The 54,274-nt window shown below is 68.1% G+C and carries 57 protein-coding genes, 1 tRNA gene and 1 pseudogene (1 of these 59 only partly in view); 24 read left to right on the forward strand and 35 right to left on the reverse strand.

Features of this window, described 5'->3' with window-relative positions:
• Nucleotide 1: 1 nt before the first annotated feature.
• The 10 genes from AC1RVY_RS03275 to uvrB form a co-directional block, all read right to left on the reverse strand.
• Nucleotides 2-76 (reverse strand) — tRNA-Val (locus AC1RVY_RS03275).
• Between the two features lie 37 nt (nt 77-113).
• Nucleotides 114-827 carry a DNA polymerase III subunit epsilon gene (gene dnaQ / locus AC1RVY_RS03280; RefSeq protein ID WP_218295115.1) on the reverse strand — a complete coding sequence of 238 codons (714 nt, stop codon included), beginning with the start codon at nt 825-827 and terminating at the stop codon, nt 114-116.
• Between the two features lie 86 nt (nt 828-913).
• Entirely contained in the window at nt 914-1,252 is a 339-nt protein-coding gene (gene fdx / locus AC1RVY_RS03285; RefSeq protein WP_218295116.1) for an ISC system 2Fe-2S type ferredoxin, read from the reverse strand.
• Nucleotides 1,253-1,286: 34 nt separating this feature from the next.
• Entirely contained in the window at nt 1,287-3,158 is a 1,872-nt protein-coding gene (gene hscA, locus AC1RVY_RS03290; protein ID WP_492805283.1) for a Fe-S protein assembly chaperone HscA, read from the reverse strand.
• Between the two features lie 72 nt (nt 3,159-3,230).
• The gene (hscB, locus tag AC1RVY_RS03295; RefSeq protein WP_218295118.1) at nt 3,231-3,749 is read right to left on the reverse strand and encodes a Fe-S protein assembly co-chaperone HscB; all 519 of its coding nucleotides are present in this window, start codon (nt 3,747-3,749) and stop codon (nt 3,231-3,233) included.
• Between the two features lie 86 nt (nt 3,750-3,835).
• A complete protein-coding gene (iscA, locus tag AC1RVY_RS03300; RefSeq protein WP_063459049.1) occupies nt 3,836-4,159 on the reverse strand; it encodes an iron-sulfur cluster assembly protein IscA in 324 nt (107 codons plus the stop codon).
• A gap of 9 nt (nt 4,160-4,168) precedes the next feature.
• A complete protein-coding gene (gene iscU, locus AC1RVY_RS03305) occupies nt 4,169-4,570 on the reverse strand; it encodes a Fe-S cluster assembly scaffold IscU (RefSeq protein ID WP_218295119.1) in 402 nt (133 codons plus the stop codon).
• Between the two features lie 36 nt (nt 4,571-4,606).
• Complete coding sequence (locus AC1RVY_RS03310) at nt 4,607-5,827, reverse strand: IscS subfamily cysteine desulfurase (RefSeq protein ID WP_492805286.1); 1,221 nt, start codon at nt 5,825-5,827, stop codon at nt 4,607-4,609.
• Nucleotides 5,828-5,940: 113 nt separating this feature from the next.
• The gene (gene iscR, locus AC1RVY_RS03315; RefSeq protein WP_015013980.1) at nt 5,941-6,477 is read right to left on the reverse strand and encodes a Fe-S cluster assembly transcriptional regulator IscR; all 537 of its coding nucleotides are present in this window, start codon (nt 6,475-6,477) and stop codon (nt 5,941-5,943) included.
• A gap of 243 nt (nt 6,478-6,720) precedes the next feature.
• On the reverse strand, nt 6,721-8,811 hold the full coding sequence (gene uvrB / locus AC1RVY_RS03320) for an excinuclease ABC subunit UvrB (RefSeq protein ID WP_492805288.1): 2,091 nt from the start codon (nt 8,809-8,811) through the stop codon (nt 6,721-6,723).
• A 105-nt stretch (nt 8,812-8,916) separates the two neighbouring features.
• Between uvrB and AC1RVY_RS03325 the strand changes: the two genes are divergently transcribed.
• Nucleotides 8,917-10,113, forward strand: a complete 1,197-nt coding sequence (locus AC1RVY_RS03325; protein ID WP_492805289.1) for an amino acid aminotransferase — start codon at nt 8,917-8,919, stop codon at nt 10,111-10,113.
• 189 nt (nt 10,114-10,302) lie between these two features.
• A complete protein-coding gene (locus AC1RVY_RS03330; protein WP_492805291.1) occupies nt 10,303-10,905 on the forward strand; it encodes a nucleotidyltransferase family protein in 603 nt (200 codons plus the stop codon).
• 104 nt (nt 10,906-11,009) lie between these two features.
• Here AC1RVY_RS03330 and ygiD read toward each other — a convergent pair whose 3' ends face one another.
• Complete coding sequence (ygiD, locus tag AC1RVY_RS03335) at nt 11,010-11,873, reverse strand: 4,5-DOPA-extradiol-dioxygenase (RefSeq protein ID WP_492805376.1); 864 nt, start codon at nt 11,871-11,873, stop codon at nt 11,010-11,012.
• A 175-nt stretch (nt 11,874-12,048) separates the two neighbouring features.
• Between ygiD and AC1RVY_RS03340 the strand changes: the two genes are divergently transcribed.
• The 4 genes and pseudogenes from AC1RVY_RS03340 to AC1RVY_RS03355 form a co-directional block, all read left to right on the forward strand.
• Nucleotides 12,049-12,939, forward strand: coding sequence for a CoA transferase (locus AC1RVY_RS03340; protein WP_218338659.1), 891 nt, complete (start codon nt 12,049-12,051; stop codon nt 12,937-12,939).
• Nucleotides 12,940-12,955: 16 nt separating this feature from the next.
• Nucleotides 12,956-13,657: a DUF1294 domain-containing protein gene (locus AC1RVY_RS03345; protein ID WP_492244968.1), complete on the forward strand. Its 702-nt coding sequence runs from the start codon at nt 12,956-12,958 to the stop codon at nt 13,655-13,657.
• Between the two features lie 190 nt (nt 13,658-13,847).
• Nucleotides 13,848-14,309: a hypothetical protein gene (locus tag AC1RVY_RS03350; RefSeq protein ID WP_218295125.1), complete on the forward strand. Its 462-nt coding sequence runs from the start codon at nt 13,848-13,850 to the stop codon at nt 14,307-14,309.
• Nucleotides 14,310-15,279: 970 nt separating this feature from the next.
• Nucleotides 15,280-17,004, forward strand: a pseudogene (locus AC1RVY_RS03355) (EAL domain-containing protein); the annotation flags it as partial.
• A 16-nt stretch (nt 17,005-17,020) separates the two neighbouring features.
• Here AC1RVY_RS03355 and AC1RVY_RS03360 read toward each other — a convergent pair.
• The 3 genes from AC1RVY_RS03360 to AC1RVY_RS03370 form a co-directional block, all read right to left on the reverse strand.
• Entirely contained in the window at nt 17,021-18,091 is a 1,071-nt protein-coding gene (locus AC1RVY_RS03360) for a DMT family transporter (RefSeq protein WP_492805293.1), read from the reverse strand.
• A gap of 86 nt (nt 18,092-18,177) precedes the next feature.
• On the reverse strand, nt 18,178-18,969 hold the full coding sequence (locus AC1RVY_RS03365; RefSeq protein ID WP_492805295.1) for a helix-turn-helix transcriptional regulator: 792 nt from the start codon (nt 18,967-18,969) through the stop codon (nt 18,178-18,180).
• A gap of 28 nt (nt 18,970-18,997) precedes the next feature.
• Nucleotides 18,998-21,412: a YgiQ family radical SAM protein gene (locus tag AC1RVY_RS03370; protein WP_492805296.1), complete on the reverse strand. Its 2,415-nt coding sequence runs from the start codon at nt 21,410-21,412 to the stop codon at nt 18,998-19,000.
• 191 nt (nt 21,413-21,603) lie between these two features.
• Here AC1RVY_RS03370 and AC1RVY_RS03375 point away from each other — a divergent pair, with 191 nt between their 5' ends.
• A complete protein-coding gene (locus AC1RVY_RS03375) occupies nt 21,604-22,578 on the forward strand; it encodes a bifunctional helix-turn-helix transcriptional regulator/GNAT family N-acetyltransferase (RefSeq protein ID WP_255590804.1) in 975 nt (324 codons plus the stop codon).
• Nucleotides 22,579-22,611: 33 nt separating this feature from the next.
• On the opposite strand, the gene AC1RVY_RS03380 is transcribed toward AC1RVY_RS03375, so the two are convergent.
• From AC1RVY_RS03380 to AC1RVY_RS03395, 4 genes are all read right to left on the reverse strand, one after another.
• Nucleotides 22,612-23,220 (reverse strand): pentapeptide repeat-containing protein, encoded by a 609-nt coding sequence (locus AC1RVY_RS03380; RefSeq protein ID WP_255590805.1) that lies wholly within the window; start codon nt 23,218-23,220, stop codon nt 22,612-22,614.
• Between the two features lie 179 nt (nt 23,221-23,399).
• Entirely contained in the window at nt 23,400-23,750 is a 351-nt protein-coding gene (locus AC1RVY_RS03385; RefSeq protein ID WP_218295130.1) for an SMR family transporter, read from the reverse strand.
• On the reverse strand, nt 23,747-24,322 hold the full coding sequence (locus AC1RVY_RS03390) for a TetR/AcrR family transcriptional regulator (protein ID WP_218338666.1): 576 nt from the start codon (nt 24,320-24,322) through the stop codon (nt 23,747-23,749). Before AC1RVY_RS03390 ends, AC1RVY_RS03385 begins: the two co-directional genes overlap by 4 nt.
• 183 nt (nt 24,323-24,505) lie before the next feature.
• Nucleotides 24,506-24,703, reverse strand: coding sequence for a hypothetical protein (locus tag AC1RVY_RS03395; RefSeq protein ID WP_218295132.1), 198 nt, complete (start codon nt 24,701-24,703; stop codon nt 24,506-24,508).
• Between the two features lie 207 nt (nt 24,704-24,910).
• Between AC1RVY_RS03395 and AC1RVY_RS03400 the strand changes: the two genes are divergently transcribed.
• From AC1RVY_RS03400 to AC1RVY_RS03410, 3 genes are all read left to right on the forward strand, one after another.
• Nucleotides 24,911-25,504: an IMPACT family protein gene (locus AC1RVY_RS03400; RefSeq protein WP_218338668.1), complete on the forward strand. Its 594-nt coding sequence runs from the start codon at nt 24,911-24,913 to the stop codon at nt 25,502-25,504.
• Nucleotides 25,505-25,660: 156 nt separating this feature from the next.
• Nucleotides 25,661-27,076, forward strand: coding sequence for a dihydrolipoyl dehydrogenase (locus AC1RVY_RS03405; protein WP_218295134.1), 1,416 nt, complete (start codon nt 25,661-25,663; stop codon nt 27,074-27,076).
• 91 nt (nt 27,077-27,167) lie between these two features.
• Nucleotides 27,168-27,383 (forward strand): YjfB family protein, encoded by a 216-nt coding sequence (locus tag AC1RVY_RS03410; protein WP_218295135.1) that lies wholly within the window; start codon nt 27,168-27,170, stop codon nt 27,381-27,383.
• 31 nt (nt 27,384-27,414) lie between these two features.
• Here AC1RVY_RS03410 and AC1RVY_RS03415 read toward each other — a convergent pair whose 3' ends face one another.
• The 3 genes from AC1RVY_RS03415 to AC1RVY_RS03425 all read right to left on the reverse strand — a co-directional run bounded on the left by AC1RVY_RS03415 (nt 27,415) and on the right by AC1RVY_RS03425 (nt 30,795).
• A complete protein-coding gene (locus AC1RVY_RS03415; RefSeq protein WP_492805298.1) occupies nt 27,415-28,560 on the reverse strand; it encodes an NAD(P)/FAD-dependent oxidoreductase in 1,146 nt (381 codons plus the stop codon).
• A gap of 21 nt (nt 28,561-28,581) precedes the next feature.
• A complete protein-coding gene (locus AC1RVY_RS03420) occupies nt 28,582-30,141 on the reverse strand; it encodes an amidase (protein ID WP_492805300.1) in 1,560 nt (519 codons plus the stop codon).
• A 132-nt stretch (nt 30,142-30,273) separates the two neighbouring features.
• Nucleotides 30,274-30,795: a P-loop NTPase family protein gene (locus tag AC1RVY_RS03425; protein ID WP_255594663.1), complete on the reverse strand. Its 522-nt coding sequence runs from the start codon at nt 30,793-30,795 to the stop codon at nt 30,274-30,276.
• 93 nt (nt 30,796-30,888) lie between these two features.
• Between AC1RVY_RS03425 and AC1RVY_RS03430 the strand changes: the two genes are divergently transcribed.
• The 3 genes from AC1RVY_RS03430 (at nt 30,889) to AC1RVY_RS03440 (ending at nt 33,708) form a co-directional block, all read left to right on the forward strand.
• A complete protein-coding gene (locus tag AC1RVY_RS03430; protein WP_492805301.1) occupies nt 30,889-31,197 on the forward strand; it encodes a helix-turn-helix domain-containing protein in 309 nt (102 codons plus the stop codon).
• 46 nt (nt 31,198-31,243) lie between these two features.
• On the forward strand, nt 31,244-32,563 hold the full coding sequence (locus AC1RVY_RS03435) for a type II toxin-antitoxin system HipA family toxin (RefSeq protein ID WP_492805303.1): 1,320 nt from the start codon (nt 31,244-31,246) through the stop codon (nt 32,561-32,563).
• Between the two features lie 95 nt (nt 32,564-32,658).
• Nucleotides 32,659-33,708 carry a phytanoyl-CoA dioxygenase family protein gene (locus AC1RVY_RS03440; RefSeq protein WP_492805305.1) on the forward strand — a complete coding sequence of 350 codons (1,050 nt, stop codon included), beginning with the start codon at nt 32,659-32,661 and terminating at the stop codon, nt 33,706-33,708.
• 94 nt (nt 33,709-33,802) lie between these two features.
• On the opposite strand, the gene AC1RVY_RS03445 is transcribed toward AC1RVY_RS03440, so the two are convergent.
• Nucleotides 33,803-35,122: a cation:proton antiporter gene (locus AC1RVY_RS03445; protein ID WP_218295140.1), complete on the reverse strand. Its 1,320-nt coding sequence runs from the start codon at nt 35,120-35,122 to the stop codon at nt 33,803-33,805.
• A gap of 217 nt (nt 35,123-35,339) precedes the next feature.
• Between AC1RVY_RS03445 and AC1RVY_RS03450 the strand changes: the two genes are divergently transcribed.
• The 4 genes from AC1RVY_RS03450 (at nt 35,340) to AC1RVY_RS03465 (ending at nt 37,948) form a co-directional block, all read left to right on the forward strand.
• A complete protein-coding gene (locus tag AC1RVY_RS03450; protein ID WP_492805306.1) occupies nt 35,340-35,972 on the forward strand; it encodes a hypothetical protein in 633 nt (210 codons plus the stop codon).
• A gap of 235 nt (nt 35,973-36,207) precedes the next feature.
• Entirely contained in the window at nt 36,208-36,492 is a 285-nt protein-coding gene (locus tag AC1RVY_RS03455) for a 7(1) septoil knot domain-containing protein (protein ID WP_492805308.1), read from the forward strand.
• 239 nt (nt 36,493-36,731) lie between these two features.
• Nucleotides 36,732-37,331: a chromate transporter gene (locus AC1RVY_RS03460; protein WP_218295143.1), complete on the forward strand. Its 600-nt coding sequence runs from the start codon at nt 36,732-36,734 to the stop codon at nt 37,329-37,331.
• Nucleotides 37,328-37,948 (forward strand): chromate transporter, encoded by a 621-nt coding sequence (locus tag AC1RVY_RS03465; protein WP_218338674.1) that lies wholly within the window; start codon nt 37,328-37,330, stop codon nt 37,946-37,948. The genes AC1RVY_RS03460 and AC1RVY_RS03465 overlap by 4 nt, the downstream gene beginning before the upstream one ends.
• Nucleotides 37,949-38,038: 90 nt before the next feature.
• Here AC1RVY_RS03465 and AC1RVY_RS03470 read toward each other — a convergent pair whose 3' ends face one another.
• The 4 genes from AC1RVY_RS03470 to AC1RVY_RS03485 form a co-directional block, all read right to left on the reverse strand.
• The gene (locus tag AC1RVY_RS03470; protein WP_369642382.1) at nt 38,039-39,205 is read right to left on the reverse strand and encodes an ABC transporter substrate-binding protein; all 1,167 of its coding nucleotides are present in this window, start codon (nt 39,203-39,205) and stop codon (nt 38,039-38,041) included.
• A gap of 136 nt (nt 39,206-39,341) precedes the next feature.
• Nucleotides 39,342-40,073, reverse strand: coding sequence for an SIR2 family NAD-dependent protein deacylase (locus AC1RVY_RS03475; protein ID WP_492805310.1), 732 nt, complete (start codon nt 40,071-40,073; stop codon nt 39,342-39,344).
• Between the two features lie 34 nt (nt 40,074-40,107).
• Nucleotides 40,108-40,854, reverse strand: a complete 747-nt coding sequence (gene rlmB / locus AC1RVY_RS03480) for a 23S rRNA (guanosine(2251)-2'-O)-methyltransferase RlmB (protein WP_218295147.1) — start codon at nt 40,852-40,854, stop codon at nt 40,108-40,110.
• Between the two features lie 90 nt (nt 40,855-40,944).
• Nucleotides 40,945-41,658 (reverse strand): ABC transporter ATP-binding protein, encoded by a 714-nt coding sequence (locus AC1RVY_RS03485; RefSeq protein WP_218295148.1) that lies wholly within the window; start codon nt 41,656-41,658, stop codon nt 40,945-40,947.
• Nucleotides 41,659-41,673: 15 nt separating this feature from the next.
• Between AC1RVY_RS03485 and AC1RVY_RS03490 the strand changes: the two genes are divergently transcribed.
• Entirely contained in the window at nt 41,674-42,354 is a 681-nt protein-coding gene (locus AC1RVY_RS03490; protein WP_492805312.1) for an arylesterase, read from the forward strand.
• Between the two features lie 15 nt (nt 42,355-42,369).
• On the opposite strand, the gene AC1RVY_RS03495 is transcribed toward AC1RVY_RS03490, so the two are convergent.
• The 4 genes from AC1RVY_RS03495 to AC1RVY_RS03510 form a co-directional block, all read right to left on the reverse strand.
• The gene (locus AC1RVY_RS03495; protein WP_218295150.1) at nt 42,370-42,561 is read right to left on the reverse strand and encodes a hypothetical protein; all 192 of its coding nucleotides are present in this window, start codon (nt 42,559-42,561) and stop codon (nt 42,370-42,372) included.
• Nucleotides 42,562-42,610: 49 nt separating this feature from the next.
• Nucleotides 42,611-43,450 carry a DUF2189 domain-containing protein gene (locus tag AC1RVY_RS03500; protein WP_492245311.1) on the reverse strand — a complete coding sequence of 280 codons (840 nt, stop codon included), beginning with the start codon at nt 43,448-43,450 and terminating at the stop codon, nt 42,611-42,613.
• Between the two features lie 73 nt (nt 43,451-43,523).
• Nucleotides 43,524-44,762, reverse strand: coding sequence for a PLP-dependent transferase (locus tag AC1RVY_RS03505; protein WP_492805315.1), 1,239 nt, complete (start codon nt 44,760-44,762; stop codon nt 43,524-43,526).
• Nucleotides 44,763-44,836: 74 nt separating this feature from the next.
• On the reverse strand, nt 44,837-45,328 hold the full coding sequence (locus tag AC1RVY_RS03510; protein ID WP_369642378.1) for a BON domain-containing protein: 492 nt from the start codon (nt 45,326-45,328) through the stop codon (nt 44,837-44,839).
• 128 nt (nt 45,329-45,456) lie between these two features.
• Here AC1RVY_RS03510 and AC1RVY_RS03515 point away from each other — a divergent pair, with 128 nt between their 5' ends.
• From AC1RVY_RS03515 to AC1RVY_RS03530, 4 genes are all read left to right on the forward strand, one after another.
• On the forward strand, nt 45,457-47,169 hold the full coding sequence (locus tag AC1RVY_RS03515) for a SulP family inorganic anion transporter (RefSeq protein WP_492805317.1): 1,713 nt from the start codon (nt 45,457-45,459) through the stop codon (nt 47,167-47,169).
• An 84-nt stretch (nt 47,170-47,253) separates the two neighbouring features.
• The gene (locus tag AC1RVY_RS03520) at nt 47,254-48,021 is read left to right on the forward strand and encodes a GGDEF domain-containing protein (protein ID WP_218295155.1); all 768 of its coding nucleotides are present in this window, start codon (nt 47,254-47,256) and stop codon (nt 48,019-48,021) included.
• A gap of 10 nt (nt 48,022-48,031) precedes the next feature.
• Nucleotides 48,032-48,889 carry a MinD/ParA family protein gene (locus AC1RVY_RS03525; protein ID WP_218295156.1) on the forward strand — a complete coding sequence of 286 codons (858 nt, stop codon included), beginning with the start codon at nt 48,032-48,034 and terminating at the stop codon, nt 48,887-48,889.
• A gap of 98 nt (nt 48,890-48,987) precedes the next feature.
• Nucleotides 48,988-49,734 carry a sulfurtransferase gene (locus tag AC1RVY_RS03530; protein ID WP_492805319.1) on the forward strand — a complete coding sequence of 249 codons (747 nt, stop codon included), beginning with the start codon at nt 48,988-48,990 and terminating at the stop codon, nt 49,732-49,734.
• Nucleotides 49,735-49,851: 117 nt separating this feature from the next.
• Here AC1RVY_RS03530 and AC1RVY_RS03535 read toward each other — a convergent pair whose 3' ends face one another.
• The 5 genes from AC1RVY_RS03535 to AC1RVY_RS03555 all read right to left on the reverse strand — a co-directional run bounded on the left by AC1RVY_RS03535 (nt 49,852) and on the right by AC1RVY_RS03555 (nt 53,052).
• Nucleotides 49,852-50,742 carry a pirin family protein gene (locus AC1RVY_RS03535; RefSeq protein WP_492805321.1) on the reverse strand — a complete coding sequence of 297 codons (891 nt, stop codon included), beginning with the start codon at nt 50,740-50,742 and terminating at the stop codon, nt 49,852-49,854.
• Entirely contained in the window at nt 50,739-51,146 is a 408-nt protein-coding gene (locus AC1RVY_RS03540) for an OsmC family protein (protein ID WP_492805323.1), read from the reverse strand. The genes AC1RVY_RS03535 and AC1RVY_RS03540 overlap by 4 nt, the downstream gene beginning before the upstream one ends.
• A gap of 51 nt (nt 51,147-51,197) precedes the next feature.
• On the reverse strand, nt 51,198-51,752 hold the full coding sequence (locus tag AC1RVY_RS03545) for a flavodoxin family protein (protein WP_218295160.1): 555 nt from the start codon (nt 51,750-51,752) through the stop codon (nt 51,198-51,200).
• Between the two features lie 138 nt (nt 51,753-51,890).
• Nucleotides 51,891-52,304: a DoxX family protein gene (locus AC1RVY_RS03550; RefSeq protein WP_218295161.1), complete on the reverse strand. Its 414-nt coding sequence runs from the start codon at nt 52,302-52,304 to the stop codon at nt 51,891-51,893.
• A gap of 46 nt (nt 52,305-52,350) precedes the next feature.
• On the reverse strand, nt 52,351-53,052 hold the full coding sequence (locus AC1RVY_RS03555; protein WP_218338685.1) for a pirin family protein: 702 nt from the start codon (nt 53,050-53,052) through the stop codon (nt 52,351-52,353).
• 105 nt (nt 53,053-53,157) lie between these two features.
• Here AC1RVY_RS03555 and AC1RVY_RS03560 point away from each other — a divergent pair, with 105 nt between their 5' ends.
• Both AC1RVY_RS03560 and AC1RVY_RS03565 read left to right on the forward strand, forming a co-directional pair.
• On the forward strand, nt 53,158-54,096 hold the full coding sequence (locus AC1RVY_RS03560; protein WP_218295163.1) for a LysR family transcriptional regulator: 939 nt from the start codon (nt 53,158-53,160) through the stop codon (nt 54,094-54,096).
• A 118-nt stretch (nt 54,097-54,214) separates the two neighbouring features.
• Nucleotides 54,215-54,274: the start of an NAD(P)/FAD-dependent oxidoreductase gene (locus tag AC1RVY_RS03565; protein WP_255590813.1), read on the forward strand. It continues 1,089 nt past the right edge of the window; the window shows 60 of its 1,149 coding nt (coding positions 1-60); its start codon is at nt 54,215-54,217; its stop codon lies beyond the right edge, outside the window.

The following is a 54,274-nucleotide window of genomic DNA, read 5'->3' on the forward strand; positions in this document are numbered from 1 at the left end:
TTGGTGGGTGATACATGGATCGAACATGTGACCCCTGCCGTGTGAAGGCAGTGCTCTACCGCTGAGCTAATCACCCGTGTCGCTGTGACAGCCTTCTATTATGGCACAGCTTTTCAAGCTGCCTGGACAGTTCTCCAAATTGTTTTGCCTCCGCTGGCCTTGTCGATCTGCGCCAGCACTTCGGCATGGGCCGTCTGCTCCTGCTCGCTGGCGCGCAGCACGGGCAGGCTCAGCAGCCGCAGGTCGATGGCGGCCACCTTCAGGCCGTCGCTGCCTTCCTGCGCATCATCGGCGATGAGCAGGGCATCCTGGCCACGGGTCAGGTTGATGTAGACATCGGCCAGCAGCTCGGCGTCCAGCAACGCCCCGTGCAGGGTGCGGCCGGAGTTGTCCACGCCCAGCCGGTCGCACAGGGCATCGAGCGAATTGCGCTTGCCCGGGTACATCTCCTTGGCCATGGCGAGCGTGTCGGTCACGCTCTCCACGTACGTGCGAAAGCCCGGGCGTCCCGTCAGTTCCAGCTCCTTGTTCAGGAAGCCCACGTCGAACGCCGCGTTGTGGATGATGATCTCGGCCCCCTGCAGGTACTGCAGGATCTCGTCCGCCACCTCGGCGAACCTGGGCTTGTCCTTCAGGAACTCGTTGCTGATGCCGTGCACCTTCAGCGCATCTTCATGGCTGTCGCGGCCCGGATTGAAGTACAGGTGCAGGTTGTTGCCGGTGAGCTTGCGGTTGAGCAGCTCCACGCAGCCCAGTTCAATGATGCGGTCCCCGCTGTCGGCCGAAAGGCCGGTGGTTTCGGTGTCGAGAACGATCTGGCGGGTCATACGCGCCCCCACGCTCGGCACTTCGTGTCCTCGCTGCCCCCCAAGGGGGCGCCAGCTTGCCTGGGGCGGCCCGGCGCTGCGCTCATCTAGTGGTTCTCCTTGGCATGGTTGATCGTGTACTTGGGAATTTCCACGGTCAGATCGGTTTGCGCCAGGATGGCCTGGCACGACAGGCGCGATTGTGGCTCCAGGCCCCAGGCGCGGTCGAGCAGGTCTTCTTCCTCTTCCTCGGCCTCGTTGAGCGAGTTCAGCCCCTGGCGCACGATGACGTGGCAGGTGGTGCAGGCACAGCTCATGTCGCAGGCGTGCTCGATGTTGATGTGGTTGTCGAGCAGGGCTTCGCAGATCGACGTGCCGGCGGGCGCGGTGATTTCGGCCCCCTGGGGACAGTATTCGGGATGGGGAAGGATCTTGATGACGGGCATGGGGTGTGGGCTCTTATTGCTTCTTGTCCGGGGCTTACAAGGTCTGCACGTTCTTGCCAGCCAGCGCCTGCTGGATGCCACGGTTCATGCGCTGCGCGGCGAAGGCTTCCGTGCCCTTGGCCAGTGCATCGGTGGCGGCTTCGATGACGGCGGCATCCTGCGCATCCCGCTGGTGGCGCAATGCCACCATCAGCGCATCGATCTCGGCGCGCTCCCGGGTGGAGAGGACATCGCCATCGGCATCGAGGGCACTCTGGGTGGCGATCAGCATGCGGTCCGCGTCCACGCGGGCCTCGACCACCGCGCGGGCCTTCATGTCCTGGGCAGCCGTGGCAAAGCCGTCCTGCAGCATGCGCGCAATCTGGTCGTCCGACAGGCCATAGGAGGGCTTCACGTCGATGCGTGCCTCCACGCCACTGCCCTGCTCCCTGGCGCTCACGCTCAGCAGGCCGTCGGCATCGACGGTGAAGGTCACGCGGATGCGCGCCGCGCCCGCGGCCATGGGCGGAATGCCGCGCAGCTCGAAGCGCGCGAGGCTGCGGCAGTCCTGCACCAGGTCGCGCTCGCCCTGCACCACATGCACCGCCAGCGCTGTCTGGCCATCCTTGTAGGTGGTGAAGTCCTGCGCCTTGGCGGTGGGAATGGTCTCGTTGCGCGCGACGATGCGCTCCACGAGGCCTCCCATGGTTTCGATGCCCAGCGACAGCGGGATCACGTCCAGCAGCAGCAGGTCGCCCGCCGTGTTGTTGCCCGCCAGCTGGTTGGCCTGGATGGCGGCACCCAGCGCAACGACTTCGTCGGGGTTGAGGTTGGTCAGCGGTTCCTTGCCAAAGAAGGCGGCCACCGCCTGCCGCACCTGCGGCAGGCGGGTGGAGCCGCCCACCATCACCACGCCCTTCACCTCGTCACGCCCCAGATGGGCGTCCCGCAGCGCGCGGCGCACCGCCGCCATGGAGCGCGCGGTCAGTTCGGCCGTGATGGCCTCGAAGTCCGATTTCTTGACATCGAAATGCACGCCACCGTTTGATAGATGTGCGCTGAAAGCTACTGAATCTATAGCAGTCAAGGCTTCCTTGCAGGCGCGTGCCGCCATGCGCACCGCCGACTTGTCCGCCGGGGTGACGGCCTGAAGGCCCAGTTGCTGCAGCACCCAGTCCGCCAGGGCCGCATCGTAGTCGTCGCCGCCCAGCGCGGAATCGCCGCCCGTGGCGATGACCTCGAACACGCCCTGCGTCAGGCGCAGGATGGAGATGTCGAAGGTGCCGCCGCCCAGGTCGTACACCGCGTAGACCCCCTCGCTCGCATTGTCCAGGCCGTAGGCAATGGCTGCGGCCGTCGGCTCGTTGATGAGGCGCAGCAGGTGGATGCCCGCCAGCTTGGCCGCATCCTTGGTGGCCTGCCGCTGGGCGTCGTCGAAGTAGGCGGGCACGGTGATGACGGCACCGTAGAGGTCGTCATTGAAGGTGTCCTCGGCCCGGTACCGCAGCGTCGCCAGGATTTCGGCACTGACCTCGACGGGCGACTTGTTGCCGTCCACCGTCGCGAGGCTGACCATGCCCTGCTCCCCCGCCTCGCTGGCGGGAACAAAGTCGTAGGGCAGCTTGCCCGCCTGCGCCACGTCTTTCAGGCCCCGCCCCATGAAGCGCTTGGCCGAGGCGATGGTGTTGCGCGCATCCTGGGCCTGCGCGGCCACGGCGTCGTATCCGATCTGGCGTCCACCCTTTTCCAGGTACCGCACGACCGAGGGCAACAGCACCCTGCCCTGCGCATCGGGCAGGCATTCGGACACGCCATTGCGCACGGCGGCGACCAGGGAGTGGGTGGTGCCCAGGTCAATGCCGACGGCAATGCGCCGCTGGTGCGGATCGGGGGATTGGCCGGGTTCGGAAATCTGCAGAAGCGCCATGAAATTTCGGGTCTCAACGTGGTGGAGTCCGCCGCCATACGAACGGGGCCCCAGGGGGAAAGCAAAACCGCTCTATTGTCCCAGTTGCTCTCGGCGGCGTTCAATGTCGTCCGCAAATCGCGCAATGAACATGAGGGCTCTGACCTGCCGGGCGGCACCCGCGTAGTCCTGCTGCTGGTCGATGAGTTGCTCGCACTGCGCCAGCGCGGCACGGCGGGCCTGGGCGACGCCATCCTCGAGCGCATCGAGTTCGCTCTCGGCGCGGGCATCTTCCAGCGCCTCGCGCCACTCCATCTGCTGCATGAGGAACGCCGCCGGCATGGCCGTGTTGTCCTCGGCGCGGATCGGGGCCCCGTGCAGCTCGCACAGGTAGGCGGCGCGGCGCTGGGGATCCTTCAGGCGCTGGTAGGCCTCGTTGATGCGCACCGACCATTGCATGGCCACGCGCTGCGCGGCCGCGCCCTGCGCCGCGAACTTGTCGGGATGTGCTTCGCGCTGCAGCTCTTTCCAGCGCGCATCGATGGCGCCACGGTCCTGCGCGAAACGGCGCTCGAGGCCAAACAGTTCAAAGTCGTCGGATTGCAGGTTCATGCACAGGTCGCGAGGTGCGGGTCAACAAAAAACCGCCAGCACGGAGAGCGCGTTGGCGGTTTCACGAAAAAAGCGTCGGCAGGCGCTCAAACGCGGAAGCTCTCTCCGCAACCGCAGCGGTCCCGCTCGTTGGGGTTGTTGAACTTGAAGCCTTCATTGAGGCCTTCGCGCACGAAGTCGAGTTCGGTACCGTCGATATAGGCCAGGCTCTTGGGATCGATCAGCACCTTGACGCCGTGGTTTTCAAACACGATGTCTTCGGGCTCGGAATCGTCCACATACTCCAGCTTGTAGGCAAGCCCCGAACAGCCGGTCGTCTTGACACCCAGGCGCACCCCCAGCCCCTTGCCGCGCCGGGCAAGATAGCGGTTGACGTGCCGGGCAGCGGCTTCTGTCAGCGTAATGGCCATATCTCTCACTCAAGCAGCGGTGGCGGCTGCCGCGTGCTTGGTCTTGTAGTCGAGCACGGCGGCCTTGATGGCGTCTTCCGCCAGGATGGAGCAGTGGATCTTGACGGGCGGCAGGGCCAGCTCCTCGGCGATCTCGCTGTTTTTCAGCGCCGCTGCTTCATCCAGCGTCTTGCCCTTGACCCATTCGGTCACCAGCGACGAGGAGGCAATGGCGGAGCCGCAACCGTAGGTCTTGAAACGCGCATCCTCGATCACGCCGGTTTCGGGGTTCACCTTGATCTGCAGCTTCATCACGTCGCCGCAGGCAGGCGCACCCACCATGCCGGTGCCCACCGAATCGTCGCCCTTGTCGAACGAACCCACGTTGCGGGGGTTTTCGTAATGGTCAACCACTTTGTCTGAGTAAGCCATGATGTGTACCTCTTCAATTCTTCGAAATTCCGGGATTCAGTGCGCAGCCCACTGGATGGTGCTGATGTCGATGCCGTCCTGGTACATCTCCCACAGCGGGCTCAGCTCACGCAGGCGGGCCACGTTCTCGCGGATGGTGGAGATCGCGTAGTCGATCTCTTCCTCGGTCGTGAAGCGGCCAATGGTCATGCGCAGGCTGCTGTGCGCCAGTTCGTCGCTGCGGCCCAGGGCGCGCAGCACATAGCTGGGCTCCAGGCTGGCGGACGTGCAGGCCGAACCCGACGACACGGCCAGGCCCTTGATGCCCATGATGAGCGATTCACCTTCCACGAAGTTGAAGCTCATGTTCAGGTTCTGCGGCACGCGGCGCTCCATGCTGCCGTTGATGAACACCTGCTCGATGTCCTTCAGGCCATCGAGCAGACGCTGCTGCAGCGCGTGCGCCTTGGCGTTGGACTCGGCCATTTCTTCCTTGGCGATGCGGAAGGCCTCGCCCATGCCCACGATCTGGTGCGTGGGCAAGGTGCCCGAGCGCATGCCGCGCTCGTGGCCGCCGCCGTGCATCTGCGCTTCCAGCCGAACGCGGGGCTTGCGGCGCACATACAGCGCGCCCACGCCCTTGGGGCCGTAGGTCTTGTGCGCGGTCATGCTCATCAGGTCGATGGGCAGCGTGTTCATGTCGATCTCGACGCGGCCCGTGGCCTGCGCGGCATCCACGTGCAGCAGGATGCCCTTTTCCCGGCACAGCGCGCCAATGGCGGGAATGTCCTGGATCACCCCGATCTCGTTGTTCACGAACAGGATGCTGATCAGCACGGTGTCGGGGCGGATGGCGGCCTTCAGGGCGTCCATATTGACCAGGCCGTCTTCCTGGACGTCCAGGTAGGTGGCCTCGAAGCCCTGGCGCTCCAGCTCGCGCATGGTGTCCAGCACGGCCTTGTGCTCGGTCTTGAGCGTGATGAGGTGCTTGCCCTTGCCCTTGTAGAACTGCGCGGCGCCCTTCAAGGCCAGGTTGATGGACTCCGTGGCGCCGCTGGTCCAGACGATTTCACGCGGATCCGCACCAATCAGATCCGCCACCTGCACGCGCGCCTTCTCGACAGCTTCCTCCGCCTCCCAGCCCCAGGCGTGGCTGCGCGATGCCGGGTTGCCGAAGTGCTCGCGCAACCAGGGAATCATGGCGTCCACCACGCGGGGGTCCACCGGGGTCGTGGCGCCGTAGTCGAGATAGATGGGGAAGTGCGGGGTCATGTCCATGGCTGGCTCAGTGATAGTTGCTGGCTGGCAAGCTGAAAATAAGAAACGAAACGATGCTTGAAAACTCGTTCAGGGCGCTGCCGACCCCAGGGCCGGCAGCGGAGCCCCGGGTATCAGGATTTCGCGAAGACGTTGCCCAGTGCGAACACCGAATTGGGCGCGTTGACGCGGATGGGCTTGACCACCGGGGTCGTCGAAATCGCCCGGCGCACCACCGGCTTGTCTTCGATCTGCACGCCCTTGGCCAGCTGTTCATCCACCAGCTTTTGCAGCGTGACGGAATCGAGGAACTCCACCATGCGCTGGTTGAGCGATGCCCACAGCTCGTGCGTCATGCAGCGGCCCGCTTCGCCCAGGCAGTTTTCCTTGCCGCCGCATTGCGTGGCATCAATGGGTTCGTCCACCGAAACGATGATGTCCGCCACCGTGATATCGCCTGCCTTGCGGGCCAACGTGTAGCCGCCGCCAGGACCACGGGTAGACTCGACCAGTTCGTGGCGGCGCAGTTTGCCAAAAAGCTGCTCCAGGTACGACAGCGAAATCTGCTGGCGCTGGCTGATCGCGGCCAGCGTGACGGGACCATTGTTCTGGCGCAGGGCCAGGTCAATCATGGCGGTGACCGCAAACCGGCCTTTGGTTGTGAGACGCATCGCAAGCTCCTTGTGCTAAGGCTTGTTCGTTGTAGAAACCGCCTTCGCTGGCTGATGGCCAGCAAGGCACCGTCTCCGCCCCTTACTCCGCACAGTTGCCTGGCACGGAGCCCTTCATCGCTGGGCTTTTTTCTTGAGTATTTTGTGCAAGTATAACACAAATCCCTATCGAATTTGTCGGGTTAAAAAACCAATCGGTCGTCATTTGACCTGTGGTGTATTCACCCGGCCTTCGACATGCCCTCACAAGGCCACCGAATCGCTGCCATGCGCGCCAAATGCCTGGTCCTTGAGACGCGTGAGCTGGTCGCGCACCCGGGCAGCCTGCTCGAATTCCAGGTTGCGCGCATGCTCGAGCATGAGCTTTTCGAGCCGCTTGATTTCGCGCGCCACATCCTTTTCGGACATGTCCTCCACCTTGGCGCGCTGCATGGCTTCCTGCTCCAGCCGCTCGGCGTCCTTGCCGGCTTTCTCGCTGTAGACGCCGTCAATCAGGTCTCTTACCCGCTTGACAATGCTGCGCGGAGTGATTCCGTGGGCCTCGTTGTGTGCGATCTGTTTGATGCGGCGGCGTTCCGTCTCGCCCATGGCTTTTTTCATGGAATCGGTGATGCGGTCGGCATACAGGATGGCCCGCCCGTTCAGATTCCGCGCCGCGCGGCCAATGGTCTGGATGAGGCTGCGCTCGGCCCGCAGGAAGCCCTCCTTGTCGGCATCCAGGATGGCCACGAGGGACACCTCGGGAATGTCGAGCCCCTCGCGCAGCAGGTTGATCCCCACCAGCACGTCAAACGCGCCCAGGCGCAGGTCGCGGATGATCTCCACGCGCTCGACCGTGTCCACGTCGCTGTGCAGGTAGCGGACCTTCACGCCGTTGTCCGTCAGGTAGTCGGTGAGCTGCTCCGCCATGCGCTTGGTCAGCGTGGTAATGAGTACACGTTCGTGCTTTTCCACACGAATGCGTATTTCCTGCAGCACATCATCCACCTGATGGGTGGCGGGCCGCACCTCCACTTCGGGGTCCACCAGGCCGGTGGGCCGCACCACCTGGTCGACGATCTGGCCGGAATGGGTGCGCTCGTAGTCTGCCGGCGTGGCGGTGACAAAGATCACCTGCCGCATGCGCTGCTCGAACTCCTCGAACTTGAGCGGGCGGTTGTCCAGCGCCGACGGCAGGCGAAAGCCGTATTCGACCAGCGTGGTCTTGCGCGAGCGGTCGCCGCTGTACATGGCATTGAGCTGGCCGATCATCTGGTGGCTCTCGTCCAGGAACATCAGCGCGTCCTTGGGCATGTAGTCGGTCAGCGTGCTGGGTGGATCGCCCGGCGCGGCGCCCGACAGGTGGCGCGTGTAGTTCTCGATGCCCTTGCAGTGCCCTACTTCGCTGAGCATCTCCAGGTCGAAGCGCGTGCGCTGCTCCAGGCGCTGCGCCTCCACCAGCTTGCCGTCGGCCAGCAACTGCTTGAGGCGCTCGGCCAGTTCGAGCTTGATGGTCTCCACGGCGGCCAGCACCTTGTCGCGCGGCGTCACGTAGTGGCTGCTCGGGTAGACCGTGAAGCGCGGGATCTTCTGCTTGACGCGGCCCGTGAGCGGATCGAACAGCTGCAGGCTCTCCACTTCGTCATCGAACAGCTCGATGCGGATGGCCAGCTCCGAATGCTCGGCCGGGAACACGTCGATGGTGTCGCCCCGCACGCGGAACTTGCCGCGTGAAAAGTCCGCCTCGTTGCGCTGGTACTGCATGCGGATCAGCTGGGCGATCACGTCGCGCTGGCCCAGCTTGTCGCCGGTGCGCAGCGTCATCACCATGCGGTGATAGCTCTCGGGTTCGCCGATGCCATAGATGGCCGACACCGTGGCCACGATGACCACGTCGGTTCGCTCCATCAGGCTCTTGGTGCACGACAGGCGCATCTGCTCGATGTGCTCGTTGATGGCGCTGTCCTTCTCGATGAACAGGTCGCGCTGGGGCACATAGGCCTCGGGCTGGTAGTAGTCGTAGTAGCTCACGAAGTACTCCACGGCGTTCTTGGGGAAGAACTCGCGGAACTCGCTGTACAGCTGCGCGGCCAAGGTCTTGTTGGGCGCGAACACGATGGCCGGGCGCCCCATGCGGGCAATGACGTTGGCCATGGTGAAGGTCTTGCCCGAGCCCGTCACCCCGAGCAAGGTCTGGAAGGCCTCGCCATCGCGCAGTCCTTCCACCAGCTTGTTGATGGCCTCCGGCTGGTCTCCCGCCGGCGGATAGGGCTGGAACAATTCAAAGGGGGAATCGGGGAAACGGACGAATTCGCCGTCTTGCTTTTCCGTTATGACCTGTGTGATATCCGGCATGGGTGCAGTCAACGAGTGGGAGGGGCAGGCCGTTAAAATCGGCGGAACCCGGCACAGTACACCACGCCCGGATTCTTCGCTACTGACAACCTTTCAAGGATTTTCATGTCTCTTTTCACCGCCGTCGAAATGGCCCCCCGCGACCCCATCCTGGGCCTCAACGAGCAATTCAACGCCGACACCAACCCCAACAAGGTCAACCTGGGCGTGGGCGTGTACTTCGACGACAACGGCAAGCTGCCCCTGCTGCAGTGCGTGCAGGCCGCGGAAAAGACCATGATGTCCACCCCCACGGCCCGTGGCTACCTGCCCATCGACGGCATCGTGGCCTATGACAACGCCGTCAAGAGCCTGGTGTTCGGTGCCGACAGCGAACCCGTGACCTCCGGCCGCGTGGCCACCGTGCAGGCAATCGGCGGCACCGGTGGCCTCAAGATCGGCGCCGACTTCCTGAAGAAGGTCAGCCCCAATGCCAAGGTGCTGATCTCGGACCCCAGCTGGGAAAATCACCGCGCCCTGTTCACCAACGCCGGCTTCGAGGTCGATACCTACGCCTACTACGACGCTGCCAAGCGCGGCGTGAACTTCGAAGGTTTCCTGGCCAGCCTGAACGCAGCCGCACCCGGCACCATCGTCGTGCTGCACGCCTGCTGCCACAACCCCACCGGCTACGACATCACGGCCGCCCAGTGGGACCAGGTGATTGCCGCCGTCAAGGCCAGGGGCCTGACGCCTTTCCTCGACATGGCCTACCAGGGCTTTGGCCACGGCATCGCCGAAGACGGCGCCGTGATCGGCAAGTTCGTGGCCGCCGGCCTGACCTTCTTCGTTTCCACCTCGTTCTCCAAGAGCTTCAGCCTGTACGGCGAGCGCGTGGGTGGCCTGTCCGTGCTGTGCACCAACAAGGAAGAAGCCTCCCGCGTGCTGAGCCAGCTCAAGATCGTCATCCGCACCAACTACTCCAACCCACCCATCCACGGTGGCGCGGTGGTGGCCGCGGTGCTGAACAACCCCGAGCTGCGCGCGATGTGGGAAAAGGAACTGGCCGAAATGCGCGTGCGCATCAAGGCCATGCGCCAGAAGCTGGTCGATGGCCTCAAGGCCGCCGGTGTGAAGCAGGACATGAGCTTCATCACCACCCAGATCGGCATGTTCAGCTACTCGGGCCTGACCAAGGACCAGATGGTGCGCCTGCGCAATGAGTTCGGCGTGTACGGCACCGACACCGGCCGCATGTGCGTCGCAGCCCTGAACAGCAAGAACATCGACTACGTCTGCCAGGCGATCTCCAAAGTGATGTAACCCCCTGAGGCGCTGACGCGCCTTCCCCCTTCCTCTCGAATTGCTGCGCAATTCGGGAAGGGGGACGCAGCCAGCGCACGCAAGAGGAGCGCCGCTATGCAGCTTGGGCGGCCCTTGCGCGGCTACCTCGCATTGGCTGCGCTTGTTCAAAGGACAGTGGCGATACGCAATTCGGTGAATACCCCCTTGATGAACCCTGGCGCTGATCTTCAGAGCCGCTTTGTGAGCGAAGCGCTCCAGAACCCGTACAACGCGGTCCTTCTGGAGCGTTTGCCGCTTCTGGGCCTGCCGGATGCCTGGCTGGTGGCGGGCTGCCTGTTCCAGACGGTGTGGAACCTGCGCTCCGGCCTGGAGCCCACGGCGCGCATCAAGGACTACGACCTGTTCTATTTCGATGCGTCGGACCTGTCCGAAGCCGCCGAACAGGCCGTGCAAGCCCGCGTCACCGCCCTCTTTTCCGACCTGCCGATCACCGTGGAAGCCAAGAACCAGGCCCGGGTGCACCTCTGGTACGAACGCTGGTTCGGCTACCCGTATGCGCCGCTGCAATCGGCATGCAACGGGATCGAGCGCTTTCTGGTGCCCTGCACCTGCGTGGGCTTGCAGCCTGCATCCGGCCCTGGCATGGAGGAGCCCACGCTGTACGCGCCCTATGGGCTTGAAGAGCTGTATGCCGGACTGATGCGCCCCAACCCGGCGTGCCCGCACTTGCCGCTGTTCCAGGCCAAGGCCGAAAGCTACCGCGAACGCTGGCCGTGGCTGACAGTCCGGGCGGATGACCTGCCGAGCTGATCGGCGCCGCACAGGGTTTTCAAGTCATTTTGGCCTCTGGCGCTTGATCCATAAGCGCTACCAGCTATAAAAATAGAAGCAAACCACCACAGGCGGGGCGCCCATCACCCCCACAGCACCGACCGCATCGAGATCGACGCCGACTGGTAGCCCGTGTTGAAGAAACGGGGCATCTCGCTGGGCAACACGGCCCCCGCCGCATACAGCAGCGGCAGATAGTGCTCGTGTGTGGGGTGCGCCTGTTTGGCCACGGCACCCAGTTTCTGGAAGTCCTGCAGGGCGCCCAGCTGGCCCTTCTTGATCTGCTCCTGCACCACGGTGTCGAACTCGGTGGCCCAGTCGTACGCCTCGTTGGCGGCCGTGCCACGGCGCGTGAGACGCAGGTTGTGCACCACATTGCCGCTGCCCACGATCAGCACGCCGCGCTCGCGCAGCGCCTTCAATTGCTGGCCCAGCGCGTAGTGTTCGGCCGGGGCGCGGCTGTAGTCCATGCTCAGCTGCAGCACGGGGATCTGCGCCTTGGGAAACATGGGCTTGAGCACCGACCAGGTGCCGTGGTCCAGGCCCCATTCACCTTCATCCACGCCCAATGCGCCGCCCGTCGCGGGCGACTTCAGTTCGGCCGCCAGGCTGCGCGCCACCTGCGGCGCACCGGGCGCGGGGTATTGCTGGTCGAACAGCGCCTGGGGAAAACCGCCGAAGTCGTGGATGGTCTTGGGATGGGCCATGCCAGTTAGCTGCCAGCCGCCGCGCGTGAGCCAATGGGCCGACACACACAGGATGAGCTGCGGCTGCACGGCGCGCGCCGTCAACTCCGCGCCCATGGCCTGCCAGCTGCGGCGCCAGGCGTTGTCCTCGATGGCGTTCATGGGGCTGCCGTGGCCCACGAACAGCACCGGCATGCGGGGCGAGGGCTTGAGCGCCTGCAGCGCCGGCGCGGTGGCGGCGCTGCTCAGGGACGTGGTCATGAATGCTCCCGGAAAGGCGGCCAGGCCCGTGAGGGCGGCCAAAGAGGTTCTGCGTTGCATGGGTCAGGGAGCGTAACAAATTATGTATAACGCAGGGAGTGAGCCCGCGCGCCCCCTGAAGTTCCGGCGCCGAGCCTTCCGTTCAAGACCACGACACCGAGACAACCCCCAACCCATGACAACCGCCCTGCCCCAGCCCCTGCGCAACGTCCGCGTCCTGAGCCTCGCGCTCAACCTGCCCGGCCCCGCCGCCCTGATGCGCTGCGCGCGCATGGGGGCCGAATGCACCAAGCTCGAACCCCCGCCCGCCCCCGGCCATCCCAGTGCGGACCCCATGGGCATCTACAGCCCGGCGGCCTATGCCACGCTGCACGGCGGCGTGCGCGTGGTGCATGCCCACCTCAAGACCGCCGAAGGCCAGGCGACGCTGCATGCGGAACTGGCCCGCACCGATGTGCTGATCACCTCCTTCCGCCCCTCGGCCCTGGCCAAGCTGGGCCTGGGCTGGGAGGCGCTGCAGTCGAAATACCCGCGCCTGTCGCTGGTGCGCATCGTGGGCGCGGCGGCCGAGCGGGCCGAGGAGCCCGGCCACGACCTCACCTACCTGGCCGACGCCGGGCTGGTGACCGGCACCGAGATGCCGCCCACGCTGTACGCCGACATGGGCGGCGCCCTGATGGCCAGCGAGGCCGTGCTGCAGGCCCTGCTGGAGCGCGCCCACACCGGCAGCGGCGTGTGCATCGAAGTGGCGCTGGCCGATGCCGCCGCCTGGCTGGCCCAGCCGCGCGACTGGGGCCTGACCACGCCCGAGGGCGACGTGGGCGGCAACCACGCGGGCTACCGCATCTACCCCTGCGCCGACGGCCGCGTGGCCGTGGCCGCGCTGGAACCCCACTTCGCCGCGCGCCTGTGCGCCGCTGCGGGGCTGCCAGCCTCTGGCGACCCGGGCCAGCTGCGCGCGCCCGCCACGCACCAGGCCGTGGCGAACTTCCTGCGCGGCCAGACCCGCGGGGAGCTGGACGCGCTCGCCGCCGCCCAGGACATTCCCCTGCACACCCTCGCCTGAGAACCCGTTTTCACCGATGCACAAGCAAGGCACCGTCATCCGCTGGGATGCCACACGCGCCTTCGGTTTCATCCGCAGCCCGGACACCTCGGCCGATGTGTTCTTTCATGTGCGGGACTACCAAGGCAGCGCCGCGCCCCGCGAGGGCCTGGCCGTGGTGTATGAAGAAATCCATGTGGGCGGCAAGGGGCCCAGGGCGATGGCCGTGCAGCCTGCGGCGCACCCGGGTGCCACCGCCCAGCCCCGCCCATCGGTCACGGCGCCGCCGACAGCCGCTGCGCGCCCGGCACGGCGCACACCGGCGCAGCGGGCCGCCCGGCCCCAGGTTCGACGCCATCGGCGCACCGCGGATGCCAGCGGCCCGCCCACCCCGGCGGGCCCGGCCTTGGTGCTGATGCTGGGCTGGGCGGCCCTGCTGGCCTGGGGCTTCTGGGCCGGCCGGCTCCCCTGGTGGGTGCTGGGCGCTGCCATGGCCGTCAACCTCCTGACCTTCCTGGTCTACGCCATCGACAAGAGCGCCGCGCAAAACGGCCAGTGGCGCACCAGAGAGAGCCACCTGCACCTGCTGGGCCTGGCGGGCGGCTGGCCGGGCGCATGGTTCGCCCAGCAGTGGCTGCGGCACAAGTCCCGCAAGCTGGAGTTTCGCGCGGTCTACTGGGCCACCGTGGTGCTCCACTGCGCGGCGCTCGGGGCCTGGCTGGGCGGATGGCTGCGCTAGGCAGGGCTGCAAAGAACCGTCAATTTTGATAGCTGCTTGCGCTGGATGGATCTGCGCCAGAGGCTATTTTCCTCCATATTTCCTGCTGCGTCCCAAAGGGTGCTGACGCGCAGAGTGCCCGCTGGCCTACACCACGCACCGGGGGGAGGGGTTTCAATCGAAAAGGTCTGAAACACCTCGGGAGATGCCCATGAAACCCCTCGTTCTTGATTCCACCATGACCAACATGGGCGGCGTTTTCTACCCCACGGGCCATGTATTCGCCCTCTTCCCCGACGAAGACTGCGTGCGCCAGGCCGCCACGGCCCTGCAGGGCGCTGGCCACGCGGGCGAGATCGCCTACGCCAGCCCCGAGGTCATCCTGCAGGAGATCGTGCACACCCTGGGCACGGCCGACGCACCCCTGCCGTCGGTGGGCGCCGAGGGCGACATGGTGCGCCGCATCGCCGACCTGGCCGGCACGGGACACCACGGCATGCTGGTGCACATGGCCGACAAGGACAACACCGAGCGGCTGGTGGGCGCCATCGCACCGGAAGGCGCGGTAGCGGCTTTCTACTACCGCACGTTCATCATCGAGGATCTCATCACGCCCCCGGCCAAGGACGACGCCCCACAATCGGTACTGGTGGGCACCCACGCGGCACCCTGACGGGGCCCGGCCCTTTCCAGGGGCCCGGACGCCGCGAAGCGGCCCGGCGCGCAGACCAGCGCGCCGGGCCGCTGTCTTTTGGGAACGCGCCTTCGCAGCCCCCGCCGCCAGCCCGGGGATGCGCGCCGCAATGCCATGCTTTGCATGCAGGGGCGACCTGATCGCTATATAGTGCAAAGCACCGCACCGGCGGGCTGTCCGACGCCTTGCCGAAGCCTGTGCCAGCGCCACCGGGATGCATGCCCCGCCCTGTGCCGCCGGCGCTGACGCAGCCCCCAGGAAGCGGCCCGGCAACCAACTTGGCGAACAGGCGGGAGAACAGTCCATGGATGTTGTGTTGCAGCCAGACGAGCGAAGACCCGTGCAGCTGACATTGCGGCTCACCTGGCCCTTCATCGTGATGGTGCTGCTGCTGGCCGCCTGCGCCACCGCCAGCCTGTACGTGCTGTCCACCGTGCGCGGTTTCGTCGCCGGCGAAAGCCTGTGGACGAAGGGGCAAAAGGATGCCATCTATTACCTGGGCCAGTACGCGGCCAATGGCTCGCCCCAGGCATTCGCGCTGTTCACGCAGGCCATCGATATTCCGCTGGGAGACCGGGCGGCCCGCCTGGCCCTGCAACCCGGGCAGGTGCAGGTCGATCTGGCACGCGAGGGTTTCCTGCGCGGAGGCAACCATCCGCAGGACATCGACGGACTCATCTGGCTGCTGCGCTACCTCCACCATTTCGACATCGTTCAAAAGCCGATCCAGCATTGGCTGGTGGGAGACGAATACATCAATGCGCTGCGCGACCTGTCCCACGAGATCCGCCACGATACCGAGCTGGGTTCGGTGGACGACGATACCCGCGCGCAGTGGCAAACCGCCATCCGCGACATCAATGCGGGAGTCACCCCCGCCGCCCGCGCCTTCAGCGAGGCCCTGGGAGACAGCTCGCGCCGCATCGTGGCGTTGCTGATGTGGACCAACATGGGCATCGCGGCCACCCTGATCCTGCTGACCCTGTGGCACACCCACACCCTGCTGGCGCAGCGCCGGCGCGTGGAGCAGGCGCTCAGCGCGGAGCGCGAGCAGGCACGCACCACGCTCACCGCCATCGGCGACGGGGTGGTGACGACCAACATCCATGGCGAAGTGATGTACATGAACCCGGCGGCGGAGCAGCTGCTGGCCTGCAGCGCCCAGCAGGCCGTGGGAAAACCGCTGGACGAGGCCCTGAAGTTCGATGGCGAAGACCCCCGGCCCCAGGCCGCCGGGACGCTCATCGAGCAGATACTGCGGCAGGGCAGCCACGGCGCCGCGAACGCGGGCGGCGCAAGGAGCGCCAAGGGCATGCAGGACGACATCAACCGCACCATCGTGCGCCCCGGCCAGACCGTCGTGCCGGTGAAGCTGGTGGGTTCGCCCATCCAGCACCAGGGCACCGTGACCGGCGCGGTGCTGGTACTGCACGACGTCACGCGCGAACAGCACTACGTGGAACAGCTCTCCTGGCAGGCCAGCCACGACGCGCTCACGGGCCTGGTCAACCGGCGCGAGTTCGAGCACCGGCTCGAGGCCTTGCTCAGCCGCCCGCGCCAGCCGGGCCGCGAGGGCTCCCTGCTCTACGTGGACATGGACCAGTTCAAGCTCATCAACGACACCTGCGGCCACCAGGCGGGCGACGAGATGCTGCGCGAGGTCTGCCGCATGCTGCAAAGCCACCTGCGCGAGGGCGACACGCTGGCGCGGCTGGGCGGGGACGAGTTCGGCATCCTGCTCAAGGACTGCCCCGCCGGGCCCTCGGCGCGCATCGCCGAGCAGCTGCGCCAGGCTGGCCAGGACCTGCGGCTGGCATGGGAGGGCCAGCACCTCACGACCGGCCTCTCCATCGGCATGGTGCAGCTCATCCCCGCGCTCACGTCCATACAGGAAGCGATGCGCGTGGCCGACATGGCCTGCTACCGCGCCAAGGAGGGCGGCCGCAACCGGGTGTTCATCTACCAGCCCGAGGACATCGAGATGACCCGGCGCGAAGGCGACATGGACTGGGTGCGGCGCCTGCGCCTGGCGCTGGAGCACGACCGCTTCCAGCTGCACGCGCAGGCCATCGGCGCGCTGCAGGTCCACGCCGAAGAGGGTTTGCACATGGAGGTGCTGCTGCGGCTGCGCGAGGAGGGCGGCCAGCTCGTGGCGCCCGGCACCTTCATCCCGGCCGCCGAGCACTACGGAATGATGCCCTCCATCGACCGCTGGGTGATCCGGCACACGCTGCACGCGCTGGCGCTGCACCAGCGCACGCCGGGCGCCCTGCCGCTGCACACCTGCGCCATCAACCTGTCGGGCACCAGCCTGGGCGACGACAGCCTGCTCAAGTACATCCGCACCACCCTCACCGAATCCGGCCTGGACCCCGCACTGCTGTGCTTCGAGATCACCGAGACCAGCGCCATCTCGCACCTGCCCAACGCCGTGCGCCTGATGAAGGAGCTGCAGCAGCTGGGCTGCCGGTTCGCGCTGGACGACTTCGGCGCGGGCATGTCGTCCTTCACCTATCTCAAGCACCTGCCGGTCAACTACCTCAAGATCGACGGCGCCTTCGTGAAGGACATGCTGCAGGACCCCACCAGCCGCGCCATGGTGGAAATGATCCACCGCATCGGCCATGTGATGGGCAAGCAGACCATCGCCGAGTTCGCCGAGAGCGCCGCCATCGTGGACGCGCTGCGGCTCATCGGCGTGGACTATGCCCAGGGCTACGCGGTGGCGCGGCCCCTTCCGCTGGGCGAGTGCCTGGGCCAGGCGGTACCGCCGGCGGGTGGCGCCGCGCTCCCCGACGCGCGGCACGCCGCCTGAGGTCCGCTGCCAGGCGCCCCGGCACGACGGCGCCGCTGGCCAGCACCACGCCGGGGACCACCAGCGCCAGTGCCGCCCAGGCACTGCGCTGCGGCACCTCTCCCAGCAGCCAGGCCGCGCCCAGCGCCGTGAGCACGGGCACCAGCGCGGCGGACAGCGCCGCGCGGGCGGCACCCAGCCGTGCAATGGCCACCGTGTAGGCCACCAGCCCCAGCACACCGGCCATCACACCCTGCCCCAGCGCCTGGAAGACCACGTCGGTCCAGGGTGCCGTCACCAGGCGCGGGGCGCCCCAGACAATCACCACGGGCACCAGCAGCACCGCAGATCCCAGGTTCACCAGGGCGGCCCCCTGCCAGGGCGACAGGCCACAGCCCCGAAACGCCAGCGTGTAGGCGGCCCACAGCACGGCCGCCAGCACAAACAGCAGATCCCCGCGCCAGGACGCCAGGCCATCGCGCCACACCCCCAGGCCCAGCGCCGCCACGCCCAGCGCCATCAGCACCAGGCCCAGCACGCGCAGGCGCCCCAGCCTGTCGCCCTGCACCAGCCGCCCGCCCAGCGCCACGAACAGCGGCATGCAGCCGGCCATGAAGATGCCCATGTGCGCCGCCGGCGCCCAGCGTGCCCCCGCCAGCACCAGCAGGCCAAAGGGCAGCCCGCCCCCCAGCACCAGCAGGGCCAGCCGTCCCAGGGACATCGCGGCGGGCCATCCGGTGCGCCGGCACCACAGCGGGGCCAGCACCAGCGCGGGAACGCCATAGCGCAGCACGGCCAGCTCCACCGGCCCGAGCGACGTGGTGACGCCGTGGCGCGTGACGATCTGCCAGCCGCTGCCCACAAGGGCCGCTGCCAGCGCGGCCAGCACCCCGATGGCCAGGTTCCGGGCCGGCGATGCAGGCCGCGCGTGAAAAATGCGAGAAATGGAAAACGCAGAAGAGGACATGGCGCCAGTCTCGCGCCCATGGCCCCGGCGGGATATCAGAATCCTGCGCTTCGCGCGGCCGCGGGCTTGGCAGGCTTTCGCGGGGTCTACCCGCCCCGCCCCTGCAGCGCGGACCGCGCCTGCGCCAGCGTCACGCCCACCTCGGCGCGAAAGACAGCGCCCAGGTGGCTCTGGCTGCAGTACCCCAGGTCGTGCGCCAGCGCGGCCAGGTCCGATTCACCCGCCTCCAGCCGCTGCAGCGCGGCCGCCATCCGCAGGCGCTGGCGGTAGCCGTGCAGGCCCAGGCCCAGATGCCGCCGAAACAGGTGGGCGAGGTGAAACGCCGAGCAGCCGGCCGCGTCCGCCGCATCCTGCAGGGACCACCGCTCGCCATCGGCCAGGGCCACCCGTTGGGCCATGAAGCGCCGCGCGCGCCCTACCGTCCGCGGCGCCGAATGCGGCGGCGTGCCCTGCAGCACATCGAACGCCGCGCCCCCGGCGGGCAGCGGGCGCCCATCGGCCAGCGCCCGCCAGTGCATGCGCAGGCGCCACAGCAGGCGCGGCGTGAGCATGCGCACGCGCGGCGACAGGTTGTTCTGGTTGCCCGGGGCGCCCACCGGCCCATTCCCCTTCGTGCTCACCACGATGCTGGTTTGCGGCGTGGGCTGCAGGGGCCGCATCTGGTAGGGCAGCCCCTGCGGCAAACCCAGGGCCGTCAGGCCGTCGAGCAGGACCACCTGCCCTGCCATCTGGAACTCGGACAGCCCATCCATGGGCAGCACCCAGCGCCCGGAGGCTGCTTCGTAGGTCGCGCTCCACCGCACGGGCGCGGCATGCTTGAGAACCCGCTCGACCTTCCATGCGGCGCCGGCGTGCAGCAGGATGCGTTGCTGGGGCATGGCGGGTGTGGCGCGCGTGGCGGCCCGCCTAGCGGGCCTTCTTGAATGCCTTGCCGCTCTTGCCGCCGCCGGGCGCGGTGGCGCCCCCTGTCACGCGCGGTGGCAGGCCGGTGTGCTGGGTCAGGATGCGGCCCTTGGTGGGCTGCTGCACGCTGCGCGATGCGGGCACCACGGCAGCCTTGGCACCGGTGGGGGTGGAATTCTTGCGCCGGGCGCTCTGGTAGCCGCCATCGGTCAGCGGCTGGAAGGTCGGGATCAGGTGGTGCTTGCCGTTGCCAATGAGGTCGGCCCGGCCCATGGCCTTGAGCGCATCGCGCAGCAGGGGCCAGTTGTTCGGGTCGTGGTAGCGCAGGAAGGCCTTGTGCAGGCGGCGGCGCTTTTCGCCACGCACGATGTCCACGGTCTCGCTCTCGCGCGTGATCTTGCGCAGCGGGTTCTTGTTGCTGTGGTACATGGCCGTGGCCGTGGCCATGGGGCTCGGGTAGAAGGTCTGCACCTGGTCGGCGCGAAAACCGTTCTTCTTGAGCCAGATGGCGAGGTTCATCATGTCCTCGTCGCTGGTGCCCGGGTGCGCGGCGATGAAATAGGGGATCAGGAACTGCTTCTTGCCCGCCTCTTCGCTGAACTTCTCGAACATCTGCTTGAACTTGTCATAGCTGCCGATGCCCGGCTTCATCATCTTGGTCAGCGGGCCCTGCTCGGTGTGCTCGGGCGCGATCTTCAGATACCCACCCACGTGGTGCTGCACCAGTTCCTTCACGTACTCGGGCGACTTCACGGCCAGGTCGTAGCGCAGGCCCGAGCCGATGAGGATCTTCTTGATGCCCTTGAGCGCGCGGCCTCGGCGGTAGATCTTGATCAGCGGGTCGTGGTTGGTGCCCAGGTTGGAACAGATGCCCGGGTACACGCAGCTGGGCTTGCGGCAGGCGGCCTCGATTTCGGGGCTCTTGCAGCCCAGGCGGTACATGTTGGCCGTGGGGCCGCCCAGGTCGCTGATGGTGCCGGTGAAGCCCTTGACCTTGTCGCGGATGTCCTCGATCTCCTGGATGATGGAATCCTCGGAACGGCTCTGGATGATGCGGCCCTCGTGCTCGGTGATCGAGCAGAAGGTGCAGCCGCCAAAGCAGCCGCGCATGATGTTGATCGAGAACCGGATCATCTCCCACGCGGGGATCTTGGTCGCGCCGTCGTGGCTGCCGTTCTCGTCGGCATAGCTCGGGTGCGGGCCGCGCGCGTAGTGCAGGTCGAACACGTGGTCCATCTCGGCCGTGGTCAGCGGGATGGGCGGCGGGTTGATCCATACGTCGCGGGCGGTGGCACCCTCGCCGTGCGCCTGCACCAGCGCGCGGGCGTTTCCGGGGTTGGTCTCCAGGTGCAGCACGCGGTTGGCATGGGCGTACAGCACCGGGTCGCTCTTGACCTGCTCGTAGCTGGGCAGGCGGATCACGCTCCTGTCGCGCGGCGGCACCTTGAGCTTCGCCTTGAGTGCCGGGTTGGCCACGAACAGCATGGGCTGGATGGCGGGGTTGGGTTCAGCCGACTGAAGGTCTTTTTGGCCTCCAGCGCTTGATGGATCTGCGCCAACAGCTACAGAATCAGGAGCATCCTCCTTGCTGCAGGTGGTGCCCTGCGCCGCCGCCTGCTCGCTGGTCGTCATGTAGGGGTTGACGTGGGCCTCCACGCGCCCGGGCTCGTCCACGCTGGTGGAATCGATCTCGAACCAGCCCTTGCCGCTCTCGTCGTCGGGCCGGCGCACGAAGGCCGTGCCACGCACATCGGTGATCTGCTCGACCGGCTCGCGCGCGGCGATGCGGTGCGCCACCTCGACCAGGGCGCGCTCGGCGTTGCCGTACAGCAGCAGGTCGCACTTGCTGTCCACCACGATGGAGCGGCGCACCTTGTCGCTCCAGTAGTCGTAGTGCGCGATGCGGCGCAGGCTGCCTTCGATGCCGCCCAGGATGATGGGCACGTCCTTGAACGCCTCGCGGCAGCGCTGGCTGTAAACGATGGCCGCGCGGTCGGGGCGCTTGCCGCCAATGTCGCCGGGCGTGTAGGCGTCGTCGCTGCGGATCTTCCGGTCGGCCGTGTACCGGTTGATCATCGAGTCCATGTTGCCCGCCGTCACGCCCCAGAACAGGTTGGGCTTGCCCAGCACCTTGAAGGGCTCGGCGCTTTGCCAGTCGGGCTGGGCGATGATGCCCACGCGAAAGCCCTGGGCCTCCAGCGTGCGGCCGATCACGGCCATGCCGAAGCTCGGGTGGTCCACATACGCATCGCCCGTCACCAGGATGATGTCGCAGCTGTCCCAGCCCAGCTTGTCCATCTCGGCGCGGCTCATCGGCAAGAACGGGGCCGTGCCAAAGCGCTTGGCCCAGTACGGGCGGTAGCTGGTCAATGGCTTTGCGGCACGCGCAAAAAAGGAGACGTCGACGGGGGCGTTCATTCAGATGGGGAGCGCGGCCAGCCCATGTGCGGATGGGGCCTCGTGGGGCGCGGCTGTGGTGGATAACCCGTGATTTTACGTTGGCAGGCGTGTTTTGTCGCCCCGAACGCACTTGCCCTTCACTCCCCAAGGTTTGATGGAGATCAGGCATATACTTGCTTTTGTCAATTAATTACATGACAAAGGCATATATGAGCACGAATCCATCCTCCCAGGCCAGCGCAGCCGCAGGCAGCGCGCCCGTCGCCGCCGACGCCGTGAAGGCCGTGCGCAGGTTCAATCGCTTCTTCACCCGCCGCGTGGGCGTGCTGGACCCGTACCTGGGCAGCGATCTCTCGCTGACCGACGTGCGCGTGCTGTACGAGCTGGCCCACCGCGACGCGCCGGTCGCCAGCGAGCTGGCCCGGGACCTGGGCCTGGACGGCGGGTACCTGAGCCGGATCCTGCGGCGTTTTGAAGGCGCGGGCTGGATCCTGCGCAGCGCCAGCGCCCGTGATGCGCGCCAGAGCGTGCTCACGCTCACCCCTGCCGGGCGCGCTGCGTTCGAACCGCTGCAGCAGCGCTCGCGCGACGAAGCCGCCGCGCTGCTTGCCCCGTTGCCGCCGGCCCGGCGGCACGAACTGGTGGACGCCATGCAACGCATCGAGGCCTTGCTGGAGCCCGCCAGCGGCGCTGCGGCGGCGCCCAAGGTGGCCGTGCTGCGCGACCCCGTGCCCGGCGACATCGGCTGGGTGGTGCAGCAGCATGGCGAAATCTACTGGCGCGAGTACGGCTGGGACAGCCGCTTCGAGGCACTGGTGGCGGACATCGCCGCGCAGTTCGTGCGCAAGTTCCAGCCGGGCTGGGAGCGGTGCTGGATCGCCGAACTGGAGGGCGAACGCGTGGGCGCCGTGTTCGTGGTGCGCAAGTCCGCCAGCACGGCCCAGTTGCGGATGCTCATCCTGTCGCCCCGGGCGCGCGGCCTGGGGCTGGGCGCCCGCCTGACCGACGAGTGCATCGCGTTCGCGCGGGCCAAGGGCTACCGGAAAATGGTGCTGTGGACCAATAGCTGCCTGACGGCCGCGCGTGGCATCTACGCCAAACGCGGCTTCAAGCTGGTCAAGTCGGAACCCTACGAGGGCTTCGGCCAGCAGGCCGTGGGCGAAACCTGGGAGCTCAGGCTGTAGAAAAGCGCCGGCGATCCGGCCGCCTCGCCGGCTTCACACCACCCGGATGCCCAGCTCGCTGACCAGCACCCCCGCCTGGTCGGCCGAGATGATGGCGCCCTTGAAAGACTGCGCCAGGTGCGCGATGCGCAGCCCGCCCAGGTCGACCGACCGCAGGTCCGCGCCATCAAAGCGCGCGTTCTTCAGGTGCGCATCGCGCAGGCTTCCGCCTTCGAACACAGCATCCCGAAAATCGCACCCGGCCAGATCGGCATCCGACAGGTCCAGCTGCTCCACCGTCTGCTTGCGAAACGAGACGCCGCGCAGGTCGGCCCCCACCAGCAGCGAATCGTGAAAACCCAGCCCCAGCGTGCCGGCCTCGCGAAAATGCGCGCCGGTGAGCTTGACTTCGGCGAACCGTGCCGAGGCCAGGTTGGCGCGGTCCCAGGAGGTGTTGTTCAGGTCGCAGCGGTGAAAGCGCGCCTCGGTGAGGTCCGCCAAGCGGAACTGCGCCTGCCCTGCCCGGCAGTCCAGCCAGCGTGTGCCGCCAAGATCCGCCTTGTCCAGGGAGGTCCCGAGGAACGAACAGCCAATGAACTGGGCGCCGCGCAGCGGCAGGCCCGCCAGGTCCAGCCCGTCGAAGTCGCATTGCTCAAAGTGCAAGGCAGGATGTCCTGCCGCCAGCAGCGCTTGCAGCTGCGCTCTCGAAGGTGTCTGGCCAGTGACGCAGAAAGGCCCGGCGGACGGGGAAGGTCGCAGGTTCATGGGAAACAGGTACAAAAACGGGAATCGGTGGATAGGACATGCCGCGAGGCCGCAAGCCGGGCCGCCTTGGCGGCTGCTCAGTGGCCCACGCTGTGGGAAAACAGGTTCACCACCAGGACACCCGCCACGATCAGGCCCAACCCGATCACGGCCGGCAGATCCAGGCGCTGGCCGTAGTACACCCAGCCCACGGTGGAGATCAGCACGATGCCCACACCGGACCAGACCGCATAGGCAATGCCCATCGGCAGCGTCTTGAGCGCCAGCGAGAGCAGGTAGAACGACGCCATGTAGGCCACCGCGGTGACCGTGCTCGGCACCAGCCGGGTGAATCCCTCGGAGGCCTTCAGTGCCGTGGTGCCTAGCACTTCCAGCAAGATGGCGGCGCCCAGGATCAGATAGGTGCCCGCGGACGTGCTCCAGGTCATGGCCGGCCTCCTTGGCACAGGGACAGGAGGATGTCCAGGATGGCGGCCTTGCGCGGCTGGTCGAGTGCATAGACATCGAGCATCTGCGCGAACCAGAACCCGTCTCCCGCCAGGCGGCAGGCCAGCAGCACATTGGCCGTGTGGGGATCGTCGCCGTCGGCCTTCAGTGCCGCCGCCATCGCGGCATGCCACCGCTGGCGGCACGGCGCGGACGTCAGGGCCAGCAGGCCGATCGCCCGCTGCGTCTCCACCTGGCGGCTGTCCGAGCCGCTGTCAAAGCAGGTCCTGATGTAGGCACGCGCATGGCGCCCGGGCGTGTCCTCTTCCTGGTCCAGCGCTTTCGCAAAACACTGTTCAAACTCCTCGAAGAGCTGGTCCGACAGCGCATCCAGCAGGGCCTGCTTGCTGCGGTAGTGGTGCTGGAGCCCGCCCTTGGTCACGTGGGCCCGCTGGGCCACGGCATCGAGCGTGACGGCGTGGGGGCCCTCCCGCACCAGGAGTTCCCGGACCACGGCCAGCAATTGGCTGCGGATCAGTTCAGGCTGTTTTTGGCGGCGATGTGCTTCGGTCATTCAACAAACCATCCAGATGGATTGTTTATTGTACCGAGGAGCCAGGCCGATATCGACGAAAGCCCGCAGGGAACCGTGGGGACTTTCCGTGGCCATGCACGGCCCTGCATTGCTACCCAGGAAGAAGGAAGGCGCCCGGGTGCTGGACAGGGCGGGGCCGCCCGTCGAGCGCCGTCGCCCTGGCTACCATTCCCCGACTTCACGCACCCGCTGCGCCAGATCCGGGAACGCGTCCTCCGCCACCGCGGCTTCGGCCTCGGCAGGCATGGCCTGCGCGACCGCCACGCCAGCAGCGGGCGGTGCCGAGCGCGACAGGAACCTGCCAAAAAGATGGTGGCCCCAGGCGGCATGCGACGGGGCGGTGAACGGGATGGCGAACATGGCGGTTCCTTTTTATAAGGCTTCGGCGCTGCAAAAAACTGAGCGCCAGCGTAAGTCAGGGCTTCAATGCGCAGTGTAGGAATCCGCGCCGCACTCCTGTGTGACAGAACACACGGTCGCGGGCGTTTCACGCGGGCGTACCCCTTCCCGCGGCCCTGGGCTGTGACTTTTTTCACACACGGGCCGCCCCCTTACACTCTGCGCCCCATGCCCCACACTCTGGCCGCGCCCGCGCACAGCGAACTTGTCATCAAGAAAAGCCGGTTCATCGGCTGCGTGCAGCCCATGGCCGACCGCGCCAGCGCGCAGGCCGCGGTGGATGCGCTGTGGAAGCAGCACCCTGGTGCCGCGCACATCTGCTGGGCCCTGCTGGCGGGCGGCCAGTCGGCGGCGGTGGATGACGGCGAACCCGGGGGCACGGCCGGGCGGCCCATGCTCGACGTGCTGCGCCACCAGGACCTGGAGGGGGTGCTGGCCACGGTGGTGCGCTACTTTGGCGGCGTGAAGCTGGGAGCGGGCGGCCTCGTGCGCGCCTACACCGACACGGTGGCGCAGGCACTGCTCACCGCCCCCAAGGTCACGCTGCAGCGCATGAAAACCCTGCAGTGCCTGGTGCCCTACGCCCTGGAAGGCCTGCTGCGCCGCGAAATCGACCTGGCCGGGGCCGAACTGTCAGAGGTGCGGCATGGCAGCCTGGTCACCGTGCAGCTGCGCCTGCCCGAAGCGCGGGCCGCGGCCTTCGTGCAGCGCATCAACGACTGCGGCCAGGGCCGCGTGGGCTGGACCGAGCCGGCGGCCTGAACGACGGCACCTTTCGGGGCTGCCGCGAGGGCAAGGGCTTCGCCGGCCACGCCGCGCTGCCCGGGCAGGGGGAACCAACAAAGGCCTTTGCGCCTACAAGCGCCGCGCGGCCGGGCCGCGACACTCAGGGTTTGCAGGGCTCCCAAGGAACCACCCATGAGCCAACCGCTCGACACCATCATCATTGGCGCAGGCACAGCCGGCCTGGCCGCCCTGCGCGAGGTGCGCAAACGCACGGACCGCTACCTGATCGTCAACGAAGGGCCCTGGGGCACCACCTGCGCGCGGGTAGGCTGCATGCCCTCCAAGGCACTGATCGAGGCGGCCAACGCCTTTCACCGCCGCCACGCATTCGAGGAATTCGGCCTGCGGGGCGCACAGGCCCTGACCGCCGACATACCGGCCGTGCTGCGGCGCGTGCGCGCCCTGCGCGATGATTTCGTGGCGGGCGTTCTGAAGGCCACCAGCGGGCTGGGCAGCGCCCAGGTATCCGGGCGCGCGTCGCTGGCCGGCCCGCACGCGGTGGACATCGACGGCACCCGCCATGCCACGCGCAGCATCATCATCGCCACCGGCTCGCGCCCGAGCGTGCCGGACGAATGGCTGGCGTTTGGCGACCGCATGCTCACCACCGACACCCTGTTCGAGCAGCCCAGCCTCGGCCCCCGCATCGCCGTGATTGGCATGGGCCCCATCGGCGTGGAGATCTCCCAGGCGCTGGCCCGGCTCGGGCTGCAGGTGGCCGCCTTCACCACCGGCGACACACTGGCGGGCCTGAGCGACCCGGCGCTCAACGCCGAACTGACAGCGCTGCTCAAGAAGGACATGGTGCTGCACGCCGGGGCCCCGGCCGAACTGCGGGAAGTGCCCGGCGGCATCGAAGTGCGCAGCGGCTCCCACCGCGTGGTGGTGGACCAGGTCGTCGCTGCCATGGGCCGCGTACCCAATATCGAGCACCTGGGCCTGGACACCCTGGATGTGCTGCTGGACAAGCATGGCATGCCCACGGTGGATGCACGGACCCAGCAGATCGGCAGCCTGCCCGTGTTCCTGGCCGGGGACGCGAACGCCCACGTGCCGCTGCTGCACGAGGCGGCCGACGAAGGCCATATCGCCGGGATGAATGCCCTGGCGGAGACACCTGCGCGCTTTCAGCGCCGCACCCCGCTGGCCATCGTGTTCTGCGATCCCAACGTCGCGATGGTGGGCCAGCGCCTTGCCGACATGGACCCTGTCCACACCATCACGGGCACGGCCAGCTTCGACGACCAGGGCCGGGCCCGGGCAGCCCAGCACAACCATGGGCGCATCTGCCTGCACGCCGACCGGGCCACCGGCCGTCTGCAGGGCGCCGAGATGTGCGCGCCCCAGGGCGAACACATGGCCCACCTGCTTGCATTGGCCATTCAGCAGAAACTGACGGTGCACGACCTGCTGGGCATGCCGTTCTACCACCCCACGCTGGAGGAAGGCTTGCGCACGGCGCTTCGGGACGCAGCACGGCAGTTGCCCGGGGTTCGCGCGTCCGACCTGGCGGCGTGCGGAGCCATTGGGGCGGCGGCGCTGGAGTGAGAATGGCAACCCCAGGCGGGCCCGGATATGTAAAAACCCTCAAGCCTGCCGCACGCATGCCGATATGAATCCATCACCCCAAGGAATCACCATGGACGTCGCCCTCACCAACAGCATCGTCAACACCGCCACCGCGCTGGCCAGTGCCAAGACGTCCGATGCGCTGAACATGGTGGTGCTGAAGAAGGCGCTGGACATGCAGGCCACGTCAGCGGCCACGCTGCTGGATGCCATGCAGCAATCCATGCCCCAGCCAGGGCTGGCCACGTCCGGCACGCTGGGTACCCAGGTCAACACGTTCGCCTGAGGCCCCCTTCGGCCAAAAAGCAGACGCGCAGCTATCGCAGCCGTGCAGGCGACAGCCCTTGCGGCGCCACCCCCTCGCGCACCAGTTCTTCCGCCAGTGGCTCGCCGCGCAGCAGCTGCCGCGCCAGCAACGAGGCGCCCGCCGCGCTCTGAATCCCATACCCGCCCTGCCCCGCCAGCCAGAAAAAGCCGGGTACATGGTTGTCCCAGCCAATCACCATGTCGCCATCGGGCACGAACGAGCGCAGGCCCGCCCAGGTGTGGGAGGGGCGGCGGATCTGGAAGGTAGTTTTTTCCTCGATGTGATAAATCCCCGTGGCCACGTCCAGTTCTTCGGGCACCACGTCGTGCGGGTGCGTAGGGTCCGCGTTGGCCGGCGAGCCCAGCAGCTGGCCCGCATCGGGCTTGAAGTAAAAACTCTCGTCGATGCCGATCACCGCAGGCCAGTGCGTGGCATCCATGCCCTCGGGCACGGCAAAGGTGAAGGCGGTGCGGCGGCGCGGCTCCAGGCCAATGGGCGGCACGCCTGCCAGGCCCGCTACCACGTCAGCCCAGGCGCCTGCGGCGTTCACAATGGTTTTGGCCTGCAGCACCCGGCCATCGGCCAGGGTCACCTTCCAGCTATCGCCAACGCGCTGCAGGGCCGTGACCTCGGCATTCGTCAGCACCTGGCCGCCGCGCTGGCGCAGGCCACGCAGGTAGCCCTGGTGCAGCGCGTGCACATCGATGTCGGCCGCCTCGGGCTCGCTCATGCCTGCGGCCACGGCTTCGGGCTTCAGGCACGGCAGCTGGGCCAGCAGTGCGGCCTGCTCCACCCATTCCACGTTGGGCGAGATCGCATGGGCCTCTGCATAGGCCTGTTTCAGCATGTCGAGCTGGTCCGGCCCAGCCACGTAGACGACGCCACGGGGCGAGAGGATGGGGTCCGACCCGAACTTTGGCGGCGGCGCGTCGTAAAAAGCGCGGCTCGCCCGCGTCAGCGCCTGGATGTTCGGTGTGCCGTAGGTAGCCATGTACAGCGCGGCCGAACGGCCGGTGGTGTGGTAACCGGGCTGCGATTCGCGCTCCAGCAGCAGCACGCTGGCGCCCTGCCCCCCGACGCGCTCCTGTACAAGCTGCCACGCCACCGAGGCGCCCGCGATGCCCGCGCCAATGACGATGGTGTCCGCTGATTGCATGGTTCTGTCTCCTGGCTCGAATTACACCGCTGACACTTGCGCCGCCGAGGTGGCACGGTCATCACGCGGCAGGCTGCGCGCATCGCGCGGATCGGGCGCACCGGTCACGATGGAGGTCAGCGTGGGCGCGGCGTTTGTTTGCATCAGCTTGGCGATGTCAGGCCGTGGGCGGGCAAGCCCGGCGATGCCCTTGAAGGCTTGCTCCAGCGCGTGGCCCACGCCCAGCGTGTGGCGGTCGGCGCGAAAGCGCCCGACGATCTGCAGACCAAACGGCATCCCCACGTCATCCAGCCCGCACGGCAAACTGAGCGCTGGGTGCGTGGTCAACGTGGTCACATAGGTCAGCGCCAGCCATCGGTAGTAGTTGGCCTGCGGCTCGCCGTTGATGTGGCTGGCGAACAGCTGCGTCCACGCAAAAGGCGACACGGGCGTGGTGGGCGCCAGGATCACGTCGTACTGCTCATACAACTTCTGGAACCGCGCCAGGATGCGCGTCTGCTCGGCCTGCGCCCAGGCGCTGTCCAGCAACGTCATCGCCGCGCCCATCTCGTAGTTGGCGCGGGTGTTGGGGCCCAGGCTGGTGGGGTCGCGCTCATAGGCCTCGCGCGTGCTGGCCACAAAGGCTTCGGCGCGCAGCACGTCAAAGCAGCGGTGCACGTCACCCAGGTCGATGTCGATGGCATCGCAGCTGGCAAACAGGTGCTTCATGGCCTGCACCTTCTGGCGGAACACGGCGCGGATGCCGTTGTCCACGGCGCAGGCGCCAAGATCTTCGGTGTACGCCACGCGCAGGCGGCTCAGGTCCACCGCTTCGGGCAACAAAAAACTCATCGGGTCCAGCGGGTAGCTCAGCGGGTCGCCCGCCGACATACCCGCCGTGGCGGCCAGTTGCAGGCAGGCCTCTTCTACCGTACGGCCCATGGGGCCCACCACCGAAATCGGCGTCCAGCCCAGCAGCTTGCGCGAGCTGGGCACCACGCCGGGCGACGGCCGGAAGCCCACCACGCCACAGATAGAAGCTGGAATGCGCAGCGAGCCGCCCGTGTCCGACCCCGTGCACACCGGCAGCATGTCGCACGCCAGCGCAGCGGCAGAGCCGCCCGACGAGCCTCCGGCGTTCAGGTTGGGGTTGAACGGATTGCCGGTGGCGCCCCACACGGTGTTGCGCGAGTTGGCACCGGCGCCCATCTCGGGGATGTTGGTCTTTCCGGTGACGATGGCGCCCGCCGCGCGCAGGCGCGCCACCAGCACGTTGTCCTCCGCCGGGATATTGCCGCAGTAGATCTCCGAGCCATAGGTGGTCAGCAGCCCGGCCGTGGCTTCCAGGTCCTTCACGCCCAGCGGCAGGCCGTGCAGCAGGCCCAGCGGCTCGCCGCGCAGCACCGCCTGCTCGGCGGCCTGGGCCTCGGCGCGGGCGCGGTCGTAGCAGGTGGCGGTGATGGCATTCACATGCGGGTTGACGGCCTCGATGCGCGCCATGCAGGCGTCGAGCAGCTCGACGGGCGAGATCTCGCCCGTGCCGATGCGGTGGCGCAGTTCATTGGCGGTCAGCTCGACCAGGGCGTTGTGTGGAGTGGTCATGGCGTTGGTGTCCCTTTCGTCGTTCTGTGGTTTTTCCGCTGGTGCGGCTGGCGGCGGTGTTGGCCGGGGCGTGAAACGGCGCGAACCCACGGCCGCCATCTTGGCATGGTGGGGGCGCCCCCACCCGTTGCTTCAGAACCCGGGCAATGCCCTCATCACAGCCGCCACCAGATTCTGGACGGGAGCGTCCGAGCTCAGTTCGATATGGGGACCGCGCCGTGCCGCGAGCCAGTCCCGCTGCCTCTGCAGGCTTCTGCCTGGCAACACCCCGTCATCGTATTGAGCCGCCCATTCCAGGAAAGCAGGATTCGCCTGGCCAAAGCGCTGCGCCTCCCGGTGGCGAAGGCGCGCGAGGCGCGCGGGAGCATCCAGGTAGAGAAACACGATCAGGTCAAAGCAGTCTTCCAGTTCCTGCCCCCACCCGGCCACGGAACCGGCCAGCACCGCCACCTTGCTGGCGCGCAAGTCGCCGAGGAGCAGGGCCAGGCGCTGTGTAGGGTCCCGCCTGCTGGTGAACGGCGGCGTGGTGGGCAGCCAGTAGTAGTCGTCAGCGTCGAGGTGGGCCCCGTTCAACGCTGCGGCCAGGGCCGCGCTCAGCGTGGACGTGCCAGAGCCTGAAGCACCGGTGACATGGATTCGCAGCAGCTGGGTCAATGGTGGATTCCTTGAACTGTATTTTTGCCAAGACCAATGGCGATAATGATGCCTATGTTTATCTTTTTCAAATAAAAGAGTATAAATATAATCATGAACAACTATCTCATTCAGAGCCTGGCCATCGCCCGCAAAGCCGGCAAGCTCACCCAGGCCGAACTCGCCGAGCGCGCGGGCCTCTCCCGCATGACCGTCCAGCGCACCGAAGGTGGCGACCTGGACCCGCGCTACTCCACCCTGGCCGAGATGGCCCGCGTGCTGGGCATGGACATCATTGCCGTGCCCAGCAGCCTGCGGCCCAGCCTGGAGGCGTTCATCCAGTCGGGCGGCAAGTTCCTGGGCCAGCCCGCGGGAGTGGACGCGCCGCCGTCGGTGGTGGACAGCCTGAGCCGCGCCGGCTGAGGCCGCCAGCGCCCACACCCGCACGCGCCTGCGCATACCCGGCCCCATGAGCACCTCCATCCGCTACCTGCGCCTGTACCTGCACCGCCCCGCCCTGGCAGACGGCGCGGCGGGCGGGCGCGAGGCGATTGGCTACCTTTCGCAGTACGGCGACATCCTGCGCGTGTCGTTTGACGAGAGCTACATCCGCAACCCGCAGCGCCCCACCCTGTCGCTCAGCTTTCAGGGTGCCGACGAGGCAGCCACGCAGCAGATCCTGGCGTCGGCGCGGGATGCACGGCTGGTGCGCACCGACGGGCGCTGGCCCGTGTATTTTCAGAACCTGCTGCCCGAGGGCCACAACCGCGAGCGGCTGGCGCGCGAGCGCGGCTGCAGCCCCGACGACGAGTTCGAACTGCTGGCCGCCGCGGGCCACGACCTGATGGGCGCGCTGGAGGTGGAGCCCGTGCCCGCGCAAGACGGCATCCCCGACGTGGTGCGGCACTGGCACACCACGCAAGGGCTGGACGTGCTGGAGCCGGGCTTTGTCGAGTTCCCGGTGGAAGACGCCGCATCGCTGCCCGGCGTGGTCACCAAGTTCAGCGCGGTGCTGGACGGCCGCCGCTACACCGTGCGCCGCCAGGGCGCGGCCGGCAGCGTGATCCTCAAGCTGCCCACCACCGCGCACCCCGACCTGGTGGCCAACGAGTTCGCCGGCTACCAGCTGTGCAAGGCGCTGGGCCTGCACTGCGCCGATGCACGCGTCATCACCCGCGCCGAGGCCGACCTGCCGGGCACCGTGCCCTTCAACGAGATATTGGCCGTGCAGCGCTTTGACCACCTGCCCGGCGGCGCCCGCGTGCACATGGAGGAGTTCAACCAGGTGCTGGGCTACACCCCGCGGCAAAAGTACGGCAAGGGCATCCTGCAGGACTGGTCCACCATGCTGCGCGTGCTCAACCGCCTGAGCCGCCAGCCGGTGCAAGACACACGCGAGTTCCTGGCGCGCATGGTGGCGTTCATCCTCATGGGCAACACCGATGCGCACCTGAAGAACTGGGCGCTGGTCTACCCCGACGGGCGCGTGCCGCAACTGGCGCCGGTGTACGACCCGGTGTGCGTGGCCGCGTTCTTCGAGGGCGTGCCCGAGGGCCAGTACGCGATGAACCGCTCCATCGACCGCGCGCTGCGCGCGTTCAGCTGGGACGACATGGAAGGCCTCATGAAGTCGGCCGGACTGCTGCGCGTACCGCGCCACCTGGCGCTCCTGCGCGACACGGTGGCGCGGGCCCGGGAGCAATGGCCCCGCCTGATCGCGGATGCACCCGATTCCCTGCGGGCCGCCGTCAGCCAGCGGCTTGCCGGGGGCGTGGCCCTGGCACGTTGACAGCAGGCGACGTTGCAAAATGTGAGGGCGCCCTCGGGCACGCGTGTGCACCATCGGCCGTGCCCTCTTTCCATTCTCCTGTCCCCTGCCCCTCCATGTCCGCCGCTGCCGCCCCCACGCCCCTGCCCCACCAGCTGCCGCCAGACACGGAGACGGGCGCCTTGCGGGTCCCCCACCTCAAGCGCTGCTGGGCCCGCTGGATGGCCGCCCGCAGGGGCCTGGCACAGAGCTCCCACGGGGAAGGCCACCGCACGCAGATCGTGCTGGCCGCGCTGGGGGTGGGGCTGGAGCAGACCATGCAGTACGTGCTGCGCGAGGCCCCGGAGTTCGCCGCCTTCGAGGACTGGATCGTGCGCACGGCGGGCGCGCCCGATGCAACCACCGTGGCGCGGATTCAAGCCCTTGTGGATGGCGGCCCGGCGCCCGAAGCGGCCTTGCAGTTGCATGCCCGAATCGACGCGATGGAGCCCGTGCTGAATGCGGAGGACCTTGCGCATTGGGACGAGCATGGCTACGTGGTGGTGCGCGCTGCCGTGCCGCCGCACGACAGCGCCGCCGCGGCGCACGCCGTGTGGGACGCGGTGCGCGCCGACCCCGCCGATACGGCGTCGTGGTATGCCCACGCCCCGCGCAACACCATGGTCCAGCTGTTCCAGCACCCCGCCTTCGAGGCCAACCGGCGCTCCCTGCGCATCCACAAGGCCTTTGCCCAGCTGTGGGGCACGGCGGACCTGTGGCGCAGCACGGACCGCTGCGGGTTCAATCCACCCGAACGCGCGGGCTACCCCTATGGCGGCCAGGGCATGCATTGGGATGTGAGCCTGCACCAGCCCATCCCCTTCGCCACCCAGGGCATCCTGTACCTGACCGACACGCCCCCCGAACAGGGCGCCCTCACCCTGGTGCCGGGTTTTCACCGCCGTGTGGGCGGCTGGCTGGAGCACCTGCCCGCCGGCGCCGACCCGCGCCAGCAGGACCTGCACGCGCTGGGCGCCACGCCCATCGGCGCCCACGCGGGCGACCTGGTGATCTGGCACCAGGCCCTGCCCCATGGCCCCAGCCCGAACCGGGGCGCGCGGCCCCGCCTGGTGCAGTACATCAACATGGCCCCCGCCCACGTCCCCAGCCACGCCACCTGGATCTGACACCGCCCGCCCCTTCGCCCCGCGCGTCCCGGCAAGGCGCCGCTCCATCCGGCGGCATTGGGTGGCATCCACCGTGGCCGGCGGCCGGCGCCCTTCAGTCCTCGGCCACCCGCCTGGCCTCCTTGCGCTTCTCGTAGCGCCGCATCAGCGGCGTGACCGAGATGCCGTGCAGCAGCACCGAGGCCACCACCACCGCCAGCGTGATCGCCAGCAGGCGCTGCGCGATCACCGGGTGCAGGCCGTGCGTGATGGCGTACATGAGGTAGTACACGGAGCCGATGCCGCGGATGCCAAACCACGCGATGAGGCGGCGCTGGGAGCGCTTCACCCGGGTCCCCACCAAACCGGCGTAGACCGCCAAGGGGCGGATGGCGAACAGCAGCAGGGGGACGAACCACAGCACCTCGGCATCAAAGTTCACCACGGTGAGCAGGGCGCCCACCACCAGCACCACGGCGACTTCGGCGATGCGCTCGAGCTGGGCGTTGAACCGCTCGACCGCCTGCATCATGTGGCCCGGCGCCTGCGCGGGCTCCATGTGCCCGACTTCCGTGGCGCCCTCCACCTCCGCCAACGTCGGCGCAGGGCCGGCGGGCTGCGCCGCCACGCGCCGCAGCGCCAGCCCGGCGGCGAAGACGGCCAGAAACCCGTAGGCATGGCACAGCAGGGCCGTGCCATAGGCCAGCGCGATGAGGCCCAGCACCATGAACTCGTCCGGCCCCAGCATCTCGCGGTGGCGCATGCGCAGGTACAGGATGGCCCGGCCCACCACCGCGCCCAGCGCGAAGCCGATGCCCACGCCCCCCGCCACGGCCCAGAGCACGTCCACCGCCCACCAGCGCCATCCCCCCTCGCCCAGGTCATGCAGGGACATCAGCCCGAGGCCGAGCATCACCAGGGGAAACGCGGTGCCGTCATTGAGCCCGCCCTCGCCCGTCAGGCCAAAGCGCAGGCGGTCGCGGTCCTGGGGGTCGGCCACCTGCACGTCCGACGCGAGCACGGGGTCGGTCGGGGCGAGGATGGCCCCCAGCAGCACCGACACCCCCAGCGGCAGCCGCAGCAGCCACACGCCCACGGCCGCGATGGCCCCCACCGTCAGCAGCATGGAGACCGTGGCCAGCTGCAGCGGGATGCGCCAGCGCGCATCGCGCAGCGGCAGCTCCAGCTTCAGGCCCACGGTGAAGAGCGAAATCAGCACGGCGATCTCGGTGAGCCGCTCCAGCAGCGCCGCATCGCCCAGCGGGTCCAGCACCAGCAGGCCCAGCCCCCAGGGGCCGATGCCCACGCCCACGGCCAGGTAAAGGATGGCCGAGCTGAGCGGTACGCGCGAGATCAGCGAACTCGTCAGTGTCATCACCACCAGCAGCAGGCCCACCAGCAGGAAGCCCAGCGGGACAAGCAGGGCTTCGCTCATGGAGACACCGCGCCACACCCCCGGCGCACGGCCAGGGCGCCCCTGGCGCGCGGGGGCAGGGGCCGGGCTGGGTGGCGAATAGATGGCACGCTCATCACGCCACTGTATGGCCGTGCCCCGGCAAGGCTGTGCCGGGGCACGGCCCCTGCGGCTGTCAGCGGATGCCGCCAGTACCGAAACCTGTTCACAATCGCGCAAACCCTTCTTCGGCCCGCGCATGAACCTGTCAACGCTCCTCAAGATCGCCATCGCGCTGGCGGTGGCCTTTTTCGCCATCGAGAAGCTGCGGGTGCACCGGGCCGACCAGCGGCTGCAGAGCCTGGGGCCCGCCGCCGTGACGCAGCAGCAGCAGTTCGCGGACAGCCCGGTGCAGGCCGCCACCAGCGAGGCGCCTTTCGAGTTCCGGGGCTACCAGGTCAAGCCGCTGGCGGCATTCGCGGTGCGCGCACGGGTGCTGGCACGCGAGGACTACTACGCGGGCAAGGAAGCCGAGCTATCCCCCGTGGACCTGGCGCTGGGGTGGAAGCGCATGGCGGAGCCGGCCGTGTACGAGCCCCTGGGCATCACCCAGGGCAACCGCTGGTACCGCTACTCCTGGCGCGACCAGCCGCCCATCCCGCTGCAGGAGATCATCGAATCGTCCGCCAACATGCACATGATCGCGGCCACGCCCACGGTGGAACGGGCGCTCAAGAAGGCACGCAAGGGCGGGTACATCCGCATCACGGGCAAGCTGGTCGAGGTCTCCCACCCCAGCGGCTGGCGCTGGACCAGCTCGCTCACGCGGTCGGACTCGGGCGCGCATTCGTGCGAGCTGGTGTTCGTGGAATCCGCGCAGGTGGAAGACTGAGCGGCGGGCCAGGCCCGGGGGCATTTCCACGGCAACTTCCAAAATGATAGCGTCGCACGCCGACCCAACCAGCGCTCGGGGCGGTTTCGGCCCAAAAATACGACAGACCCGCAGGGCACGCACCGCAGCGCCCCCAAAGCCCGGATACTCGGGTGGCGGGGCCGGTGGTTGCGCGGCGCGGCGCCTTCCCTTGCGCACAGCCACCTTCACCGCCTGACCGCCAGAAAGGATGCCCATGGCCAAGATCCTGGAAGTGAAGTATGAGCACCAGGCCGATGCGCGCGTGTGCGAGGTCGCCCACGAAAGCCTGGCCGACCTGTGCTGGCACGAGGTGGCCTATGCCACGCAGGCCAGCGGCGATGCGATCTGGTTCTTCGTGGCCTACGCGAACCAGGCCAGCTTCAAGGTCCTGCGGGTCAAGCACGCCAGCCAGGCGGACCTGAAGCTGTTCAAGGTGGGCACTCCCGAACAGGCAGGCTGGCGCAACAAGGACCATCTGCTGCGCGGCAAGCTGGGCTGAGCCCCGGCGCGCGGCCAGGGCGCAGCCCCAACGCCACCCTGCCCCGGTGCTGGCGACGCGAATCGCAGGCCCAGCCTTGCCGCAACGCGAGGCCTGCGCCCCCCGCGCGCGCGGCGTGGCGCGCGTAACATGGCGCCTGGGCGCCGCGCGCCGGGCCGCGCACCCCGAATACTCCTGATTTGATAGCTGCCAGCGCTTGCTGCAAAAGCGCTAGTGGCCATTTTGACCAAATTTTCCCCATGGCCACAGCCACCGATCTGCCGTCCCCGCCCCCCGAACCCGCGCCCCGGCCACAGCCGCGCAACCCTGCCGACCTGTTCTGGTCCTTCACCTGGCTGGCCCTGCAGGGATTTGGCGGCGTGCTGGCCGTGGTGCAGCGCGAACTGGTGGAGAAAAAACGCTGGATGACGAACGAGGAATTCGTCGAGGACTGGGCGGTGGCGCAGATCATGCCGGGCCCCAACGTGGTCAACCTCAGCATCATGATCGGCGACCGCTACTTCGGCCTGCGCGGCGCGCTCGCGGCGCTGGCGGGCATGCTGACCTTTCCGCTGATCCTGGTGCTGGCCCTGGCCGTGGTCTATGCCGAGTTCTCCAGCCACCCGGCCGTGGCGGGCGCGCTGCGCGGCATGGGCGCCGTGGCGGCGGGGCTGATCGCCGGGGTGGGCATCAAGCTCTTCGCCTCCATCCAGAAACACCCCCTGGGCCGCCCGCTGTGCGTGGCCTTCGTGGCGCTCACCATCGTGGCCATGGTGGTGCTGCGCTGGCCGCTGCTGTGGATCCTGCCGGTGGTCGGCGGCGCGGCCTGCCTGCTCACCTGGAGGAAGCTCGCGCCATGAACACGTCCGCCTCCACCGCATTGACCGCCCCGCTGCTCGCGCTCGGCCCCGCCGACTGGTTCAACCTCTTCCTGTACTACATGTCACTGTCGCTGCTGGCCGTGGGCGGCGCCATCGCCACCGCGCCCGACATGCACCGCTTCCTGGTCGAGCGCCAGGCCTGGCTGACCGACCCGCAGTTCAACGCCTCCATCGCCATCGCCCAGGCCGCACCCGGCCCCAACGTGCTGTTCATCGCGCTGCTGGGATGGAACGTGGGCATCAACGCCGGAGGCCCCGGCATGGCCGGCTGGCTGCTGGGCGCGCTGGGCATGGCGGTGTGCATGCTGGGCGTGATGCTGCCCAGCAGCCTGCTCACCTGGCTGGCCACGCGCTGGGGGCACCGCAACCGCGAGCGCCGGGGCGTGCGCGCCTTCAAGCAAGGCATGGCGCCGGTGGTCATCGGCCTGCTGCTGGCCACCTCCTGGGTGCTGGCGCGCGCCCATGGCGGCCCGGCCACGGCCTGGCCCCTGTGGCTGCTGAGCGCCGTCACCGTGGTGCTGGTGTGGCGCACCAGGCTGCACCTGCTGTGGATGCTGGCCGCGGGCGCCGTGCTGGGGGCCGTGGGCTGGGTCTAGGGTCTAGCGCGCCGGCCGGGCACGGGGCCGGCGGCGGCGCGGGCCCCGCGAGGCCGCTGGCCCAGCGGGGGCTGGGCCGCTGCTGGTCGCCTAGCTGATGCGGCGTCCGTTCTCCGCGTACACCGCCAGGTAGATCGCGTCCGAACCGATGTAGGGCGCCTTGTTGCCAAAGCCCACGTTGAAGTCGCCGAACGACAGCGAGCGGATGCTGGCCAGGCCCGAGCGCAGGCGTTCACGCGTGACGTCCTTGCCGGCATTCTTCAGGCCCTCGATCATGATCTGGCCGTTGAGCCAGCCTTCCAGCGCGCTGCCGCTGTTCAGGAACGCCGCATCGCCGCCCGTGGCCTTCATGCTGCTCTGGAACTTGCGCACCACCACTGACTTTTGCGAGTTGGCATCCGGGAACACCTGCACCAGCGCCAGGCCGCGCGTGGAAGCCGCGAGCTTGGGCAGCTCGGAGGAGATCACCGTGACCGACAGGCCCGCCAGCGGCACGCCCTGCGCCTTGGCGCGAAAGGCCTGCACGAACGCGGTGTTGGCCGTGCCGGTGGTGGCCAGCAGCACGGCGCCCGGGCGCTCGGCGGCCACCTTGTCGGCCAGCTCGGCGCCGTTCTTGCCATCCACGGCCAGGGCAAACTCGCCCGCGCGCTCGACCTTGATCTCGTCGAGCACCTTGGACATGTCCTTGAGCACTTCCTTGCCAAAGGGGTTGTCCAGGTAGACCACGGCAATGCGCTTGAGGCCCATGTCCACGATCTGCTTGACCAGGCGCTGCGTCTCTTCGCGGTACGTGGGGCGCAGGAAGAACACATGGCGGTTTTCGGGCATGCGCAGGGAAGTGGCGCCCGTGACGGGCCCCACGGTGGGAATGCCCTTGGATTCGATGAGCGGAAGAATGGACGCGGTGTTGGCCGTGCCCAGCGGCGAGATCAGCGCGAACACCGACTGCGCCTCGACCATGCCGGTCACGTTCTGCAGGGTGCGGCTGGCCACATAGCCGTCGTCCTTGATCTCCATGCGGATCTCGCGGCCGTGCACGCCGCCGGCGCTGTTCACTTCGGCAAACGCCGCCTTCATGCCCGCCACCTGCTCGATGCCTGCCTGGCCCAGCGGGCCGGTCAGCGCGATGGAGCAGCCCAGGTTGACGCTCCGGGCGGTCAGGGCTTCTTCTGCGGCCATGGCGGTCTGGGCCCATGCGGGCAAGCCGGTGGCAGCCACGGCCTGGGTGGCGCGCAAAAGAAAGTGTCTACGGCTCATGTCGATACGCCCCAAAGTAGTGCAAAGGTGGCGCAGGCTACAGGCAGATGCGGGTTTCACTTGTCAGCTTCGCGACAGCTGTGCGCATCACGTCACACCACGGCCGCCGGCCCGCAGCAAAGAACCTGCCTGCGCCCTAGCCGCGGGCCAGCAGCAGTTGCGGCAGGAGCGTGGCGGCGGTGCCACGCAGCACCGCATGCGCGGCGCCATCCAGCTCGCTGGGCGCGGGGTTGAGCACCGCCACCCGGGCACCGGCCGCGCGCGCCTGGTGCGCCAGGCCGGCCGCCGGGTAGACCGCACCGGCCGTGCCCACGACCAGCATCAGGTCGCAACGCCCGGCTGCGTGCTGCGCGGCCTCGAGCGTTGCATACGGCAGGGCCTCCCCGAACCACACCACCCCGGGGCGCAGCAGGTTGCCGCAGCGGTCGCAATATGGCGGACGGCCCGCCACGGCGTGATCGACATGGCAGCAGTTGCGCGGCATATCCAGCCAGCGGTCCTGGAAGATGTCGCCGTGCAGGCACAGCACTCCGGCGCTGCCGGCACGCTGGTGCAGGCCATCGACGTTCTGGGTGATGAGCGTGAGGCGGCCAGGATCGCCGCGCTGAAAATCGGCCAGCGCAAAATGCCCCGCATTGGGCGCCACTCCCTGCAGCAGATCGCGCCGGTACTGGTACCAGTCCCACACGCGCTGGGGGTGGGCGCGGAAGCCCTCCTCGGTCGCCATGTCCTCGGGGCGGAACTGGGCCCAGTAGCCCGTCCGGGCGTCACGGAAGGTGGGCACCCCCGATTCCGCGCTCACGCCCGCCCCGGTCAGCACGGCGATGTGGCGGGCCTGCCGCACCCAGTCCTTCACGGTGTCCTGCAAGGCCCCTCCTGCGTCGTCCGGGCCGGCGCAGGAATCAGGAGCGTTGACGGAGCGCCTCATACAGGCACACGCCGCTGGCCACCGACACGTTCAGGCTCTCGACCGCGCCCTTCATGGGAATGCTCACCAGTTCGTCGCAGGTCTTGCGCGTGAGCTGGCGCATGCCATCGCCCTCGGCGCCCAGCACCAGGGCCACGGGGCCTTTCAGGTCCACCTGGTAGACCGTCTTGGGCGCATCGTCGCTGGTGCCGATGCACCAGATGTTGCGCTCCTTGAGCTCGCCCAGCGTGCGCGCCAGATTGGTGACCATGAAGTACGGCATGGTCTCGGCCGCGCCGCTGGCCACCTTGGCCACCGTGGCGTTGATGCCCACGGCATGGTCCTTGGGGGCGATGACGGCATGCGCGCCCGCGCCATCGGCCACGCGCAGGCAGGCGCCCAGGTTGTGCGGGTCGGTCACGCCGTCGAGCACCAGCAGCAAAGGCTGCTCGATGCCGGCGGCTTCCAGGTTCTCCAGCAGCTCATCCAGCGAGGTGACCTGGGCCACGGGCTCCACCCGCGCGGCCACGCCCTGGTGGCCGTGGCTGCCGGCCAGCTTGGCGATGCGCACGCTGTCGGCCTCGATCAGGCGGGCACCGGCTTCGCGGGCACGGTCGAGAAACTGGCGCATGCGGGCGTCGCGCCGCGTGGCTTCGTAGTAAATCTCGATGATGGATTTCGGCGCGGTCTTCAGACGCACGCCCACGGCGTGAAAGCCGAAGAGAACTTTGGGGCTGGACATGGCGTGATTATCCGTTGCACGTCATAGCTATCATTTTTATAGCTGCAGGCGCTTGCACTGCTTGCGCTTTAGTGCAAACAGCACTTGAACTCAAACGACCCGCCCGGCCTCGATGGTGATGCGCCGCTCGCACTGGTCGGCGATGGCCCGGTCGTGCGTGACCAGCACCAGGGTCGTGCCCTGTTCGCGGTTGAGGTCGAACATGAGCTTCATGATCGTCTCGCCGGTGGCGAAGTCCAGGCTGCCCGTGGGCTCGTCGGCCAGCAGCACCGCCGGCTGCACCACGAAGGCACGCGCCAGCGCCACGCGCTGCTGCTCGCCACCCGACAGCACCTTGGGGTAGTGCGCGAGGCGCTGCCCCAGGCCCACGCGGGCCAGCATGTCGGCGGCGGCCTTGCGCGCATCGCGCCGGTTGGCCAGCTCCAGCGGCAGCATCACGTTCTCCAGCGCGGTGAGGTTGCCCATGAGCTGAAAGCTCTGGAACACGAAGCCCACCTTCTGGGCGCGCAGCGCGGCGCGCGCATCCTCGTCGATGGCAAAGAGGTCGTGCCCGTCCAGGCGCACGGTGCCCCGCGTGGGGGTGTCCAGCCCCGCGATGATGGACAGCAAGGTGCTCTTGCCCGATCCCGAAGCCCCCACGATGGCTGCAGTTTCCCTGGAGGCCAGGCGGAAATCGATATCCCGCAGAATGTCGAGCGTTCCGGTGGAATCCGTCACCGACTTGAAGACATGCTCCACGGCAATAATGGGTGCCGCGGACGGCGCCGTGGCCGATGCCACGGGCGATGAGAGGGATTCGGACATGAAAGGCTCTTTACTTTGATTCGAGATCTGCATCGGCGCCACTTTATCCTGAGCGCCGCCACCGGCGCCGTGGTGGGGGCTTGCGCCCCCGCCGCCTGGGCCCAGGCCAGCGCGAAAGCCGCGGCCACGCCGCCTCGCCCTCCCCTCATCCTCGTGCTGGGAGACTCCCTGAGCGCCGAGTACGGGCTGGCGCGCGGCACGGGCTGGGTGGCCCTGCTGGAAAAGCAGCTCGCCCAGGACAAGCTGGCGGCCACCGTGGTCAACGCCAGCGTGAGCGGGGAGACCACCGCGGGCGGGCGCTCGCGGCTGGCAGCGCTGCTGGCGCAGCACAAGCCCAGCCATGTGGTGATTGAACTGGGCGGCAACGATGCCCTGCGCGGGCTGCCGCTCAAGAATACCGAAGAGAACCTGACGTGGATGACGCAGGCGGCGCAAAAGGCCGGCGCCAGGGTGCTGTTGGTGGGGATGCAGGTGCCGCCCAACTATGGCGCCGACTACGCGAACCGGTTTGCGGGCCTGTTCGCCACGGTCGCGCAGGCCCAGAAGGCCGCCGTGGTCCCCTTCTTCCTGAAGGGCGTGGCGGACGGGGCGGACCCGACCCGCCTGTTCCAGCCGGACCGCATCCACCCACGCGCCGAGGCGCATCCGCAGATGCTGGCCAACGTATGGCCGGAACTCAGGAAATTGCTGCGCTGAAATGGGCCCGGCGCCTCAGGCGCCGGTGGAATCCGCGGGCTGACCGGCAGGGGCATCCGCGCCCTCGGCCGGCTGGCCATCCGAGGGCTGGTCCCCCTGCGGGTCATCGGGCCGGCGCTGTGTTTTGGCCCTCAGCTTCTCTTCCTTTTTTTTCTTTTTGGCGAGTTCGCGCTGGCGTTTTTCGTATCCGTAGTTGGGTGTTGCCAAGGTAGTTGCTTCCTGAAGTAGAGGCTCACTGTAACAGCATGGTCTTTTTTCAGGCACATGCCGCAGCGGGCCGCAGTGGGGTTACTGATGCACGGTACGCATGCCAGCTGGCATGTCCCAGGACAGGGCCCGCCAGAAGCAGCCCAATGCCCCAGAACCAGAGCGAAACGGCCACCGCGGCGGTAATGATCGCCCCCCAGAGCAGCATCACGGCAGTGTTTTCCACCACCACGCGCATGCTCGTGATGCCGGCCGTGAGGGCGTCGGTGTCGCGGTCGAGGATCATGGGGATGGACACGACGGATGTGGAGAACACCAGTGCCGCGAACACGCCCCCGACCACGGCATAGACCGCGACGAAGCTCCAGTTCTGCGGGTTGAAGACCGCCTGCAGCACGCCCGTGGTCGATGGCATGCCGGTGTTGAAGAACACGGCGAACACCACCAGCGAGGCACGGCCCCACAGCAGCTCGAGCACCACGAGGACCAGCACCAGCATGCCCATGCTGCCCATGTGGCTGTCCCAGCAGGTGAGCGACTCGCTCAATGCCGGCGCCAGCCCCGCCTCGCGCCGCCGGCTGGTGTCATACAGCCCCATGGCCAGGAAAGGGCCCAGCAGCAGGCAGCCGCTGGCCAGGGACATCGTGTACTCCGGCCGGGTGCGAAAGACCCAGCCCAGCACCAGCGCCATGGCCCAGAAGCACGTGCCGTAGAACACGGCGATGCCGGGCGCGGCGCGCACGTCCCGCAGGCCCCTGGCGAGCCAGCGCAACGGGTCGGCCAGGCGAAGGCGCTGCAGGGTGACCTGCTGCGCGGCGCCGGTGTCGGCGGCCGTGGAGCCCGCGGGGCCTGCCGCGTCGGGGGCGGGCTTGGAAGAGGTGGCAGTCATGCCGCCACACTAAGCCCCCCGGCACCTGCACGCCACTGCGGAAACTACCACCCCCTGGCACGTCCGGCCAGGGTCAGGCCTCCGGGAAGGCCCGCTCCAGGGCCTGCTGCAGGTCCTGCCGAAGATCCTCCTCCGCTTCCAGCCCGATGGAAAACCGCACGAGCGTGCCGGGCTGGAGATGCGCCGTGGGACGGCTGCGCATGCTGGCAAGGTGGTAAGGCACCACCAGGCTCATCGGCCCGCCCCAGCTGTAGCCGAGCTTGAACAGGCGGAGGCTGTCGCAGAACACGTCCACCTGCTGCTGGGTGTGGCGCGCGTGGATCATCACGCTGAACAACCCGGCGGCCGTGCCCTCGCCGCCGTCGGCCGCACCACACAGCGCCTTCCAGTGGCCGTGGCCAGGCGCCCCCGCCAGCGCCGGGTGCAGGACCTGGGCCACGGCAGGCTGCTGCTGCATCCACTGCGCCAGGCCGCGGGCCGCCCTGTCATGGGCGCGGTAGCGCAAGCCAATGCTGGGCAAGGCGCGCAGCACGGCCTCGGCATCGTTGCCGCCCACTCCCAGGCCCAGCCGCATGTGGGTCAGCTTGATCTTCATGTGCAGGCCCGGGTCGCGCGTGATCACGCTGCCCATGAGCACGTCACCGCCGCCACTGGGGTATTTGGTGAGGGCATGGGCCGAGATGTCCACACCCAGGCCGCCGTCTCCGCTGAGATCGAAGGGCGCAAACGCCAGGCCCGCCCCCCAGGTGTTGTCCAGGGCGGTGATCACGCCACGGGCACGGCAGATGCGCACCTGCTCGCAGAGATCCGGAAACTCCATGGTGACCGAGCCCGGGGCCTCCAGCCAGACCAGCCGCGTGGCCGGCGTGATGCGGGCCGCCAGGTCGGCGGGGTCCAGCGGGTCGTACAGCCCATGGGAAACGCCGAAACGCGCGAGTTCGCCGTGGGCGAAATCCTTGCCGGGACCGTAGGCGTTGTCGGGTATCAGCACCTCATCGCCCGGCTTGAGCAAGGCCAGCCCCACGTTGGCGATGGCCGCCAGGCCGCTGGGCACCAGCACGCACTGCAGGCCCCCTTCCAGCGTGCACAGGCGCTCTTCGAGGATGAAGGTGGTGGGCGTGCCGTGCAGCCCGTAGGTATAGCCGCTCTTGTCCTTCCACTCGCGCGAGCGCATGGCCGCCACGTTGGGAAAGATGACGGTGGATGCCTTGTAGACCCCCGGCTGCGGGGCCGCGAACCCGCTGGGTGGCACGTAGCCGTGGTGGACGATGCGGGTGGCGGGATCGGTGTCGTGCTCTTTCATGCCAGCCATGGTAGCGCGCCGCCAGGGATACCCCTGGCGGCGCGTATGGCGTGCGGCGCGGCTACGGCGCGCTGGCAGGCGAATCAGCTGGCGGTCACGACCAGCTGGTTGTTGACCGAGGTCACCCCGCTCACGGCCTTGGCAATGGTTTCAGCGCGCTCACGGGCGACGGTGGAAGGCGCCGGGCCGTTCAAGGTCACGCGGCCGTTGACGGTGTTGACATTGATCTTGGCGGCGCTCAGATCGGGATCCTTGGCCAAGCTCGCATTGATCTGCGCGGTGATACCGGCGTCGTCGAGGAACACCATGCCCTTGCTGGCCGCTTCCTTGACGGAAGATTCTGCGTTCGCGGCGCTTTGCTCCACCTTGGTTTCGGCGTTCTGCATCGCGCTTTCTGCCTTGGCCCGGGCGTCGGCCGCTGCCTGCTCGGTCTTTTCGACGGCAGAGTCCAGGCGCTGGCCCACGGTGGGCTCCTCCTTCTTGCCGCAGGCCGACAGGCCCAGGGCCAGGGCGCTCACGGCTAGGATGGTGGCGATACGGTGCGAGGGACGCTGGGAAATCTTCAGGTTGTTCATGCGGAAACTCCTTGCGGTTGGTACATGGCGTGAATGTAATCGTTGTTGGGGTCACGGTGGGTCGGACGCCACCGAAGCGTCTGTAGGACGGTGCCGGTACGTCCCCCGGCAGGGGCGACAATGGATGCATGCTTGCTTTCCCCTCCTCGCTGACCCGTTGGCTTCCCTTTCTCTCCTGGCCCCGGCCCGACCGCGCCCTGCTCAAGGGGGAGTTCTGGGCCGGCATGACGGTGGGCCTGATGCTGGTGCCGCAGGGGGTCGCCTATGCGGCCCTGGCCGGCATGCCGCTCGTGACAGGCATTTATGCCTCGCTGATTCCCGCCCTGGTGGCGGTGCTGTTCAGTGCGTCCACCCGTCTGGGCGTGGGTCCCACGGCGCTCACCAGCCTGCTGATCGGCGCTTCGCTCACGGGCTTGGCCGAGCCGGGCAGCGCGCAATGGGTGGCCATGGCGGCATGGATCGCCCTGATGTCCGGACTGCTGCAGCTGGTGATGGGCATCGCGCGTTTTGGCTGGCTTCTGAACCTGGTGACATCCCCCGTGCTCAGTGGCTTCACGCAGGCGGCGGCCCTGTTGATCCTGGGCTCTCAGCTCGCGGCGCTCACGGGCCTGCGGTCGGACTGGAGCGCGCTGCTGTCCACGCCCTCGCCCGGCCTGTTTGACCTCGCCGCGGCCGCTTTTGGCCTGGGAAGCCTGGCATTGCTGACCCTGGCACGCCGCTGGCGGCCCAATTTCCCCGCCGCCATCGTCGTCGTGGGCGCTGCGGGCGCGCTGAGCTGGGCGCTGGGCTATGCGGACGCTGGTGGCGCCGTGGTGGGGGCGCTGCCTTCGGGGCTGCCCGCCCCCTACTGGCCCGGCGCCCTCCCCTGGTCGGGATTCGCCGCCCTGGTGATGCCGGTGCTGGTGGTCACGCTGGTGAGCTTTCTCGAAACCGCGTCCAGCGCCAAGGTGGAAAGCCAGCGCTCGGGCGAGCGCTGGAACGAAAACCAGGATCTGATTGGCCAGGGCCTGGCCAAGATCAGCAGCGGGCTGTGCGGCAGCTTTGCCACCAGCGCCTCGTTCTCGCGGTCGGCCATCAACCTGTACGCGGGCGCAAAAAGCGGCTGGGCCACCGTTTTTGCGATCGCGCTGGTGCTGGTGGTGCTGCTCTGGCTCACGCCGGCGCTCTACCACGTGCCGCAATCGGTGCTCGCGGCCGTAGTGGTGACCGCGGTGACCAGCCTCATCAAGCCTGGCACGCTGCTGCGGCTGTGGCGGGTATCGCGGGTGGAGGCGGTGATCGGCGGCGTCACCTTCGCACTGACGCTCGCCACGGCACCCAGGATGTACTGGGGAGTGCTGGTGGGATTGCTGATGAACCTGAGCCACTTCCTGTACCAGCGGCTGCATCCCCGCATCATCGAGGTGGGCCTGCACCCTGACGGCAGTCTGCGCGACCGGCACTTGTGGCATCTTCCCGCGCTCGCCCCTCGGCTGCTGGCGCTGCGCATGGATGCGGAACTCGATTTCGCCTCCGCCAGCGCGCTGGAGCGCCGCGTCACCGAACACCTGGCGGCCCACCCGGAGGTGGTGCACCTGTGCCTGCTGGCCCAGCCCATCAACCGCATCGACGTGACGGGCGTGGAGACCTTCGCCCACCTGCTGGCCCTGCTGCGGTCCCGCGGCGGCACGCTGCACCTGAGCGGCCTCAAGCTGCCCGTGGAGCGGGTGCTGCGCCAGGCGGGCCTGCTGGACGCCGGCGCCGGCCTGGCGATGTACCGCACCGATGCCGACGCCTTAATGGCGCTGCAGTTGTTGCCACCCTCGCCATTGCCCCCTTCTACGGCCCCCGCCCAAGGATAGCTTCGCGGGTTTCACCTAGACACAGGGCTGGCCCTCTTTTTGCTGACGCACTGGTACACTTCATAAACTCTCTTTGCTCCATTTGTGTCTGACTCTGCGGCCTCTTACCTTGTAGATCTGCGCGACCTTCGCCTGGATACTGCACACGCGCTGGTGGCTCAGGCCAGCGGCAGCGAAGCTGCATTGCACCGCGAGGTGCCTTCGCGCTACCTGCAGGGCCTGATCGACGGCCTGTGCGAGCTGTCCCTCAAGGACCCGCTCACCGGCCTGGCCAATCGCCGGCATTTCCGGGCGGTGCTCGAGCGCGAAATCGACCGCGTCACGCGCTCCGGCGAGGCCGCGCTGCTGCTCATGCTCGATATCGACCACTTCAAGAAGGTGAACGACACGCATGGCCATCTGGCCGGCGACATCGTGCTGCAGTCGGTGGCCCGCACGCTCAATGCCTGTGTGCGCCCCATGGACACGCTGGCACGCTATGGCGGCGAAGAGTTCGCGGTGGTGCTGCCCGCATGCCAGGCAGGGTTTGGCCGCGTGGTGGCCGAGCGCATCCGGCGCGCCGTGGCCAACACGCCCATCCGGGTTTCCAGCACGGTGGAGCTCAACGTGTCGGTGAGCATAGGCGGCGCCTTCGCCATGCAGTGGATCCGTTCGACCACGCTGCTGTGGACGGACCGTGCCGACCACCAGCTCTACCAGGCCAAGGCCGAAGGCCGCAACCGCGTCAGCATCGAGGAGCAACCCGACAGCACGGTCAGTGCCGAAGAGAAAAGCCTGTTGTTCGGACCGCTCTACACCCCCTCGGGCTGGGGCGATCTGCCCCCGCTGGACCCAACAGGCAGCGCCTACTGAAAGTTAGAAGATGAGCGACGCGCTGTCCCCCTCCCCACCCACATCGCCAGCAGTTCCTGCCGGCCCGGCCACGCCCCACGCTCCCGCCCCCGGGGGCGCCCGCATCATTGCGGTCACGAGCGGCAAGGGCGGGGTGGGCAAGACCTTTGTTTCTGCCAACCTGGCCGCCGCCCTGACCCGCCGCGGCCAGCGTGTGCTGGTGCTCGATGCCGACCTGGGCCTGGCCAACCTCGACGTGGTGCTGAACCTGCACCCGAAAATCACGCTGCACGATGTCTTCACCGGCAAGGCCACGCTGGACGAAGCCGTGATCCAGGCGCCCGGCGGCTTCAACGTTCTGCTGGCGGGATCGGGGATGGTCGAGTATTCGCGCCTGACGCCCGAGGTGCGCAACCAGTTCCTGAGCGTGATCCAGGCGCTCACGCCCCAGTACGACGTGGTGCTGCTCGACACCGGCGCCGGGATCTCCGACGTGGTGCTGTTCTCCATTTCGCTCGCCTCCGAGGTGCTGATCGTGGCAACGCCCGAACCCACCTCGCTGACCGACGCCTATGCGGCCATCAAGGTGCTGGCCATGCAGCAAAAGCGCCAGCACGTGCGCATGGTCATCAACCAGGCCGCGCGCCCGGGCGATGGCCGTGCCATCACCAGCCAGCTGCAACAGGTGCTGGACCGCTTTGTGAGCACCGAGTCGGGCCGCCCCATGCGCCTCATCCACATGGGCGACATCCCGGCCGACCCTTCCGTGCGCGACGCCGTGATGCGCCGCCAGCTGCTGTTGCTGCAGACCCCGGGCTGCCCCGCGGCCCTGGCCATTGCCCAGCTGGCCAACAAGATCGAAACCACGCTGCTGACGCCCGCCCCCTGAGCAGCCCGCGGGCTGCTGCGGGCCCCGGGCTGCACGGCGGCGGCCCGCGCGGAAGGCGAAGCGCAGCGGCCCCATTGCGCTGCCTTGCCGTGAATCCCATGGACAACATCCTCAATATCTCCTGCTACAAGTTCGTGCCCCTGCCCGACGCGGCGGCGCTGCGCGACCTGCTGCAAGCGCGCGCCACCGCGGCGGACCTCAAGGGCACCATCCTGCTGGCAGGCGAAGGCATCAACTTCTTCCTGGCGGGGCCTGCGGACGCGGTGCGCGGGTTCGTGGATGCGCTGCGCACCGATGCGCGCTTCGCCGACCTCGACCCCAAGGAAAGCTGGTCGGCCACGGTGCCGTTTCGCAAGATGCTGGTGAAGGTCAAGCGCGAGATCATCCGCATGGACCATCCCGCCATCCAGCCCGCGGAGGGCCGCGCGCCCTCCGTGGCCCCGGCCACGCTGCGCCGCTGGCTGGAGCAGGGACACGACGACGAGGGCCGCGAAGTGGTCACGCTCGACACGCGCAATGCCTTCGAGGTGGACCACGGCACCTTCGACAACGCGATTGACTGGCGCATCGGCAAGTTCACCGAATTCCCCCCCGCCCTGCGCGCGCACAAGGATGCGCTGCAGGACAAGACCGTGGTGAGCTTCTGCACGGGCGGCATCCGCTGCGAGAAGGCAGCCATCCTCATGCGCGAGGAAGGCCTCTCCCATGTCTATCAGCTCGAAGGCGGCATCCTCAAGTATTTCGAGTTGACCGATGGCGCCCACTACCGCGGTGGCTGCTTTGTGTTCGACGAACGCGCGGTGCTGGCCAGCGACCTGTCGGCGGCCGAAGAATCAAAAAACTGAGCAACCAGCGCTTGCTGGACAAGCGCTGTCACCTTGTTTGGCTTGAAAATTCAGCAAGCAGCCATGCGGGGCCACCGCCTCGCATGAACGGGCAGGGGCCTTCGCCAAGGTGGCTGCCTACTTGGTGAAGCGGCGCTCGGGCAGCGGTATCCACTCCACCTCGCCGGGCACCTGGCCCAGGGCCTGCGCATCCCAGTCGTCCGCCGCCTGCACGATGCGCTCCTTGCGGCTGGAGACGAAGTTCCACCACATGTGGCGCGGCGCATCGAGGGCATCGCCGCCGATCACCATGAGGCGCGCAGCGGCCTCGCCGGGCACGGACAGGCGCATGCCCTGGCCCGGCTCCACCACGGCGAGCAGTTGCGCACCCAGGGTTTCGCCATCGAGCTGCACGGGGTTGTCCACCGTGTACACCGCCATCTCCTGGGCCAGCGCCGGGATTTCCAGCGTGGCGCCCCCGGGCAGCTGCACGTCGAGATACAGCGTGGGGGAATAGGTCGCCACCGGGGAGGTCTGCCCAAACGCGGTGCCGATGAGCACGCGCACCGTCGCGTCCCCCACGCGCACCTCGGGGATGGTGGCCGCCGGCGTGTGCACGAACGACGGCTCCGCCTCCTCGTGCGCCGTGGGCAGGGCCGCCCACAGCTGGATGCCGTGGTTCACGTAGGCCGTGTCCGCCAGGCTTTCCGGGCGCCGCTCGGAATGCACGATGCCCCGGCCGGCCGTCATCCAGTTGATGGCGCCAGGCTCGATCTGCTGCACGTATCCCAGGCTGTCGCGGTGCATGATGGCGCCGGAAAACAGATAGGTCACGGTGGCCAGCCCGATGTGCGGATGGGGACGCACGTCGTGGCTGTCTCCCGGCACCACGGTCACGGGGCCGAAGTGGTCGAAGAACAGGAACGGCCCGACCGCCTGGCGCTGCACGGCGGGCAGCAGGCGGCGCACGGTGAAGCCGCCGCCCAGGTCCTTGGCGTGGCCCTTGAGTTGCAGGATCGGCCCGCTCATGGCATGCGCTCCGCCGAGGTGCTGATCTCCGTCGTCACGGTGGTCATGAGCTTGTGCACCGGGCATTTCTGCGCAACGGTTTCCAGCTCGCTGATCTGTGCGTCGGTCAGGTCGCCGCTGATCTGCAGCCGCGCCGAAAGGCGGTAGGTGCCGGCACGCTCGGCCGAGGCGTCGCGTTCGATCACGGTGTGCACGTCCTGCACGGGCAGGCCCTTGCGGCGCGCGTACCACAGCACGGTGAGCGCCTTGCAGGCGCCCAGCGCCGCGTCGTACAGGTCATGCGGGTTCGGGCCGCTGTCGGCGCCGCCCTCTTGCACGCTGCCGTCGGCCACGAATTCGTGGCCGCGGATGTGCACGGCCTGGGCCATCGGCGCACCGGGGATGCGCCGCAGTTCGATGGTCATGGGAGCTTCTCCTTTGTTCTCGTGCGGGCCACTGTAGCGTGAAGCGCGCGCTCAGCGGGCCCAGCGCAGGGCCGCGGCCGCCACGCGTTCGCCGAACTGGCGGCCGGTCGCCAGGTCGCCCGGGAACATCTCGGCGGCCGAGGCGTCCGATGGCGACTGCGCCATGGCGCCGCTGAAGGAGCCGATCCAGTTCACGTCCTGGCGCGTGGCGGCCTTGGAGTTGGCAGGCATCATGCCGTTGCCCACCCAAAGGCCCCCATGCTGCATGGCCAGGTGGAACAGGTAGTCCAGCGTGACCTGCTTGTCGCCGTTGGTGCTGGCGCTGTTGGTGAAGCCGGCGAAGAGCTTGTCCTTCCACGCCTGGCTGAACCAGGGCTTGGACGAGGCATCGGCGAATTTCTTGAACTGCCAGCTCGGCCCCGCCATGTAGGTGGGCGAACCGAAAATGATGGCGCTGGCGCCGGCCAGCGTGTCCCAGCCTCCCTCGGGCAGGTTGCCGTCCGCATCGATCGCGACAAGCTCGGCGCCCGCGCCTTCGGCCACGGCCTGGGCCAGGCGCTGGGTGTGGCCGTAGCCCGAATGGTAAACAACGGCGATGTGTGCCATGAAGAAACTCCTGATGGGGAAGCAAGCAGTGAATGAAAACAGGTGGAGATCAGAAAAGCAGGCGCGGCGCAAGGGCGTGCATGGGCTGCGCTGCCCGCGCACGCCGCCGCCGTAGCGGCCCGGCCCCGTCAGCGCAGTTCAGCGCGCACCGCGCCGGGCGTCCAGGCTCCAGCCGCCCGCGCCAAACGCGACGAGGGCCAGCAGGCCGCCGCTGATGGCGACGTTCTTGAAGAACATGAGCTGCTGCATCATCTGCTTGTCGGCGGGCAGGCTCCAGTACGCGTGGAAGAAAAAGCTGGCCACCAGCGTGAAGAGCGCCAGCGCGAGGGCCGCAAAGCGCGTGCCAAGGCCGAAGATGAGCGCCAGGCTGCCCAGCACCTCGACGGCCGCGGCCACGGCGGCAGCGACGGTCGGCATGGGCAGCCCCACCGAACCGATGTAGCCCACGGTACCGGCAAAGCCGGTGATCTTGCCGATGCCCGCGGGCAGGAACAGGGCCGCCAGCAGCAGGCGGGACGCCAGGGCCAGGGGATTTTGCAGGGATGTGAACATGGTGAACTCCTGGAGAAGTGGTTGCGAAAAGAACGTCAGGTAACTATCAGGCGGCCAGATCAAACACCAGCACCTCGGCATCGTGGCCATGGGTCAACGACAAGGCGGTTTCGTTCTCGATCAGCGCGGCGTCGCCGCCCGACAGAGCATTTCCATTCACCGTGAGCCCGCCACGCACAAGGTGCACGTAGGCCTTGCGCGCCGGGTTCAGGGCCAGTGTGACGGCCTCGCCGGCATTGAGCAAGCCGGCGTACAGGGACGCGTCGGCGTGGATCGTGACCGAGCCGTGCGCGCCGTCGGGCGAGGCCACCAGGCACAGCGCGCCCCGCTTGCTCGCCTCGGCAAAGGTCTTTTGCTCATAGCTTGGCGGGATGCCGCGCACGTTCGGCTCGATCCATATCTGCAGGAAGTGCGTCGTCTGTCCCGGCGCATGGTTGAACTCGCTGTGCATCACGCCCGAACCCGCGCTCATGCGCTGCACGTCGCCCGGCGGAATGCCCAGGATGTTGCCCATGCTGTCCTTGTGGGCCAGTTCGCCCGACAGCACGTAGCTGATGATTTCCATGTCCCGGTGGCCGTGCGTGCCGAACCCCGTGCCCGGCGCAATGCGGTCTTCGTTGATGACACGCAGGTTGCCAAAGCCCATGTGGGCCGGATCGTAGTAGCCGGCGAACGAGAAGCTGTGGAACGAATGGAGCCACCCATGGTCGGCATGGCCCCGGTCTTGTGATTTGCGAACAGTCAGCATGGCGCGTGCTCCTTTCAAGCCCCCACTGTAGAACCCGGGTCCAGCACGCAGGGGCTGCCAGATTGATGGAACCGTTCAAATAATCTGAATTAACATGGCGCCACCATGCAAAATGCCCGTGATGTCCTGACCCCTGACGCATTGACCATGCTGCAGGTGATCGCCGAGGCGGGCAGTTTCGCCGCCGCCGCCCGGCAGCTCGGCCTGGTGCCCAGCGCCCTCACCTACCGCGTGCGCCAGATCGAGGACGCGCTGGATGTGCTGCTGTTCGACCGCAGCGCCCGACAGGCCAAGCCCACAGAGGCGGGCGTCGAACTGCTGCGCGAAGGCGCGCGCCTGCTGCAGGACATCGATGCCGTGGCCCACCGGGTGCGCCGCGTGGCCACCGGCTGGGAGCCGCAGCTCACCATTTCGGTCGATGGCGCGATCTCGCCGCACACCATGCTGGAGCTGGTGGACGCGTTCTACGCCATGGCCCCGCCCACCCGGCTGAAACTGCGCGACGGCATCATGACCGGCACCCTGGAGGCCCTGACCTCGGGCCGGGCCGACCTGGCCATCGGCGTGTCGGTCGCCGGCGCCAACGTGGCCGGCCTGCAGCAGGCGCCCCTGGGGGACCTGCTGTTCATCTACGTGGTGGCGCCGCACCACCCGCTGGCCTCCGCGCCCGAGCCCATCACCGACGCCATGCTGCTGCAGCACCGCGCCGTGGCGGTGGCCGATTCGGCCACGCGCGGCGGCGCCACCATGGGCCTGCTGGGCGGACAGGACGTGCTCACCGTGGACACCATGCAGGCCAAGGTGCGCGTGCAGCTGCGCGGCCTGGGCGGCGGCTTCCTGCCCGAACCCATGGTGCGCCCGTACCTCGAGGCCGGCAGGCTGGTGGCGCGCCGCGTGGCGCGCCCCGAACGCAACGTCCGCGTGCACTACGCCTGGGGCGGCCCGGGCTTCACGGCCCCCGGCCGCGCGCTGCAATGGTGGCTCCATCAGCTGCAAAGCCCCGCCACCCGCCGCGCTCTGCTGGAAAACCACCATCATTTCTGATCCGGCGCACACGCCCACGCGCCGCAGCGCGTGTAGAGTGGTTCCTGTTGCATGGCATTTGCGCTCACGCGCGCAGGGCCGTGTATTTCACCTGCCGACCGTCATCGAAAGGCCTTCCATGAGCAACCCCGTTCCACGCCCCGCCAAACGGCACCGACGCACCGCAGCCTCCGGGCCA

The organism is Acidovorax sp. GW821-FHT11A03 (genome assembly GCF_058809075.1).

Excerpts from the sequence above, each read along its gene's own strand:
- dnaQ (WP_218295115.1), bottom strand. The coding sequence starts at position 827 with ATGACCCGCCAGATCGTTCTCGACACCGAAACCACCGGCCTTTCGGCC.
- fdx (WP_218295116.1), bottom strand. The coding sequence starts at position 1,252 with ATGCCCGTCATCAAGATCCTTCCCCATCCCGAATACTGTCCCCAGGGG.
- hscA (WP_492805283.1), bottom strand. The coding sequence starts at position 3,158 with ATGGCGCTTCTGCAGATTTCCGAACCCGGCCAATCCCCCGATCCGCAC.
- hscB (WP_218295118.1), bottom strand. The coding sequence starts at position 3,749 with ATGAACCTGCAATCCGACGACTTTGAACTGTTTGGCCTCGAGCGCCGT.
- iscA (WP_063459049.1), bottom strand. The coding sequence starts at position 4,159 with ATGGCCATTACGCTGACAGAAGCCGCTGCCCGGCACGTCAACCGCTAT.
- iscU (WP_218295119.1), bottom strand. The coding sequence starts at position 4,570 with ATGGCTTACTCAGACAAAGTGGTTGACCATTACGAAAACCCCCGCAAC.
- AC1RVY_RS03310 (WP_492805286.1), bottom strand. The coding sequence starts at position 5,827 with ATGGACATGACCCCGCACTTCCCCATCTATCTCGACTACGGCGCCACG.
- iscR (WP_015013980.1), bottom strand. The coding sequence starts at position 6,477 with ATGCGTCTCACAACCAAAGGCCGGTTTGCGGTCACCGCCATGATTGAC.
- uvrB (WP_492805288.1), bottom strand. The coding sequence starts at position 8,811 with ATGCCGGATATCACACAGGTCATAACGGAAAAGCAAGACGGCGAATTC.
- AC1RVY_RS03325 (WP_492805289.1), top strand. The coding sequence starts at position 8,917 with ATGTCTCTTTTCACCGCCGTCGAAATGGCCCCCCGCGACCCCATCCTG.
- AC1RVY_RS03330 (WP_492805291.1), top strand. The coding sequence starts at position 10,303 with ATGAACCCTGGCGCTGATCTTCAGAGCCGCTTTGTGAGCGAAGCGCTC.
- ygiD (WP_492805376.1), bottom strand. The coding sequence starts at position 11,873 with ATGACCACGTCCCTGAGCAGCGCCGCCACCGCGCCGGCGCTGCAGGCG.
- AC1RVY_RS03340 (WP_218338659.1), top strand. The coding sequence starts at position 12,049 with ATGACAACCGCCCTGCCCCAGCCCCTGCGCAACGTCCGCGTCCTGAGC.
- AC1RVY_RS03345 (WP_492244968.1), top strand. The coding sequence starts at position 12,956 with ATGCACAAGCAAGGCACCGTCATCCGCTGGGATGCCACACGCGCCTTC.
- AC1RVY_RS03350 (WP_218295125.1), top strand. The coding sequence starts at position 13,848 with ATGAAACCCCTCGTTCTTGATTCCACCATGACCAACATGGGCGGCGTT.
- AC1RVY_RS03360 (WP_492805293.1), bottom strand. The coding sequence starts at position 18,091 with ATGTCCTCTTCTGCGTTTTCCATTTCTCGCATTTTTCACGCGCGGCCT.
- AC1RVY_RS03365 (WP_492805295.1), bottom strand. The coding sequence starts at position 18,969 with ATGCCCCAGCAACGCATCCTGCTGCACGCCGGCGCCGCATGGAAGGTC.
- AC1RVY_RS03370 (WP_492805296.1), bottom strand. The coding sequence starts at position 21,412 with ATGAACGCCCCCGTCGACGTCTCCTTTTTTGCGCGTGCCGCAAAGCCA.
- AC1RVY_RS03375 (WP_255590804.1), top strand. The coding sequence starts at position 21,604 with ATGAGCACGAATCCATCCTCCCAGGCCAGCGCAGCCGCAGGCAGCGCG.
- AC1RVY_RS03385 (WP_218295130.1), bottom strand. The coding sequence starts at position 23,750 with ATGACCTGGAGCACGTCCGCGGGCACCTATCTGATCCTGGGCGCCGCC.
- AC1RVY_RS03390 (WP_218338666.1), bottom strand. The coding sequence starts at position 24,322 with ATGACCGAAGCACATCGCCGCCAAAAACAGCCTGAACTGATCCGCAGC.
- AC1RVY_RS03395 (WP_218295132.1), bottom strand. The coding sequence starts at position 24,703 with ATGTTCGCCATCCCGTTCACCGCCCCGTCGCATGCCGCCTGGGGCCAC.
- AC1RVY_RS03400 (WP_218338668.1), top strand. The coding sequence starts at position 24,911 with ATGCCCCACACTCTGGCCGCGCCCGCGCACAGCGAACTTGTCATCAAG.
- AC1RVY_RS03405 (WP_218295134.1), top strand. The coding sequence starts at position 25,661 with ATGAGCCAACCGCTCGACACCATCATCATTGGCGCAGGCACAGCCGGC.
- AC1RVY_RS03410 (WP_218295135.1), top strand. The coding sequence starts at position 27,168 with ATGGACGTCGCCCTCACCAACAGCATCGTCAACACCGCCACCGCGCTG.
- AC1RVY_RS03415 (WP_492805298.1), bottom strand. The coding sequence starts at position 28,560 with ATGCAATCAGCGGACACCATCGTCATTGGCGCGGGCATCGCGGGCGCC.
- AC1RVY_RS03420 (WP_492805300.1), bottom strand. The coding sequence starts at position 30,141 with ATGACCACTCCACACAACGCCCTGGTCGAGCTGACCGCCAATGAACTG.
- AC1RVY_RS03430 (WP_492805301.1), top strand. The coding sequence starts at position 30,889 with ATGAACAACTATCTCATTCAGAGCCTGGCCATCGCCCGCAAAGCCGGC.
- AC1RVY_RS03435 (WP_492805303.1), top strand. The coding sequence starts at position 31,244 with ATGAGCACCTCCATCCGCTACCTGCGCCTGTACCTGCACCGCCCCGCC.
- AC1RVY_RS03440 (WP_492805305.1), top strand. The coding sequence starts at position 32,659 with ATGTCCGCCGCTGCCGCCCCCACGCCCCTGCCCCACCAGCTGCCGCCA.
- AC1RVY_RS03445 (WP_218295140.1), bottom strand. The coding sequence starts at position 35,122 with ATGAGCGAAGCCCTGCTTGTCCCGCTGGGCTTCCTGCTGGTGGGCCTG.
- AC1RVY_RS03450 (WP_492805306.1), top strand. The coding sequence starts at position 35,340 with ATGAACCTGTCAACGCTCCTCAAGATCGCCATCGCGCTGGCGGTGGCC.
- AC1RVY_RS03455 (WP_492805308.1), top strand. The coding sequence starts at position 36,208 with ATGGCCAAGATCCTGGAAGTGAAGTATGAGCACCAGGCCGATGCGCGC.
- AC1RVY_RS03460 (WP_218295143.1), top strand. The coding sequence starts at position 36,732 with ATGGCCACAGCCACCGATCTGCCGTCCCCGCCCCCCGAACCCGCGCCC.
- AC1RVY_RS03465 (WP_218338674.1), top strand. The coding sequence starts at position 37,328 with ATGAACACGTCCGCCTCCACCGCATTGACCGCCCCGCTGCTCGCGCTC.
- AC1RVY_RS03470 (WP_369642382.1), bottom strand. The coding sequence starts at position 39,205 with ATGAGCCGTAGACACTTTCTTTTGCGCGCCACCCAGGCCGTGGCTGCC.
- rlmB (WP_218295147.1), bottom strand. The coding sequence starts at position 40,854 with ATGTCCAGCCCCAAAGTTCTCTTCGGCTTTCACGCCGTGGGCGTGCGT.
- AC1RVY_RS03485 (WP_218295148.1), bottom strand. The coding sequence starts at position 41,658 with ATGTCCGAATCCCTCTCATCGCCCGTGGCATCGGCCACGGCGCCGTCC.
- AC1RVY_RS03500 (WP_492245311.1), bottom strand. The coding sequence starts at position 43,450 with ATGACTGCCACCTCTTCCAAGCCCGCCCCCGACGCGGCAGGCCCCGCG.
- AC1RVY_RS03505 (WP_492805315.1), bottom strand. The coding sequence starts at position 44,762 with ATGGCTGGCATGAAAGAGCACGACACCGATCCCGCCACCCGCATCGTC.
- AC1RVY_RS03510 (WP_369642378.1), bottom strand. The coding sequence starts at position 45,328 with ATGAACAACCTGAAGATTTCCCAGCGTCCCTCGCACCGTATCGCCACC.
- AC1RVY_RS03515 (WP_492805317.1), top strand. The coding sequence starts at position 45,457 with ATGCTTGCTTTCCCCTCCTCGCTGACCCGTTGGCTTCCCTTTCTCTCC.
- AC1RVY_RS03525 (WP_218295156.1), top strand. The coding sequence starts at position 48,032 with ATGAGCGACGCGCTGTCCCCCTCCCCACCCACATCGCCAGCAGTTCCT.
- AC1RVY_RS03530 (WP_492805319.1), top strand. The coding sequence starts at position 48,988 with ATGGACAACATCCTCAATATCTCCTGCTACAAGTTCGTGCCCCTGCCC.
- AC1RVY_RS03535 (WP_492805321.1), bottom strand. The coding sequence starts at position 50,742 with ATGAGCGGGCCGATCCTGCAACTCAAGGGCCACGCCAAGGACCTGGGC.
- AC1RVY_RS03540 (WP_492805323.1), bottom strand. The coding sequence starts at position 51,146 with ATGACCATCGAACTGCGGCGCATCCCCGGTGCGCCGATGGCCCAGGCC.
- AC1RVY_RS03545 (WP_218295160.1), bottom strand. The coding sequence starts at position 51,752 with ATGGCACACATCGCCGTTGTTTACCATTCGGGCTACGGCCACACCCAG.
- AC1RVY_RS03550 (WP_218295161.1), bottom strand. The coding sequence starts at position 52,304 with ATGTTCACATCCCTGCAAAATCCCCTGGCCCTGGCGTCCCGCCTGCTG.
- AC1RVY_RS03555 (WP_218338685.1), bottom strand. The coding sequence starts at position 53,052 with ATGCTGACTGTTCGCAAATCACAAGACCGGGGCCATGCCGACCATGGG.
- AC1RVY_RS03560 (WP_218295163.1), top strand. The coding sequence starts at position 53,158 with ATGCAAAATGCCCGTGATGTCCTGACCCCTGACGCATTGACCATGCTG.